This is a genomic window from Micromonospora sp. NPDC048839 (assembly GCF_040649915.1).
GTDB lineage: Bacteria > Actinomycetota > Actinomycetes > Mycobacteriales > Micromonosporaceae > Micromonospora.
This window is the reverse complement of the sequence record NZ_JBEZGL010000014.1, coordinates 1-57,671: the sequence shown is the minus strand read 5'-3', so window position 1 is coordinate 57,671 and position 57,671 is coordinate 1. Positions and strand designations below refer to the sequence as shown.

Sequence of the window (57,671 nt, the reverse complement as noted above, 5' to 3'; positions counted from 1 at the left end):
GCCCCAGCAGGCGATCTCCAGACCGTCGTACCCCCACTCGGAGGCGAGCCGGCAGACCTCCTCGAAAGGTAGGTCGGCCCACTGGCCGGTGAAGAGCGTGATGGGTCGCGCCATTGTTCTTCTCCCCTGTTGTCATGGGGGATTCCAGGTGCGGACCGGGGCGAGGGTGACCGGACGTACGCGGCACCGAGCGGTCACCGGTGGGTGCGGACGCACCTGGCCCGGCGGGTTGCGCCTCCCACCGGGTCACCGGCCACCAGCACGGTCGCCGCCCCCACCCTATTTCCGTGGCACCCGATTGCGAAAGCCCTGCGGGGCGATCATCATTCGGCCAGCTCCTCGGGCGCCGGCAGGGCGGCCCGCACGGTGAAGCCGCCACCGGCGCGCGGGCCAGCGGACAACGTGCCGCCGAGGCGTTCCGCGCGCCTGCGTACCCCGAGCAGACCCCGCCCGGCGTCCTGGCTGTCACCGCCGGACGGCAGGGGGCCGGCGCCCTCGTCGCGGACCTCGATGGTGATGCCCGTGGCGTCGTAGCGCAGGCGGACCGCGACCGGCGCGCCGGGAGCGTGCCGGCCCGCGTTCGTCAACGATTCCTCGATGATCCGGTACGCCACCGCGTCGACCGGTCCCGGCAGCGGCCGGGGTTGACCGGCCAGGCTCCACCGCACCGGCTGACCGGCGGCGAAGCCCTCCACCAGCGCGTCGAGGCGGTTCAGACTGCCCGTCGGATCGAACGGGTCGTCCAACTCCTCCGGGCGCCGAAGCGCACCGCGCAGCCGATGCCCCTGCTCCAGCACCATCCCGCGCCACTGCGCGAACCGCCCCATGCAGGTCAAGGTACGGCAGTCGGCTGTGCGCCGGTCTCCCGCGTCGCCGGAACGCGCGACCCGGTCGGCGCTCTCGACGGGCCGCGTGCGGCCGGCGCGCCGCCGGGCGAGGCACACGGTCGCCGGCCACGAGCGCGCGGACCGACCGGGGGCACACATCGGTGCGAGCGCTATACCTCTGAGTCATAACTATGACCCACAGGTATAGCGCTCGCAGGTGACACCACTCCCGGAGCCTCGCGGCCGGGCCAGAGCCGAGCCGACACGACCGGCCGGGAGGGGCCGACGCCGTGGGCGTCGACCCCTCCCGCTCTAGTCGGTCAGGGCAGGGTCCACTTCTGGTTGGCCGCGCCGAGGCAGGTCCAGAGGTGTACGGCGGTACTGTCCGCCGAGTTGTTTCCGGAGACGTCGAGGCACTTGCCCGACGACGGGTTGCGCAGGCTGCTGTCGGAGGACTGGGCCGCCCAGTTCTGCGCGGCACTGCCGTTGCAGGTCCAGAGCTGGATCTTGGTGCCGTTGGCGGTGGCACCACCGTTGACGTCCAGGCACTTGCCGAGCGCCCTGATGGTCGAGCCGGACACGGTCCAGTTCTGCGCCGAGCCGCCGTTGCAGGTGTAGAGCTGGATCTGGGTGCCGTCGGCGGTGCCGCCGCCGCGCACGTCCAGGCACTTGCCCGCCAGGCCCTTGATCGGGCCGACGCCGGGGGTGCCGCCGCCGCCCTTGACCAGGGTGAAGTCGTCCAGGTCGAAGAGCCCCGTGCCGCTACCGGTGAAGGTGAGGTAGAGGTTCTGGGTGCTGGACGGGACGTTGGAGAGCGTGGTGGTGACGTTGGCGTACGTCGACCAGCTGCCGGTGTTGGGCACCGCGACAGTGCCGAGCACCGGGCCGGTGGCCGAGCCGGTCCGCACCTGGATGGCGCCACCCGCCCCGCCGGAGACGACCCGGGCCATGAACGAGGTGACCCCGGTCAGGTTGACCCCGTTGTACGCGGCCCAGTCACCCGGCTCGATGTAGCCGAGGGTCTGCCCACCGTTGGCGCCCTCCTTGGTGAACGCGGAGACGCCGTTGGCCGAGCTGAACGCCTCGGCCTGGATCGTGCCGGTGGGCGTCGGGGTGGTGCCCAGCTCCTTGATCCGGATGTTGCGGAACGCGACGTCGTCACCGGTGCCGTGGTTCTGGATGCCGATGTGGCCGGCGAGTGAGCGGACCGGGTCGGTGTTGGTGAAGTCGTTGATCTTCACCCCGTTGAGCAGGACCTGCAGCCGCTCGCCCTCGACCAGCAGCTCGTAGGTGTTCCACTCCCCCGGCGCGTTCAGCGCCGCGTCGCGGGCCGCGGTGTCGGCGGCCTTGTACGTGTAGACCGCGCCGGTGGTGCGGTCGACCGCGTCGGTGGCGTCGATCTGGACCTCGTAGCCGTTGTTGATCGCCGACTGCGGGTCACTCGACGGCGGGAAGCCGATGAAGATGCCGGAGTTGTCGTCCCCGGCCATCTTCCAGTCCAGCTTCAGCGAGTAGTTGGTGAACTGCTTGGCGTTGTACCAGAACAACCCCATGCCGCCCACGGAGGTCAGGGTGGCGTCGGAGTTGGCGAAGTTACCCGGGCCGGCCTGCGACCAGCCGGTCGTCGAGCCGTTGTAGAGCGGGGTGTAACCGGTCTCCGGCCGGCAGTCGGCCTTGCTCCGACCGGAGGCGTACCGGATGCCACCGAGCAGGTGCGACCGGAACGCCGGCTCCGCGTACGACGCCTGGGTGTGCCCGGCCCCGGTGTAGAAGGACCGGCCGCCGTTGTAGCTCTTGCACCAGCTCAACGGGTGGTCGGCGCCCATGCCGCCGCCGGAGTACGACGACTCGTCGAGCGTGGCGAGCACGTGGGCGGTCGAGCGGGCGTTGGTGCGGTAGTTGTACCACTCGTCGGTGCGGGTCCAGGTCTGCGGCAGGTGACCGGTCGCGGCGTGCCCCCGGTCCTCCACCTTGACGTTGGCCTGCTGGATCGCCGGGTGCGAGGCGAACCACGCGCCCACCAGATTGCCGTAGAACGGCCAGTCGTACTCGGTGTCGGAGGCCGCGTGCACGCCCACGTAACCGCGGCCGGAGGCGATGTACGACTCGAACGCGGTCTGCTGGCTGGCGTTGAGCACGTCGCCTGTGGTGTTGAGGAAGACGACCGCCTCGTACTGGGCGAGGTTGGAGGTGGTGAACGTGTTCGCGTCCTCCGTGGCGGTGACTGTGAAGTTGTTCGCCGCGCCCAGGTCCCGGATGGTCTGGATGCCGACCGGGATCGCGTCGTGCCGGAAACCGGCGGTCTTGGAGAAGACCAGCACGTCGTACGGGGCGTCGGCGGCGCTGGCCGGGGTGGCCGGGGTGGTGCAGGCGATGACGGCGAGTGCGGCCAGGGCCGCACCGAGGACGGGTCGCAGGCGTCTGCGCATATCGCTCTCCTAACTGCGGTTAGGAAGGGCCCCTCGCCCAACCGTAGGCGATGACGAGGGGCCCCACCACTCAGCTCAGGGCAGGATCCACTTTTGGTTGGCCGCGCCGAGGCAGGTCCACAGGTGGACCGCCGTGCTGTCGGCGGAGCTGTTGCCGGAGACGTCGAGGCACTTACTCGACGCCGCGTTGCGTAGCGTGCCGTCGGCCTGCGCGGCCCAGTTCTGCGCCGCGGTCCCGTTGCAGGTGTAGAGCTGGATCTTGGTGCCGTCGGCGGTGCCGGCGCCGGCGACGTCCAGGCACTTGCCCAACGACTTGATCGTGGAGTTCGGCGTGACCGCCCAGGTCTGGGCCGCGCTGCCGTTGCAGGTGTAGATCTGGATCTGCGTGCCGTCGGCGGTGGAGGCGTTGCGGACGTCCAGGCACTTGCCACCCAGGCCCTTGATCGGCCCACTGCCGCTGGTGGCGGTGCCGGTGACGAACGTGAACGCGTCCAGGTCGTAGAGCGCCCCGGTGCCCGACCCGGCGAAGGTCAGGTACAACGTGGTCGTCCCGGTCGGTGGGCTGGTGATCGTGCCGGTCACGGTGGCGAAGGTTTCCCAGCCGCCGGTCACCGGGACCGTGGCCGAGCCGAGCACCGTGCCGGTGGCCGAGCCGGCCCGGACCTGGAGGGTGCCACCGGCGCCCGCCGAGGAGACCCGGGCGTTGAACGAGGTCACGTTGCCCAGCCGGTACGGCTGGAACGCGATCCAGTCGCCGTTGTTGATGTCACCGACGGTCTTGCCGCCCTCGGCCGTGGCCTTGCTGAACACGTTGACCCCGGACGAGGTGCCGAAGAACTCGGCCTGCCGGTGCCGCGGCGGCAGCGTGTGCTGGGTGTGCGTGGTCAGGCCACCGGCGTCGGTGTACTCGGCGTCGAAGATCGCGAAGATGTTCGCCGCGTCGTCGTGCTCACCGTCGACCGGGATGGTGATCGAGCCGGAGCACCCGGTCTTCGAGGTGATCTGGTGCCCGTGCTGGTCGTGCCCGAGCACGTAGGTCATCTTGACCTTCGTGCAGTCGATCGTGCCGTCCTCCGGGTCGGTGACCGTGATGCTGTAGGGCACCGTGTCGCCGAAGCTGAACAGCTGGCCGTTGCCGGGGTTGTTGATGGTGACCGTCGGCGCGGTGTTGCCGACACTGATCCGTACGCTGCTGCTGCCGGTGGCGCCCTGCGGGTCCCGCACGGTCAGCGTGGCGGTGTAGGTGCCGTTCGTGGAGTACGTCTTCGTCGGGTTGGCGGCGGTCGAGGTGGTCCCGTCACCGAAGGCCCACGAGTACGTCAGCGTGCCGCCCTCGGGGTCGGACGAGCCCGCCGAGGAGAACGTCACCGCGAGCGGTGCCGCACCGGAGGTCCGGTTGGCGTTGGCGACCGCAGTCGGTGCCCGGTTGCCACTGCCGACGTAGTCGAAGCGGTAGAGCGCCGAGTTGGCGTCGCCGTTGAAGTAGCCGGTGCCGTAGTCGAGCACGTAGTAAGCGCCGTCCGGGCCGAACGCCGAGTCCATCACCTGCTTGCCGACCCAGGGGAAGGTGTCGATGGTGCCCCGGGAGCCGTCGGAGTTGACGTGGATCGGCTTGATCCAGCCCCGGCCGAACTCGGTGGCGAAGAACTGCCCGTCGAACGACTGCGGGAACTTGGTGGTGGAGGTCGACGAGGCGTTGTACCGGTAGACCGGGCCACCCATCGGCGACTCGGAGCCGCCGCCGAACTCGGTCGGGGTGCCGGCGTCGCCCGCGTACCGGATCCAGGCGGGCTGGGCCGGCGGCAGGGTGGTCAGGCCGGTGTTGCGGAACGAGTTGTTCGTCGGCCCGCTGGCGCAGTTGTACTTCGCCCCGCTGGCGTTGCTGGCGAAGTCCCACTCGTTGTACGTCTCGGTGGAGGTGTTGGTGCCGGTGCAGTACGGCCAGCCGAAGTTGCCCGGCGCGGCGACCCGGTTGAACTCCACCTGGCCGGACGGCCCGCGGGTGGAGCTGGTGGTGCCGGCGTCCGGCCCGTAGTCACCGACGTAGACGACACCGGTGGCCTTGTCCACGCTGATCCGGAACGGGTTGCGGAACCCCATCGCGTAGATCTCCGGACGGGTCCTGGCCGTGCCGGGCGCGAACAGGTTGCCCGAGGGGATGGAGTACGAGCCGTTGGCGTTCACCTTGATCCGCAGGATCTTGCCGCGCAGGTCGTTGGTGTTGCCGGCGCTGCGCTGCGCGTCGTACCCCGGGTTGCGGTTGGTCCGCTCGTCCAGCGGTGAGTAGCCGGCGGACTCGAACGGGTTGGTGTCGTCACCCGTCGACAGGAAGAGGTTGCCGGCAGCGTCGAAGTCGATGTCCCCACCGACGTGGCAGCACAGCCCACGGTCGGCCGGCACGTCGAGTACGTCGACCTTGCTCGACTGGTTGATCGTGAAGTCGGCGTTGAGGGTGAACCGGGAGAGGCGGTTCACTCCCTGCCAGGCGGAGAAGTCGGTGCCGGTGGCCGGCGCGTCGCCACCGGGGGTGGAGAGCGGCGGTGCGTAGTAGAGGAAGATCTGCCGGTTGCTGGCGAAGTTGGGGTCGACCCCGACGCCCTGCAACCCCTCCTCGTCGTGGTTGTAGACCGACAGGGTGCCGACCACGGAGGTGGTGCCGCTCGCGTCGGTGCGGCGCAGGGTGCCGTTGCGGGCGGTGTGCAGGACCGAGCGGTCCGGCAGCACGGCCAGCGACATCGGCTCGCCCATGTCGGTGACGCCGCGGGCGAGTTCGACCTGCTGGAAGTCGGTGGCGACGATCGTGTGCGCCTGTGCGGGGGGCGAGCCGGCGGCGAGTGCGACAGTGCCGGCGGCGACCGCCAGCAGCAGCGCCGATCCGGCGGAGGACCATCGTCGAGATCGATGGCGTGGAGCGTCCTTGATGGACATGTGTGCTGCCCCTTCCTGACGAGTGACTGCCAGGCGGGCGCGCGCCGTCGCGCCGGATGCCGTAGCGGTGATGGTGGGGGTCGATGGGTTACCGCGCCGCCGGTTCACCTCGACGAAACATTGTCGTGTTGGTCACGACACTAAGTTGCGAGTGTCGATGTGTCCATACCTTCCGGTGGTCCTACGCCAACTTTCGTCGATCCGTTCGAAAGTCGGCGATCGGATGCGGCACGCACCAGCGCTCACCGCCCGATCTCGTTGACAGCCAGATCGAGCCATGCCAGCTTGTGGGTCACGGTTGCGCGGGTACCGATGAGACGGGGATGACCAGTGACACCTGTCAACGGGGGAATCGCATCGGCTGTCGGCCCACCCGGCCGCCGCCGCACCGCCTCGGCACTGCTGGCCGCGAGCGTCCTTCTTCCCCTTGGCGCCTGCGGCACCGATGGGCAGAGCGAAGCCCGGGACGAGCTGAGCGAGCGCATCGACACCGTCGCGGCGGAGACGACCCGTTGGGCTGAGCGCAAAACCGGCGGAGGCCGTCTGCCCGACACCCGCCAGGTCCTGCGACATGTCGTGACGACCGTGGACGCCAACGCCCGCGACCTGGGCACGGAGATCCGGGTCATCGAGCCCGATGGCACCGGCCAGCTCGGTGAGGCACGCGTCGCCCTCGAGGGCAGAAGCTCGGGTTGGCTCTGGCCGCAGGTCGAATCCACTTACGTCTTCTGTGCGCGATTCACCGTGACGCGGCAACCTGGGCGTCCGCGGGACGTGTCGGCCAAGCTCTTCGACTGCCCGCCCGGCGCCGTCCCCTCCGGATGGAACCCGACCGACCCCCCCGGATGGATCCCGACCGACCCCTCCTTGCCGGTTCCCACCGGCTCCCCCTCCTGACCGGCCCCCGACTCTCGATCTTCGTCACGACTGCCGACCGGTCACCTGACTGGCGAGATCCATCAGAGCCACCTGCACCGAAGACGGAATTGGCACAGCCGCGAGCGCATCCGACGCGGCCTGCTTACGTATCCTGATCATCTGCTCGATCCGGTCCCGGGCGCCGGTGGCCTCGATGATCTCGCGCAGCTCGACCGCGCCGTCAGCATCCAACTCGGGGTTGCCGAACAGTTCCCGGAGTCGGGCCATCTGCGACCGGTCGGCGGCACTACGGGCCAACGCCATCATCACGGTCGGCTTGCCCTCACGCAGGTCGTCCAGGACCGACTTGCCGGTGACCGCCGGGTCCCCGAAGACGCCCAGCACGTCGTCGCGGAGTTGGAAGGCGTCACCCAACGGGTCACCGAACTCACCCAGCGCGGCGATCAGCTCCGGCCCCGCGCCGGCCAGGGCCGCCCCGATCTGCAACGGCCGGGTCACCGTGTAGCGGGCCGCCTTCATCCGGATCACGGTGAGCGCGCTGGCCACCGAGCCGTCACCCACACCCGAGACCAGGTCCAGGTACTCCCCCGCGATCACCTCGGTGCGCATCAGCGCGAACACGCCGTACCCGCGGTGCACCTGTTCGGTGCTCAGCCCGCACTCGTGGAACATCTGATCCGACCAGGCCGCACAGAGGTCCCCGCAGAGAAGGGCGGTGTTGCGCCCGTACGCCTCCGGGTCACCGCGCCACGCCGAGCGGGCGTGCAGGTCGGCGAAGAGCCGGTGCACCGACGGCTCGCCCCGGCGGCGGTCGCTGCCGTCCAGGATGTCGTCGTGGATCAGCGCGAAGGCGTGGAACAGCTCCAGCGCGGCGGCGGCCACCACGATCGGGGTGCCGTCGGGTGCCCCCGCGCCGCGCCAGCCCCAGTAGCAGAACAGCGGGCGGATCCGCTTCCCACCGGCCAGCACGAACCGTTGCAGGGCGGTGAACACCCCTCGGGGCGCCCCGTCGGGCCAGTCCGGACCCTGCCGTTCGAGGAACCCGGCCAACTCCGCGTCGAAGCGTGCCCGCAGCCCGCTGGCGTCGGCGGGCGCGACGGCCACCGTCACGACCCCTCCCCCGGCCCGCCGTCACGCAGCCCGGCCAGTTCCAGCAGCAATGCCTTGACCTCGGTCGCGGCGATCTTGTCCCGGGCCGCCGCCGGGTCGGAGCAGAGCAGCACCGGGGCGTCCGCCGGGTCGTCCGGCAGCCGCCCGTGTGAGCCCTTCACCGCCCGCGCGCCGGCGTCCAGGCCGACCGCGCTCATCAGGTACCGCATGCCGAGCTTCTTGCGGGCCAGGGCCACCCCGGCGCGGGCCTTCGCGGCACCGGGGTTGGCCGGGTCGAAGAACAACTCGGCGGGGTCGTAACCCGGCTTCCGATGAATCTCCACGAGCCGGGCGAAGTCCGGCGCTTGGGCGTCGTCCAGCCAGTAGTAGTAGGTGAACCAGGCGTCCGGCTCGGCCACCAGCACCAGTTCACCGGCGCGCGGATGGTCCAGCCCGTGTGCGGCCTTGCCGTCGGCGTCGAGCACCTCGGCCACGCCGGGCAGGCCGGCGCAGAGCTTCGCCACCGCCGGCACGTCCGCCGGGTCCTTGACGTAGACGTGCGCGATCTGATGGTCGGCGACCGCGAACGCCTTCGACGTCCACGGGTCGAGGTACTCCATGCCGGCCTGCGTGTGCACGCGCAGCAGCCCCTCGGAGCGCAGCAACCGGTTGACGTCCACCGGCCGGGACACGTCGGTGATGCCGTACTCGGACAGCACCACCACTGTGGCGTCCCGGGCACGGGCGGCGTCCAGCAGCGGACCGAGCACCGCGTCCAGCTCGGCCGCCGCGGCGGCGGCCTGGGCCGACGACGGGCCGAAGCGTTGCAGGTCGTAGTCCAGGTGCGGGACGTAGACCAGGGTGAGGTCGGGTGACACGTCGGCGAGGATCTGCTCGGCCGCCTGGCAGATCCACCGCGACGACGGCAGCCCGGCCGTCGGCCCCCAGTAGGTGAACAGCGGGAAGGTGCCCAGCCGCCCGGTGAGCGCGTCGTGCAGCTCCGGCGGGTCGGTGTAGCAGTCCGGCTCCTTGCGCCCGTCGGCGTAGTAGACCGGTCGGGGCGTCACCGTCCAGTTGACGTCCGCGCCCATGGCGTACCACCAGCAGACGTTGGCCACGGTGTAGCCGGGCTCGGCCCTGCGGGCCGCCTGCCAGAGCTTCTCCCCGCCGACCAGCGCGTTGTGCTGCCGCCACAGCAGCACCTCGCCCAGCTCCCGGAAATACCACCCGTTGCCGACGATCCCGTGCCCGCTGGGCGGCTCGCCGGTCAGGAAGGTGGACTGCACCGAACAGGTCACGGCGGGCAGCACGGTGCCCAGTTCGGCCCGGAAGCCGCCGTCGGCGACCCCGCGCAGCCGGGGCATGTGCGCCAGTAACCGTGGGGTCAATCCCACCACGTCGAGGACCACAAGTCGCCGGCTCATCGCGTCACCCCCATGCTCACGGTTCGGTCTGCGGTCAGGCCGAGGCCGACCAACTCGTCTCGGGCGAAGGCCAGCTCCGCGGCAATGCCGGCGGCCAGCTCCGCGTCGGTGCCGGGCCGTCGTGCGGCCGGCAGCACCCCCCAGGTGTACGTCTCGACGTCGAGGTGGTCACAGCCCGCGGTCGGCGCGTCGAAGAGCGCTCTCAGGGCCGTGCGGAGCACCGGCAGGGTCGAGCCGAGCGGCTCCTCGGGTGGGGCGTGCAGGGGCACGTGGTAGTGCACCCGCCACGGGCCGGGCAACTCCCGGTCCAGTGCCTCGTCCAGGTCGTCGGCCGCGTACGCCGGGTCGGCCGGGTCGGCCACGCCCGCGCAGCCGGCGCCCCGGGTCTGGTGCAGGAACCGCGGCTCCACCCAGCGGCGCAGCGCGTCGGCCCCGCCGGCCGGGTCGGCCGCCTCGACGGCGGCGGATACCTGCACCTTCACCACCGGCAGCCCCGCCGCCCGCAGACGCTCCAGCGCCTCGGCCGGCTCCTCCCACGCGCAGGCCAGGTGGGCCAGGTCGACGCAGACACCCAACCGCTCGGTGTCCATCCCGGACAGCAGCTCGGCGGCCTGGCCCGTGCTCTCCACCACGCAGCCCGGCTCCGGCTCGAAGGCGACCCGCACCTCGCGGCCGGTGTCGCGCTGCACGGCGGCCAGGCCGGCGGCCAACTGGTCCAGCCGGCCGCGGGCCGTGTCGGCCCGAGCGGTGTCCCAGGGTTGACGCCAGGCCAGTGGCAGCGTGGAGATCGAACCCCGGGCCGCGTCGTCGGGCAGCAGGTCGGCGAGCACCCGGGCCAGGTTCAGGGTGTACGTCAGGCGCTGCTCGGTGGTCCAGTCCGGGTGGTACACGTCCTGCTTGACCACCGGGGCCTGGAAGGCCGCGTACGGGAAGCCGTTGAGGGTGACCACCTCCAGCCCGCGCGCGTCCAGCTCGGTGCGCAACCGGCGGCGCAGCGTCGGGTCGGCGGCCAGCTCGGCGGCGACCGGGGCGGCAAGCCACAGGCCGAGCCCGAGCAGGTCACTGCCGAGCGCCTCGCGCACCGGCACGGCGTAGGTGTCCAGTTGACCGAGGATGCCGGCGAGATCCTCGGCGGGGTGCACGTTCGTGCAGTAACTGAGGTGGACGGTGTCGCCACCAGCGTGTCGCAGCCGCATCAGCTGCCGCCGCGCAGGATCGAGTTGCCCGTCTGCGGGTCCACCTTCTCGGCGACGTCCAGGTCGCTGAGGTCGAGCCGGCCGGACTGCCCGTAGAACTCCACCGGGTTGCGCCACAGCACCGCATCGACCTCGTCGTCGCTGAACCCGGCCAGCAGCATCGCCTCACCGGTGGCCCGGGTCAGCAGCGGGTCGGAGCGTCCCCAGTCGGCCGCCGAGTTGACAAGCATCCGGTCCGTGCCGTACTCGCGCAGCAGCTCGACCATCCGCTGCGGGGTCATCTTGGTGTCCGGGTAGATGGAGAAGCCCAGCCAGCAGCCGCTGTCCCGGACCAGCTTGACGGTCACCTCGTTGAGGTGGTCGACCACCACCCGACCGGGCTCGATGCCGGATTCGGCGACCACGGCGAGGGTCCGTTCGCATCCGCGCGCCTTGTCCCGGTGCGGGGTGTGCACGAGCGCCGGCAGGTCGTACGCCACCGCGAGGGCGAGCTGCGCGGCGAACGCCTCGTCCTCCTCCGGCGTCATCGAGTCGTACCCGATCTCGCCGACCGCCACCACCGCGTCCTTGTCCAGGTAGCGGGGCAGCAGGTCGAGGACCGGACGGCAGCGCGGGTCGTTGGCCTCCTTGGGGTTCAGGGCCACGGTGGCGAAGTGCCGCACCCCGAACTGCCCGGCCCGGAACGGCTCCCAGCCGATCAGCGAGTCGAAGTAGTCGGTGAACGAGGCGGCGCTGGTGCGTGGCTGACCCAGCCAGAACGACGGCTCCACCACGGCGCGTACGCCGGCGGCGGCCATCCGTTCGTAGTCGTCGGTGGTGCGTGAGGTCATGTGGATGTGCGGGTCGAAGATACGCATGTCACGCCTCTCGGGGCAGTGCGGCGGTGAGCCGGTCGAGCAGTTCGGTGGCGTCGGCGGGCAGGTCCCGGCCGGCGGCGTGCCGCTCGGCGGCGAGCGCCGCCAGCATCGCGGCCAACTCCCCGTCGGCGCGGGTCTCCAGGTCGGCGACCACCGCCAACGGCACACCGCTGAACACGCACTTGAGCACGGCCTGGCGCCAGGCGGCCGGGTCGAGGTGCCGGGCGTACGGGCCGAGGGCCGCGCCGACCAGCCGGGTGTCGTTGGTGCGGATCGCGTCGTGCAGCAGCGGCACCCCGGCGGCGCCGATCGGCAGCAACGGCAGGGCCCGCAGCACGGCTCGCCGTTCGGCCGCGTCACCGTGCTGGTAGAGGCTTTCGGCGTACGTCGCGTGGTCGCCGGGCAGGCTGGTGAGCAGCAGCACCCGGGCCGCGTCGTCGGCGGTCCAGCCGGGGGCGTCGGGCAGCGCGGCCCGACCGCAACGCCGTCCGGCGGCGGGGAAGAGCCGGGTGATCGCGGTGGGCTCGGTCGTGACCCGGCGCAGCGCCGTGTCCAGCCAATCGGGATCCGGTACGCCTCGCAGCGCGGCCCGTAGTGAATCCGGTGTCATCCCGTCTCCTCCCTCGTGCTGCTGTGCAGCTCCGCAGGTGTCCGACCGCGTCCTTTGCTCTGCTTCACTCCACGCGACGGTCGGTGTCCGGATCTGTCGCGTCCGTTGATGCAGAGCTGAGGGCCTGGGCAGGCACCTCCTGTCGCCGGCGGTCACCGCCTGTCGAGGTGGCCGCCGCGGCGCGCAGGAAATCGATGGACCGGGCGGCCACGTCCGGTGCGGCGTGCGAGTCGCGGGGCAGCTCGACGGCGACCAGGCCGCGGTAGCCGGCCTCGGCCAGGGCCGCCAGCACGGGCGGAAAGTCGATCTCGCCGACGCCGAACTCCAGGTGCTCGTGCACGCCCCGGCGCATGTCGTCGATCTGCACGTTGACCAGGTGCCCGGCCACCTCCGCGACGCACTGCGGCACGGGCCACGGCTCCAGGCAGCGACAGTGGCCGATGTCGAGGGTGATGCCGAACCGGGCCGGGTCACCGAGGGCCGCGCGCAGCCGACGCCAGTCGGCGATGTCCTGCACCAACATCCCCGGCTCGGGCTCGAAGCCGAGGGTGACGCCGGCGCTGTCGGCCGCGTCGACAACCGTGGCGCAGCCGGCGACCAACCGGTCCCAGGCGCACTGCGGCGACACCGTCTCGGGTCGGACACCGGCCCAGAACGAGACCGCCTCCGCGCCCAGGTCGGCGCCGATCCGGACGGCCCGGCGCAGGAACTCGATCCGCCGGGTCGGGTCGTCGTGCAGCAACGTCGGGGCGTGCTTGTGCCACGGGTCGAGCAGGTACCGGGCCCCGGTCTCGATCACCACCGCCAGACCCAGGTCCTCCAACCGCCGACCGAGGACGGCGACCCGGCGTGCGAGCCCGGGCGCGAACGGGTCCAGGTGGTCGTGGTCGAGGGTGAGTGCCACCCCGTCGTAACCGAGGTCGGCGAGGACGGCGAGCGCGTCGTCGAGTCGGTGGTTGGCGAAGCCGTTCGTGCCGTACCCGAGGCGCAACGTCGTGGCGTCGGCCGTCGGCGGTGCGGGTCGGGGGTGGGGAACGGTCATGTCGGGGAGACTTTCCGGGCCAGGCGTCGACCCAGCGGCGCGGCCGCCGCGACCGCCAACCCGAGCAGGCCGGCGCCGCCGCGCGCGGTGAGCGCTCCCTGCAGGGCGGGCAGTCCGGTGATCCCCGCGCCGACCGCGGCGCGAACCCGCCCGGCCGACGGGTCCCGGATCACCTCGACCTGGGCCGCGCCGTAGCGGGCGGCGTACCACCCGGCCAGCACGGCGGGCAGCACGGCCGCGACCTTTGCCGATCGGGTACGACTCACGCGCGCGCCGGCCTCGTCGGTGGCCCGACCCTGGACGGTGGCACCGCTGCGGTCGGCGGCTCGGGCGGCCTCGCGCCGGGCGTGCGGGATGGCGGCGCTGGCGGCGACGAGCGCGGTGCCCGCGAGGGTACGCATCGGCAGGGCCGCGTCGGCGCCACTGACCTCCCGGCGGGACAGCGCGGTGACCGTCCAGGTGTGCGCGGCGACGGTGACCGCCGCCGGCAACGCCCTGGTCACCCGGCCGCCGGACGCGCCGAGCAGCACATCCAGCCCTCGGCAGGCGGCCATCACGGCCGGCCCGGCGGCGGTGTTCTTGGCCAGCAGGTCGTACCCCCAGATGGTGGCGGCCAGCGGCACGGCGAGCGCGGCGGCGCGGCGACCGCCCGCGGCGGCGGCCAGGCCCACGCCGGCGGCGGTGAGGCCCGCCGCGAGACCGACCGCGGCGGCCGGGGTGATCCGCCCGCTGGGGATCGGCCGCTCGGGCCGCTCCACGGCGTCCAGGCCCCGGTCGGCCCAGTCGTTGGCGGCCATGCCGGCCCAGTAGAGCAGCACCGAAGCGCCGGCCAGGGCGGGGGTACGCGGACCCAACGCGCCGGCTGCCGCCGCTCCGGCGACCACGTCACCGGGAACGGAGAGCGCCGCCGGTGCCCGGACCAGCTCGGCGAGGTCAGCCAGCGTGGTCATCGGCACCGTCCGCGCCGGCGTGCAGAAGCCGCGTGAAGTCGGTCAGCCGGGCCCACTGCTCGCCCAGGGAGTGGCTGGGCGTGCCGAGCGGGTCCTTGAAGAAGAAGCCCAGCTCGGTCAGCGGACCCACGTGCCCGGCGGCGTGCGCGGCGGCGGTGAGTCGGGCCAGGTCGAGCACCAGCGGCGCGGCCAACGCGGAGTCGCAGCCGTGCCAGGTGAACTCCATCCGCATGCCGGTGCCGAGGAAGCCGGCGAAGGTGATCAGATCCCAGGCGGTCTTGAAGTCGCCAAGCTCTTCGACGTACTCGATGCGGGTGCCGCCCTGCGGGACGTAGCCCAGCGTCTCGCCGAGCACCCGCTGCTTGCTCTGCACCTTCGCGGCGTTCGCGGCCGGGTCGGCGAGGGTGGCGCCGTCGCCACCGCCGAGCAGGTTGAACCCGGACCAGGAGCGCACGTCCAGGTTGCGCATCGCGAACATCGGCGCGAGCACCGACTTGACCAGGGTCTCCCCGGTCTTGCCGTCGTGCCCGGCGTACGGCAGGCGAGCCTCGTCGGCCAGCGCGGCGAGCGCGGGCAGCCGCAGCCCGGTGGACGGGGTGAAGTCGACGTACGAGCAGCCGGCCAGCAGTGCCGCGTACGCGTAGAGGGAGCTGGGTGGCAGCACCTCGTCCGGGCCGGTGAGCGCGGCGCGCAGCGCGTCGGGGTCGGCGTGCCCGGGATGCGGTGGCGGGGTGGCTTCGGTGGCGGAGACGTTGACGACCACCACCCGGTCCAGCCCGTGCCGCTCGCGGAAGCTGGTGAGGTCGCGGACCACGGCCTCGGCCCGGTGCGCCTGGGTGTCGCCCACCGGCGCGGGGCGCAGCTCCTGCTCGACCACGCCCAGCTCGTCGCGGAGCGCGGCGACCAACCGCCAGGGGATGACACCGGAGTCGGCCAGCGCCTCGGCGCGCTTGCACAACGGGGTGGTGGCCAGGTCGTGTCCGCCGAAGACCAGATCGGCGAAGGCCGGCAGGGCCGGGCCGCGCAGCTCGGGAAGCTCGGTGACGCAGCCGGTGGGTCCGGCCAGACCGGCTCGAAGCGCGAGCCCTCCGACGATGCTGGTGGTCGCGACTGAACCACGCGCTCCTATCAGCCAGACACCTGTTCGCATGGTGCTCCTTCCCCGTTCTCGAGGAATCGTCGGTACCGCTAAATATAGGGATATCAGAATATTCTTCGGAAAGATATGGGCCGTGGCTGGATGGGCCCCGCCCGCCCGCCCCGCACCGGGACGACACCGGTTTCCGACGTCGGCGTCGGCGGCGACGACGCCGGACCGGTTCCCGGTACGGGTGCGGGCAGACGGGGCTGGTAGGCAGGGTCGGGTCGGCGTCTCGACCCTGCCTCCCCCGCATCCGACCGACCGGGGCGTTGGCAAGCCCCGACCGGGCGTCTCAGGCCGCCGTGCCCACCTGGTGACCGACCGCGGCACGATCCGCCGGAGACCGGCGAGCGGATGCGGTACGGGTGGGGGCAGCAGCGGGCGGTGCCATCAGGTTCTGGATTTCCACAGGTGGTGGCGGTCCTCCGGTGCGGCCGGGGAATCCCGGTCCGGCCGCACCGAACGACCGTCCTGCTCGTGCGCCACCGGGCCGTACGGCCCGGCTGCACGCTCTCCGTTGCCGACCTCGTCCCGACCGCGGGGCGCAATCCGCGGTCGGTCCCTCGCCGGTCGGCTTCGGAAAGCCGGTCGGGCGATGGCGGTGCGAACACCGCCATCGCGGATGGTCAACTGTCAGGCGGCGGCTGTGACCAGCGCCGTTTCCACCTCGGTCCAGGAGGAGCCGAGCTCCGCCGAGCGGGTCACCGCGTCCAGCACCAACTGGACCTGCAACGCGTCGGCGAAGGAGGGAGTCGGATCGACACCGGTGGCGACCGCCTCGATGAAGTCGCGCATCTCGTGGGTGAACGAGTGCTCGTAGCCGATGATGTGGCCCGGAGGCCACCACGCCGACATGTACGGGTGGTCGCCCTCGGTCACCAGGATGCGGTTGAAGCCCTGTTCCACGGTGGGCCGGGTGGCGTCGTAGAACTCCAGCTCGTTGAGCCGCTCCAGATCGAAGACCACGCTGCCCAGCGAGCCGTTGATCTCGACGCGCAGCGAGTTCTTGCGACCGGTGGCGAACCGGCTCGCCTCGTACGTGGCCAGGGCGCCACCGTCGAGCCGGGCCACGAAGACCGCGGCGTCGTCGACGGTGACCGGCCCGGTGGGCGCCGAACCGCCGTCCACGGTGGCCGCGAGCCCGCTCGACTCGGCCGGCAACGGCCGCTCCTTGACGAAGGTCTCGGTGACCGCGCTGACCCCGCTGATCCGCTGACCGGTGACGAACTGGGTCAGATCGATGATGTGCGCACCGATGTCACCGAGCGCGCCGGAGCCCGCCCTGTCCTTCTGCAACCGCCAGACCAGCGGGAACTGCGGGTCCACGATCCAGTCCTGCAGGTACGTCGCACGGACGTGTCGAATCACCCCGAGTCGTCCGTCGGCGACCATCTGACGCATCATCGTGACCGCGGGGACCCGGCGGTAGTTGAACCCGCACATCGATCGCACTCCGGAGGCCCGGGCCGCGTCCGCCGCAGCGGTCATCGCCCGTGCCTCCGCCACCGTGTTGGCCAACGGCTTCTCGCACAGGACGTGCTTGCCGGCGGCCAGTGCGGCGAGGGCGATCTCGGCGTGACTGTCACCCGGTGTGCAGATGTCGACGACGTCGATGTCGTCCCGGCTGATCAGGTCACGCCAGTCCGTGGTGGACGCCTCCCAGCCGAGACGATCGGCGGCCTCTGCCACCTTCGTTGTGTCTCGACCGCAGATCAGCGCCATCCGGGCCCGCGCCGGCAGGTCGAAGACGCGGTTCACGGTGCGCCACGCCTGTGAGTGCGCGGCGCCCATGAACGCGTAGCCGACCATGCCGACCCGCAGTTCTTTGTCTGTCGTGGACAAGGTGGGTCTCCCCCCGTATGTCAGAACCCGAGCTTGTCGTAGCTGCTCGCGTTCTCCTTGGTGATCGTTTCCGAGGCCAGGGTCACTTCCTTGGGCACCTGCAGCTCCGTCAGGTCGCCCAGGCCCCGACCCTGCGCGACGAGCCGCGCGAGCGAGATGGCCGAGGACGCCATCGACGGGTTGTAGGTGACCGTCGCCTTGAGCACCGTGTTGTCGGCCTTGATCGCGTCGATCGCGAGCTTGGAGCCCGCGCCGCCGACCATGAAGAACTCCGAACGGTTGGCCTGCTTGATGGCCGCGAGCACACCGATGCCCTGGTCGTCGTCGTGGTTCCAGATCGCGTCGATCTTCGGCAGCGCCTGGAGCAGCTGGGACGCCTCGCGCTGGCCGCTGTCCGAGGTGAACTCGGCCGAACGGCGGTTCTTCACACTGAACCCGTAGGTCGCCAGGGCAGCCTTGAAGCCGTTGCTGCGCTCGACGGTCAGCGGGATCTCCAGGCCGGCGATCTCACCGATGATCGGGTTGGTGACGCCCTTGTCCTTGAGCATCTTGCCGATGAAGTGCCCGGCCGACACGCCCATGCCGTAGTTGTCGCCCTTGATCACCAGCCGGGAGGCCAGCGCGTCGGGGAACGCCCGGTCGAGGTTGACGATCGGGATGCCCGCCTGCATCGCCTGGAGGGCAACGGCGTTGACCTCCTTGCCGTCGTGCGGCAGCACGACGATGATGTCCGGCTTCTGGGCGATCAGCGTGCCGAGCGTGGAGCGCTGGGCCTCCGAGTTCGAGCCGCCGTCGACCTCCTTGAACTCCACGTCGGAGTACGCGGCGGCCTGCGCCTTGGCGTTGGCGTGGATCGCGCCCATCCAACCGTGGTCGGCGGCCGGGGCGGAGAAGCCGATGACGACCTTCTTGCCCGGGGCGTTGTTGCCTTCGGCGTTGCCGGCGGCCTTGGTCTGGGTGCTGGCCGCCGGGGTCTCGTTGCTGGTGCAGGCGGTCAACAGGGTGGCGGCGCCAACTGCGGCTCCACCGAAGAGCATCCGGCGGCGCGACACGTCGCGACTGTGCTGGGTCATGAACGACCTCCTGGGAGCGGGATTTGAGTGAGTAAGGGTGTGCGGGGCCCGGCCGGTGTCGAATCTCTCGACCTGGCCAGGGACATCGGTGCGGTGCGTCAGGTTGCGGTGGTGACCCTGTTCCGCGCGAAGAGCCGAGTGACTGACTTGAACTGGAACTGCTGGATCAGGACGGCGGCGACGATGATGCCGCCCTTGACCATGTTCTGCGCCTCGATGGAGAGGCCGTTGATGGCGAAGAGGTTGGTGATCGTGGCGAAGATGATGACGCCGAGCAGCGAGCCGACGATCGTGCCCCGGCCACCGCTGAGCAACGTCCCGCCGATGATCGCCGCAGCGATCGCGTCCAACTCGTACAGGTTGGCCATCGCCGCCTGCGCCGAGGTGGCCTGCGAGGTGAGCATGATCGCCGCGATGCCGCAGCAGAGACCGGAGAGCGCGTAGAGCAGCATGGTGTGCCGCCGGACGTTGATGCCGGCCAACCGGGCCGCTTCCGGGTTACCGCCGACGGCGATGGTCCGCCGGCCGAAGGTCGTGCGGTTGAGCAGGATCCAGCCGGCCACCACCACCGCACCCAGGATGTAGACGAGGATCGGGATGCCGATGATCTTGCGGGCCGCGATGTCGTTGATGACGGTGCTGGTCGAGACCTGGGTCTGCTTGTTGGAGATCGACGCCGCGAGACCGCGGGCCGCCACCAGCATCGCGAGCGTCGCGATGAAGGGGACCAGCTTCCCGTACGAGATGAGCACACCGTTGACCAGGCCGACGCAGATGCCGACCACGAGGGCGGTGAAGATCATGCCGCCAGCGCCGTAGCTCTGGGTGGCCACCGTGGTGCACCAGACCCCGGCCAGCGCGACGATCGCACCGACCGACAGGTCGATACCACCGCCGATGATCACGAAGGTCATCCCGACCGTGACCACGCCGACGACCGAGGCGAGTTGCAGGATCGCCAGGACGTTGTTCCAGACCCAGTTCGGGTCGCCATAGAGCTCGGGCTGGGTGATCGCGCCGACGATGATGAGTGCGGCAAGCACCCCGATCAGACCGAGGTTGCGCTTCGCGCCGTCACCACCGTCGCCGCGCCACCAGGACAGTCGGCCCGCGGACCCTGCCTTCTTGCTGGCCACCGCCGTCTCCACCGGGTCCACCGGCGGCGACTGGGCCGGAAGCTGCGGGCGCTCCGGTGTCGCGGTGGGAGTGGGAGTCGCGTCGCTCATGCCGGTGCGCCTTCCATCAAGGACCCCGCCATCACGAGGTCGAGCACAGTGTTCTCGTCGAGTTCGCCGGCCGCTGCTTCACGCACGACCCGCCCTTCCCGCATCACCAGCACCCGGTCGGCCAGACCCAGCACCTCGGGCACCTCGCTGGAGACCAGCAGCACCCCGACGCCCTGCGCGGCCAAACCCCGGATGACCTGGTAGAGCTCAGCCCGAGCGCCCACGTCCACGCCCCGGGTGGGCTCGTCGAGCAGCAACAGCTTGGTGCCGCCGAGCAGCCACCGCCCGACCACCACCTTCTGCTGGTTGCCGCCGGACAGCGTGCGTACCGGCCGGTCGACGTCCCGGGGCCGTAGCTCCAGGCTCTCCGCGATCCGGTCCGCCTCGGCGCGCTCCTTGGCGGCGTTGGTGAAGCCGAGCCGCGCGTACCGGCCGAAGGTGGCCAGCGTGACGTTGCGGTAGATCGGTTCGCCGAGCAGCAGCGCCTGACTCTTGCGTTCCTCCGGGGCCATCCCCATGCCGGCCCGCACGGCGGCGCCGACGCCGGGGCGCAGCACCTTGCCGTTCATCCGGACCGAGCCGGCCTCCGCGAGACGGGCGCCGTAGATGGTCTCCAGCAGTTCGGAGCGGCCGGAGCCGACCAGCCCCGCGATGCCGACGATCTCACCGGAACGCACGTTCAACGAGACGTCGGAGAACTCGCCGGCGCGGGTCAAGCCCTCCACCTGGAGCAGGTCGGCGCCGGCCGGGTCCTCGGCCGGACGGTCCGGGAAGACGTACTCGATGGTGCGGCCGGTCATCCGGCTGACCAGGTCGCGGGTCGGGGTCTCACGCGCCGGCAGGTTCGCCGCGGTGGTCCGACCGTCCTTGAGTACGGTGACCCGGTCACCGATCTCGCGGATCTCCTCCATGCGGTGGGAGATGTAGATGACGGCGATGCCCTGCGCGGTCAGCTCGCGGATGATCCGGAACAGGTTGCCGACCTCGTCATGGGCCAGCACCGCGCTCGGCTCGTCCATGATGATCAGTCGGGCCTCGTGCGAGAGCGCGCGGGCCATGCTGACGATCTGCTTGCCGGCGGCCGGCAGCGACCGGACCATCCGGCCGGGCGGGATCTCACCGTGGCCGAGCCGGCTGAGGATCTGCCGGGTGTGCCGGGCCATCCGGCCGCGCCGGACGAAGCCGAAGCTGCGGTACTCGTGCCCGAGGAAGGCATTCTCCGCCACCGACAGGTCCTCGACGAGGTCGAGCTCCTGGTAGATGGTGGCGATGCCGGCCTTCATCGCGGCCTGCGGGTTGGTGAACGTGGCCGGCTCCCCGCGCCACTCCACCTGCCCGGAATCCGGTTGGTGCACGCCGGAGAGCACCTTGATCAGGGTCGACTTGCCAGCGCCGTTCTGCCCGAGCAGGCAGTGCACCTCGCCGGCACGCACCTCAAGCTGCACACCGTCGAGTGCGCGTACGCCGGGGAACGTCTTGACGACATCGGTGAGGCGCAGGACCACCTCGCCCGCGACGGTGTCGGCGGGAGCCTCGACCAGCGGTGCCTCGGCGACGGCCTCGGCCGACGCGGTGGCGGGGTCATCCTCGGGCAGAGCCACAGTCTCCTCCTCGCTCACGACAGGATTTCGGTCAGGGTTCACAGGGCGGGCCTCTGTTCGCGACTGCGGGCTCGCAAACCCGGCTCACTCCTCGCGCTCACGATGCTTCCGCGAAGGCGACATCGCCGGCGAGCACCGCCGCGCCGGTGACACCGGCACGTCCACCCAGCTCGGACAGCACGACCGGCAGGTTGCCGGTGGCCAGCGGAAGCGACCGGCGGTAGACCACACTGCGGATCTCGGCGAGCAGGATGTGCCCCAGTTGGGCCAGCCCGCCGCCGATCACGATCATTGAAGGGTTGGTGAAGCTGACCAGGCCGGCGAGCACCCCACCGACCCGCCGTCCGCCGTCCCGGATGAGCTGGATGCAGGTCACGTCGCCCTCGACGGCGCCCTCGGCGACGTCCAGCGCGGTCACCATCCCCCGCAGGGCCAGCCGCTCGGCCAGCGCCGGCGACGTCCCACTGCGGGCGGCGGTCGCGGCGTCCTTGGCCAGCGCGGCGCCGCTGAACAGCGCCTCCAGGCAGCCGACGTTGCCGCAGGAGCACATCGGACCGTGCGAGTCGACCTGGATGTGGCCGATGTCGCCGGCGCAGCCGTCAGTACCCCGGTAGACCTCGCCGGCGAGGTAGATGCCGCACCCGATGCCGGTACCGATCTTGATGAACAGGAAGTCGTCCACCGAGTGGGCGACCCCGCCGTGCCGCTCACCGATCGCCATGATGTTGACGTCGTTGTCGACCACCGCCGGGCAACCGTGCTCCCGGCTGAGCAACTCGCGCACCGGATACCGGTCCCAGCCGGGCATGATCGGCGGCGAGACCGGAACGCCGTCGCGGAAGCTGACCGGACCGGGAACCCCGATGCCCACCGCGTCCAACCGCTCGTACGCGCCGTCGACCCGGGCCTTGTGCAGCAGCTCGTTGACCCGTTGCAGGGTCACCTTCGGTCCGTTGCGGATGTCGGCCGGCTCGGCGTACTGGGCGACCGGTTCGAGGCGGCCGTTGACCACCTCGATGTCCATCGAGCTGGCACCGAGGTCGACCGCTGCGAAGCGCAGCTTCGGGTTCAACTCGACCAGGGTGGAGCGTCGTCCACCCCGGGAGGCGGCGAGCCCCGCCTCGGCGACGTAACCCAGCGCGACCAGGCGATCCAGCTCGGCCAGCATGCGCGGGCGCGGCATCTGGAGTCGGTCGCCCAACTCGGCGCGGGAGACGGCCCCCTCGTCGCGGAGCAACCGCAACAGTCGTACGTGCAGGGGGTCGACGGTCCGCACCGGGGGGTCACCTCTTCATTGGCATCGTTCACATCGACGCAATGTCGAAGTGTTGTGTCCGACACAGTAGGAGCGCTCTGCACCGCGTGTCCAGAGCTTCAACCGTTCCGAGATGAACTTTTGTCCGAAAGAACAAAAGCTACTAGTCGATCAAGAAAAGGATCACGGGGCGCCCGCGCCCACTCGCCCGCAGTTGCATCGACACACACCAAAACGCCCCGCCGACCGATGGCTGGTGGCGGGGCGTTTTCGGGTGCGGGGCGGTGCGGTCGGCGTGGGAGCCGTCAGCGGCGGCCGGCGGCGTTGCGCTTCTTGCGGAGTTTGCGGTCGTCGCGCAGCTCGACGTACGGCTCGTCGTCGACTCCATGGCCGGCCGCGATGGCGCGGCCCCGCTCCAACTCGGCGTCGAACTCGGCACCCAGCAGGATCGCGATGTTGCTCAGCCACAGCCAGACCAAGAAGATGATCACGCCGGCCAGCGCCCCGTACGTCTTGTCGTACGAGCCGAAGTTGCTCACGTAGAGGGCGAACAGGCCGGAGATCACCAGCCAGATCACCACGGCCAGCACCCCACCCGGGCTGACCCAGCGGAAACCGCCGTGCCGGGCGTTCGGTGAGGCCCAGTAGAGGATCGCGAACATCAGGCTGACCAGGATCAGCAGCACCGGCCACTTGGCGACGTCCCACACCGTGACCGCGGTCGCGCCGAGGCCGACCACGTCCCCCACTGCCTCGGCGAGGCGGCCGGTGAACACCACGATCACCGCGCTGACCAGCAACAGCACCCCGACCACCGCGGTCACGCCGAGGCGGATCGGCAGCGTCTTCCAGATCGGCCGGCCCTCCGGCACGTCGTAGATGCTGTTCGAGGCGCGCATGAACGCGCCGATGTAGCCGGACGCGGACCAGAACGCGGCCACCACACCGATGATCGCCGCGACGCTGGCCAGACCGCCGTTCTTGTCCGCCGTGGTGATCGCCGCGGTGATGATCTGCCGGATGCTGCCGTCGGGCACCGCCTGGTCGACGGTGTCCTTGACCCCCTCGGTGGCGCCCGTGCCCAGCAGGCCGAGGATCGAGATCAGCACCAGCAGGCCGGGGAAGATGGACAGCACCCCGTAGTAGGTGAGCGCCGCCGCCCAGTCGGTCAGGCTGTCGTCCTGGAATTCGCTGACCGTGCGCCGCAGTGCCGCCTTCCAGCCGCTGCCGGGCAGATCGGTGGGGCTGTCCGGCCCCGCGTCGGGCCCGACCGGGGCGCTGGCGGCGGCAGGCGTCCGGCGGGCGGCAGACTCGTCCGAGGCCATCGCCCCTCCTCATCCGTCGGTGGTGGTGGTGGTGTCACCTCCGACATGCCCCGTGGACCGGCGCCGATAACCCCTACTGGTAGAGCAACCTGCCCATCCGGCGCGACGCCACCAGCAGGCCGGCCGCCAGCACCGCCAGCAGGTAGAGCACGTCGAGCAGCCAGAGCCAACCCCCGGTGCCCAGCGCCAGGCCCCGGATGAGGTGCACCGACCGGTACAGCGGGGTGATCTCGACCAGCCAGTGCAGCAGGGTCGGGTACGCCTGCGCCGGCACGAACGTGCCGGAGAAGAGGAACAGGGTGAACTGCGCGGAGGCCACCAGGTCGAAATCCTGCCAGCTGCGCATGAAGGTGGAGACCGCCATGCCGAGCGCCCCGAACGCGAACCCGACAAGCACCGCGGCCGGCAGGGCCGTCAACGCACGGGTGACGCTGGTCAGGTCCAAGGCGATCATCACGCCGAGGAACGCGGCCGAGTAGGCGCTGCCCCGCAGCATCGCCCAGCCCAGCTCGCCGAGGGCGATCTCGAACGGCCGTACCGGGGTGGCGATCACCCCGTCGTACAGCTTCATGTACTTCATCTTGCCGAAGAAGTTGAAGGTGGTCTCGGAGAGCGCCCCGGTCATCGCCGAGGAGGCCAGCATCGCCGGAGCCACGAACTCGGCGTACGACACCAGCCGCCCGTCGGGCAGCGGCAGGTCACCGATCAGCGTCCCGACGCCCACGCCGATGGAGAGCAGATAGAGCAGCGGCTCCAGGAAACCGGAGAGCAGGAGCAGCCAGTAGACCGACTTCAGCGCCGCGACGTTGCGCCCCACCACCGACGCGGACCGCCGGGAGGCGGCGGAGACGTCCACCAGCCGGGGCAGGAGCAGCGTGACCACGGGATCTCCCTAGACGACGAGCTTGCGGCGGAAGGCGCGCAGCGCCAGCAGCCAGCCGACACCGGCCCACGCGGCCAGGTAGAGCAGGTGCCCGGCGATCGACCACTGGGGGGCGACCCCGAGCGTGGCCGCGCGGCAGAGGTCGACGGCGTGCCACAGCGGCGTCGCGTACGCCAGCCACCGCAGCGCGTCGGGCAGCGACTCCACCGGGAAGAACACCCCGGCGAAGAGCGTCATCGGGATGACCGCGAACCGGAACAGCATCGCGAGCCAGTTGTCGGTGGACACCCAGGCGGCGTACGCGAAGACCGGCGCGGCAACGGCCAGCCCCAGCAACGCCACCACCGGCAGGGTGGCCACCGCCCACGGCGAGCGCAACGCCCCGAAGAGCCCGGTGACCAGCAGGAACGCCGCGATGGTGGTGAGCACCCGGAACAGCACGAACGCCAGGTGCCCCAACACGATGTCGCCCACCCGCAGGGGCGAGGCGCTCTGCGCGAAGTAGGTCTTGACCCACTGGAAGTTGCTGAACACCGGCCAGGTCGAGTCACCGACCGTCACCTGCAGCGCGGTCGAGGCGATCAGCCCGGGGACCAGCCAGTCGAGGTAGCGCACCCCGTCGACGCCCTGGTCGATGTAGGCGCCGACACCCATCCCGAACCCGAGCACGGTGAGCACCGGCAGCAGGAACGAGGAGAACACCCCGGCCCGCCAGGTGCGACGCAGACCGACCAGGTAGTGCTCGAACACCGCCCACGCCGGCACCCACGGCAACCGCGCCCGCCCCGCCACACGCACCACGACCACCCCCGTCCCCGACCTTCCTACCCCCGGGGTACGACAGGCCGCCGGCCACCCTACGACGAGCACGTCGCCGTGTCGTCCGGGTTTCGGCAGGCCCGTCGCCGATGATCCACTCGGGTTCAGCGAAACCGGCGCGTCCGGGGCCAGCTCACGCCGGTGATCCACTCGAGATCACCGAAACCGGGGCGTCCCGGCCCCTTCGCGCTGATGATCCACTCGGGTTCACGGAAACCGGGGCGTCCCGGCCCGTTCGCGCTGATGATCCACTCGGGTTCACGGAAACCGGGGGGTCCGCAGCGCTGCGACACCCCGATTTGCAGGAAGCCGAGTGGATCTAGCGGTCCGAAGCGCCGGCAACGGGCGACCGGCGACCGGCGCGACCGGCGCGACCCGACGCGACCGCCGCAGCTACCCGCGGAGGGCGCCGAGCCCGACGAACGCACGCCACGCGTCCGGCGCGAAGACCAGCACCGGGCCGGTCGGGTCCTTCGAGTCACGGACGGCCACCACCCCGGGCAGGTTGGCGGCAACCTCCACACAGTTACCGCCATCTGGGCCGCTACGGATGCTCTTGCGCCACTGGGCAACGGTCAAATCCATGTCTCTGCTACTTCCGCCAGGAGATCGAGGGACTGCCTGTGCGATAGTGCCTCACCCCGGATCGACTCCCACACCTCGGCCATCTGACGGACGTACTCGGCCCGGTCGATAACCTGCCCGTGGCGCTGGCCAGCGAGGTAGACGAGGTCCTCCCCCTGCCGCGACGTAGCAATCACAAAGGGTCCACCGAGCCCAACGTAAGCACCGGCAGCGGACGGCACGATCTGGATTCGGACCCTGGGGAGCGCGGAGCCAAGTTTCACGAGGTGCTGAATCTGTTCGCGCATCACTCCCGACCCGCCGACGGAGCGGCGGAGCACGTGCTCGTCGATCACGGCAGTGAGCAGCGGAGGCCGGTCGCGGGTGAGCAGTCCCTGACGGTCCAGCCGGGTTGCCACCTGCTGCTCGATCTCGTCCGGTGCGAACAGCCCGCCGCCGGTCAGTACCTCGGGGGCCAGCTCGGACACGACCTACTGAGTCACCGCTTCCTCATCTGGGCGAGAGCCCGTTGAGCGGTGATCGTTGGCAGCTCAGCAGCTCGACACGCGGGAACGGTTGCTGCTGAGCTGCCAACGATCGGTCGACCTCGTCGGGCTCCGCCGGTCAGGCCGGTCGGTGGGCGCGGACCAGCGCCTGCACGGCGTAACCGAGCAGCAGCACTCCCGCACCGACGCCGACCACCAGACCCGCGGACACCGCCGAGGCGAGGCCGGTGACCAGCCCCGCCGCCGCCACCAGGCACAGCGCGACACCGAGCGGACGCAGCAGCGGGTCCCGCAGGAGCGGGGCGAGCGGGAAGAAGTGCAGGCCGACCACCAGGCAGACCAGTACCGGCACGTACTCGGACCGGCCGGCGGCGACCAGCACGGCGGCACCCAGCCCGGCGGCGGCGAATTCGGCGACGACGATGAGCAGGTACGGGCGGTCGGCTGCCCGGTCCCGAGGGCTGCCGGCGCCTCGGAGTCGGGCCGCCAGCACGCCACCCAGTACGGCGGTGAGCAGTGCGACGATGCTGCCCACCACCAGCAGGCCGCGCAGCGGTTGCTCCGCCGCCGGCACACTGAACCAGACCATCGCGAAGATGCCCAGGTAGAGCGCGGTCAGCCCGGCCTGACGTCGGTTGGCGGTCACCAGATCGGACATGAAGCTCCTTCGGGGTACGACAGGCCGCCGGTCACCCTAACGGCGGCCCGGCCGCCGTGAGCCGTCGCCCGACCTCAACCGGCGGGCCTCGTGGCCGGTCCCGCTTGTTGATCGACTCGACGTCCGGAAAGTCGGGGTGTCAGCGCCACCCCGACACCACGACTTCAGGACAGCCGAGTGGATCAGTCGATCAGGGTGCGGCCGGTCAGGTGCAGGAAGACGTCCTCCAGGCCGCTGCGCCGCACCAGCACGTTGGCCGGGTCGAGCCCGAGCGCGGCGACCTCGGCGACAGCCGCGTCGCCGTCGGGCACGTAGAGCAGGACCCGGTCGGGCAGCACCTCGACCCGCTCCCCCAGGCCGTCGAGCTTGCGGGCGAACGGCTCCTGCGACTCGGCGGCGAAGCGCAGCTCGACCACCTCCCGGGTGGAGTGTCGCTCGATGAGCGCCCGGGGCGAGCCCTCGGCGACGATCCGCCCGCCGTCCATCACCACCAGCCGGTCGCACAGCTGCTCGGCCTCGTCCATGTAGTGCGTGGTGAGCACCAGCGTGACGCCCTGCTGCTTGAGCCGGAACAGCCGCTCCCACACCAGGTGCCGGGCCTGCGGGTCGAGCCCGGTGGTCGGCTCGTCGAGCAGCACGATCTCCGGATCGTTGACCAGCGCGCGGGCGATGGTCAACCGGCGCTTCATCCCACCGGACAGCGGATCGACCTTGCTGTCGGCCCGCTCGGTGAGCCGGACGAAGTCGAGCAATTCGTCGGCCCGCTCCCGGGCCGCTCGGCGGCCGATGCCGAAGTAGCGTGCGTAGACCGTCAGATTTTCCCGGACGGTCAGCTCCGGGTCGAGATTGTCCAACTGAGGGCAGACGCCCAGCCGGGCTCGGATCGCCGGACCGTTGGCGACCGGGTCCATGCCGAGGATGCGCAGCTCACCACCGCTGGGTGGAGACGTGCAACCGACCATCCGCATGGTGGAGGACTTGCCCGCGCCGTTGGGGCCGAGGAAGCCGAACGCCTCGCCCGAGCGCACCTCGACGTCGATGCCGTCCACGGCGGTGAAGTCACCGAAGCGCTTCACCAGCCCTCGCGCCTGAATCAGTGGCCGCCCCGAAGTCACCGCCCGACCCTAGCCGCCAGGTCCGACAGCCCTCCACGCAAATTCGACGCCAGACCCCCACCGCGTCCATCTTGCCGTTGAGCCCAATCCCGAGCCGGAATGAGTGGTCGCCCCGAAGGCACCACCGGCCCCTAACCGACACCGCAGACAACACCACCCGAATAGCGCGGCGACCCGATCATGATCACCATGGATGGCCCGGACCGCCAGCAGTGCCGGGCCTTGCAATTTGTTGGCAGCAAAGAGGCTCCAGGATTCAGCAACGCCCGGATGGCCGACGCGATAACAAGAAGGTCACACCGGCAAGTTTTTTCGGCTGGCGACGGGGCGAGATCGAACTGAACGAAGATGTCCAAACCATCGCTAAGCCGGCACACGGCGATGAATGATGTGACTTTTAGTGATCACATGTTGAGGATGCGTATCCGTTGACCCTCACCACTCATCGACACCGCGAGCGGGACCACGCAGCCTGCACGACCTGCCGAATCGCCGCGCGTCTGCGACTGTCGCAGACACGAATCCCATTCTTAAATCGACATTCTCGGGGATTCCACTCAGCAAACAATAGTCACCCACAGCAATCACGATCAACAATATTCCCAGACAGCGCAGTCCCCCGTAGTGTCCCCCAGCGTGTCATCCGCCCACCCTGTTCAGGACTCCGTCCCCTCGCCCCGAGACGACGACGCGCCCGCACCGGCCGACATCGACGAACAGCCGCTGACGCCAGCCGCCGAGAAGGGGCCAGCCGCCGAGAAGGGGCCAGCCGCCGAACCCGGTGGGACCGATCCCACTCCCGTGCCCGTGGGCGGGCAGCCCGACCGCGAGTTGACCGCACAGTTCGAGGACGAGAAACCGGGCCGGGTCTTCACCGGGCCACTCGGCTTCTTCGTCGCGGGCGCCACCCTTGCCGTCGCGCTCCTCGCCATCTACCAGGTCTTCTTTCCGCTGGCACAGGGCAGCAAGTTCTACCTGATCATCTTCCTCGCCGGCGTCCTGCCGATGGTCTTCCTGGCGTATCCGTCGGGAGTGCGCCTGCCCCGACGCGGCACACCGGCAGCGCCGACCGACCCGGCGAGCAGACCGACGAGCCGGATGCGCCCCACCCCGGTCGACTGGGTGCTCGCCGGGGCCGCGTTGCTCAGCTGCCTCTACCCGGTGCTGCCCATGGCCGTCGGTACGGGTGGCGGCGGATACGACGCGTTCCTCGACCGACAGGGGCTGCTCGACCCGGTCGACCTGGTGTTGGGCACCGTGCTGCTGCTCCTGCTGCTGGAGGCGTGCCGCCGCACCACCGGATGGATCCTGCCGGCGGTCTGTCTGCTCTTCCTGGCCTTCGGCTACTACGGCGGGCTGCTGCCGCAGTCCTGGCCGGTGGCCCACGCCGGCCTCGACTTCGGGCAGCTCATCGACGCGTTCTACAACTCCGACAGCGGCTTCTACGGGACCCCACTGGACGTGGCCGCCTCGTACATCGTGCTCTTCACCATCTATGGCGCGGTGTTGGATTTCTCCGGCGCCGGTCGGTTCTTCGTGGAACTCTCCGCGGCCGCGTTCCGCCGCTCCCGCACCGCACCGGGACGTACCGCGGTGGCCGCCGGCTTCCTCCTCGGAACCGTCTCGGGTTCGGGAGCGGCCACCACGGTCAGCATCGGCTCGGTCACCTGGCCGATACTGCGCCGAGCCGGCTATCCGCCGGAGCGGGCCGGCGGCATGCTCGCCGCCGCCGGCGTCGGCGCGATCCTGTCGCCGCCGACGCTGGGGGCCGCGGCGTTCATCATCGCCGAGTACCTCGGCGTCTCGTACCTCCAGGTGCTCGGCTGGGCCACCGTGCCGACCCTGCTCTACTACCTGGGCATCCTGCTCGCGGTCGAGATCGACGCCCGCCGCTCCGGAGTACGTCGGGTCACGATCGACGCCGGGTCGGCCTGGTCGCTGCTGGCCCGCTTCGGCTACCACTTCCTCTCGCTGATCGTGATCGTCGTGATGCTCGCCCTCGGCGCCTCGGCGACCAGGGCCGTGGTGCTGGCCACCGCGTTGGCGGCCGTGCTCTCCTTCCTGGACCGACGGCACCGACTCACCCCCGCACGCCTGATCGAGGCGCTCGGCAACGGAGTGCGCGGAGTGCTGGCGGTCAGCGCGGTCTGCGCCGCCGCCGGCATCATCACCGCCACCACCACCAAGACCGGGCTCGGCCCGCAGGCCGCGGCGCTGCTGCTCAGCGGCGCCCAGGCAGTCAGCTCCGACCCGTTCGTCGTGCTCCTGCTCACCGCCCTGCTCGCCGCGCTCGCGCTCACGCTGCTCGGCCTGGCCGTGCCGGTCACCGCCTCGTTCGTGATCGGCTGGGTGATCATCGGCCCGGCGCTGCTCAACCTGGGCGTCGCCGCACCCGCCGCGGCGATGTTCGTCTTCTACTTCGCGGTGCTCTCCGAGGCCTCGCCGCCAACCGCGCTCGCCGCGGTGGCCGCCGCCGCCGTCACCGGCGGACGACTGGTCCCGACCATGTGGCAGACCCTGCGGTACGCGCTGCCCGCGTACCTCATCCCCATCGCCTTCGTGCTCACGCCAACCGGGCTCGGGCTGCTCGGTATCGGCGGGGTGGGCCGCATCCTGCTGGCCGGCCTGACCACCGCGTTCGGAGTCGCGGTGCTCGCGGTGGCGGCCGGTGGGTGGCTGCCCGGCATCGGCCCGGCCGGAAAACCCGAGCGGATCGTCGGCGCGCTCGCCGGGCTGGTCCTGCTGTGGCTCGAACCTGTCCCCGTCATGGTCGGCGCCGCCCTGGTCGCGCTCACCGTGGCGGGTGTCCTGCTCCGCCGCGGCACGGCCAACCGGACGGCCGCCGCCGGCAGGGGCGTCAACCAGAACGACCATCAGGAGGAGAACAGGTGAGACGGATCAACGTGCGAATCGCCGCGAGTCTCGGGGCAGTCACCCTGCTCGCGGCCGGCGTCGCCGGATGCGGGGGCCGTCAGAAGAGCGCGGCCACCGACGACACCTCCAGCGCAGTCGGCTGCGAGGTCACCAAGGACACCCGGGTCGGCATCGCCACCGGCAACGCCACCGGGGTCTACTACGTCGTCGGCAACGCGCTCGCTGGGCAGCTCTCCACGGCCAGCGGCGGCAAGCTCACCGGCACCGCCGCCGAGACCGGCGCCTCGGTGCAGAACATCGAGCAACTCGTCGCCGGACAGTACGACGTCGCCTTCTCGCTCTTCGACACCGCGGTCAACGCGACGCAGGGCAAGGGGACCTTCAAGGGGCCGCAGCCGGTGAAGGCCCTCGCACGCATCTACGACAACTACACCCAGGTCGTCGTCCGGGCCGACGCGGGAATCACCTCGGTCGCCGAGATGAAGGGCAAGAAGATCTCCACCGGATCGCCCAAGTCGGGTACCGAGGTCATCGCGCAGCGGCTGCTCACCGCGGCCGGCCTCGACCCGGCAAAGGACATCCAGGCGCAGCGACTCGATCTGACCAAGACCGTCGACGGCATGAAGGACGGCAGCATCGACGGCTTCTTCTGGTCCGGCGGCACCCCGACCGGCGGCGTCACCGACCTCTTCACCACCGCGGCCGACAAGGTGAAGTTCATCGACATCAGCCCGCTGCTGCCGAAGATGGCTGAGCTGAACCCCGCGTACCAGGCCGGGACGATCACCAAGGACGTCTACAAGACTCCCGCCGATGTCCCGACCATCGTGGTGCCGAATGTGCTGCTGGTCCGCGAGGACCTCGACGCCAACGTCGCCTGCGTCATCACGAGGACCGTGTTCGAGAAGAAGGACGCCCTCAGTCAGGCCAACCCGGCGGCCAAGGGCATCGACCTGGCGAACGCACGCAAGACCGACCCGGTGCAGTTGCACCGTGGGGCGGACACGGCGCTGACGAAGCTGAACGCCGCAAGCTGATCCGATCGTCCCGGCCCGGGCTCACCGCCCGGGCCGGGCACCACCCCGACCCGGGAGGCCCCGGTGCCGCTCCCCGCCCACGTACGCCAGCACCGCACCGGCGGTGTTCTCGAAAACCTTCGCTCGATCCGCACCCAGCTACTCGCGCCGATCATGGTGACCATCATCGGTCTGACCGTGCTCGGTGCCGCGCAGACCGACGCCGCGCTGGACGCCAGCGCGGACGCCGACCGGGCCCGTGTCCTCTCCGGCACCGCCACCGTCACCGTCCAACTGGTCCACGAGCTGGAGCGGGAACTCGGCGAGACGGCGGCGTTACGCCAACGAGGCGGCACCGCCGGACGGCCACTCGTGGACGCCCAACGGCGCCGCGTCGACGCTGCCGTCGAGCGGTTCCGCTCCGCCGATGAGCAGGCCCGGGAGTCCGTGCCCGAGCTGACGTCGGTGCTCGGCAGGGCCAGAGGTCAACTCGACCAACTCTCCCCCAACCGCGCCCTGGCGCTGACCGGCACGGAGGCGGACACGGCGTACGCCCGCACCGTCGAGTCCCTGCTGGCCGTCGCGGACGCGCTGCCGGCCCAGTTGCGTGACCCGGAGTTGGCCAACGCCGCCCGGGAGGTCGCCTCCGTCGCCACCCAGGAGCATTTGGCCTCCGTCGAACGTGACCTGCTGCGCGCCGTCTTCAGCCGGGGCCGCCTCGACGCCGGCGAGCTTGCCCGGCTGGGTTCGCTGAACGGTGCTCAGGAGCAGCGCGAGGACGAGTTCCTCCGGATCGCGACCGACACGGCGAGCAGGTCCTGGGCCCGGCTGATGACCGGCGGTGACGTGGAGACGGCCCGCACCATGCGGGACGCGGTGCTGGCGACCGACGGTGGCGCCGAGGCGATGAAGACCGATGGCGACGCCTGGTTCGTGGCGCAGAGTGGCACCCTGCGCCGATACAACCTGCTCGGCCGTGAGCTCTCCGAGGACCTCGACCGCGACGCGGCGGCGCTGGCCCGGGACACGCTGAGGAGGGCGTTGCTCACCGGTGGGGTGACCGGTGCGGTGGCGCTCGGCTCGCTGATCACGGCCGTGGTGCTGGCGATCCGGATCAGCCGGCGGTTGAGCCGCCTCCGGGCCGCGGCCTTGGCCATGGCGAACCACGAGCTACCGGAGCGGATCACCGCCATCGCCGCCGGGGCGGAGCGCCCGGACGAGAGCGCCGCTGGCGCGGCCACCGCCGCGATAGCGCGTGGTCACGACGAGGTCGCCCAGGTCGCCGCGGCTTTCGGCACGGTCAGCCAGGCCACGCTGCGCCTCGCCGGCGCGCAGGCCGAGTTGCGCCTGGACATGACGCGGATGGCCGAGGCGCTGGCCCGGCGGATCCGCACCCTGATCACCCGCCAGCTACGGCTGCTGGACGACTTCGAGCGCGAGGAGACCGATCCCCGGGTCCTCGACCGCCTCTTCGCACTGGATCACCTCGCCGCACGCCTACGTCGCAACGGAGAGAACCTGCTGGTCCTCTCCGGCGGCGAGCCGAGCCGGGGGCACGAGGCTCCGCTGCACCTGGAGGACGTGGTCCGGGCGGCGGCCTCGGAGATCGAGCACTATCCCCGGGTGGAGCTGAACCTGCCGGCGGCCGGGGTCCAGGGCGCGGCGGTCGGCAGCCTGGTGCACCTGCTCGCCGAACTGCTGGAGAACGCCACCGTCTACTCACCGCCGCACACGCCTGTGCTGGTGGACGGCCGGCACACCGTGGACGGGCTGTTGCTGCGGGTCCACGACCACGGAATCGGCATCCGGCCGGGCCGGCTGGCGTCGATCAACGATCGGCTCGCGAGCCCAGCCATGATCAGCAGTGCGGCGGCCGGCAGCATGGGATTGCACGTGGTGGCTCACCTGGCCGTCCGGTACGGGATCCGGGTGCAGCTCTACAGCACCGACAGCGGCACCATCGCCCAGGTGCAACTCCCCGACCAGCTGTTGACCCGGATCGAGACGGTCGCCCATCACCAGCCCGTGGCGGGACGGCCACTGGCCGGACGGCCGGCGGCCTGGTTCCGACCGGCCAGCAACGCTGCCGCCGGGGCACGGCCACTGGTCGCCGCCCAGGGCGCGGCGGGCGGGCAGGCTCGCGGCGTCGCCACGGTACCGCCGCCCACCGGGCCGTTTCCCGGCGCTGCTCCCGTGCCGCCGCCGGCCGCCCCGCCGACCCCGCAGTTCACCGCCGGCGGGCTGCCTCGTCGGAGCCGCGGTGACCAACTGCCCGCGCAGCTACCCACGCACCTGCCCCCGCCACCGTCCCCCGCCAGCAGGTCCGATCTGCTCGATCCCGAGGTGGTCCGGCGTCGCCTCTCCGCCCTCGCCGAAGGCGTTGCGAGCGCCGCCCGCTCCAACCCGTACACGACACCCAACGGGAGAATCCGATGACCACACCCGCGCCAACAGGTCTGGACTGGCTGCTCGCGAACTTCGTGGACCAGGTTCCGGACGTGTCGCACGCCCTCGCGGTCTCCGAGGACGGGCTTCGACTGGCCGCCTCCCCGCACCTCTCGATCGACCAGGTCGACCAGCTCGCCGCCGTGATCAGCGGACTGGCGAGTCTGACCGTCGGCGCGGCCCGGCTGATGTCCGCCGGCCGCGTACGCCAGCAGATCATCGACATGGACGGCGGTGTGCTGCTGGTGATGGCGGTCGGCTCACGCGCGCTGCTCGGCGTGCTCGCGGCACCCGGCTGTGACCTCGGCCAGATCGGTTACGAGACCGCGACCCTGGTGCAGCGAGTGGCCGAGGCCCTGGAGCCGGCGGTACGCCGGTGACCACACGAGTGCGGCGGCTGGTGGCGGCGCTGCTGCTGGCCGTGCTCGTCGCGGGTTGCGGTGGCGAGTCGCCCCCGTCGGACGCCTGGCACGGCGGGCGGATCTTCCTGGCCACCGGCAACACCACAGGCGTCTACTACCAACTCGGCGGCGGTTACGCGGACCTGATCAATCGACATCTGCCCGGCTACGAGGCGCGGGCCGAACCGACCGGCGCCTCGGTGGAGAACATCAACCGCCTGACCACCGGCGACATGGAGATCGCGTTCAGTCTCGCCGACACCGCTGCCGACGCCATCGCCGGGGAGGGCGCGTTCGACGGGAAGCCGCAGCCGGTTCGCGCGCTGGCCCGCATCTACAGCAACTACACGCACCTGATCGTGCGCGCCAACAGCAAGATCGAGAACGTCGCCGGCCTCCGCGGCAAGCGGGTCTCCACCGGCTCGCCGAAGTCCGGCACCGACATCATCGCCGGCCGGCTGCTCAGCGCGGCCAATCTCGATCCGGACCGCGACGTCCGACGGCTCACCCTGTCGCTGCCCGAGACGGTGAAACAGATACGGGCCGGAAGCCTGGACGCCATGTTCTTCTCCGGCGGTCTGCCCACCCCCGGCATCAAGGACCTGCTCACCAGTTCGCCGGGGGCGTTCCGGCTACTGCCGTTGGACAACCTCCTCCAGCCGCTACAGAAGGGCTACGGCCCCGTCTACACCACCTCGACGCTGACCGCCAACGTCTACAACACGGCGAGTGACGCGCCCACCATCACCGTGGCGAACGTGATCCTGGTCAGCGCAGACATGCCCGACGGCCTGGCGTACGACCTCACCCGGACGCTCTTCGACCACCAGCAAGAGCTGATCGCCGTGCATCCCGAGGCGGCGAACTTCACCCGGGCCAGTGCCGCGCTGAGCGAGCCGATCCCGCTGCATCCCGGCGCCAGCCGCTACTACCGGGGGAGTTGAGCAACCGAGCGTTCGCTCACAGGTCGCCCGGAGCCGTGGCGGCGCGGGCCAGGCCGACCAGGCGGTCGGTCTCGGCGAGCAGGGCCTCGTCGTCCGCCGGGGTGCCGGGATCGAGGCGGACCGTCCAGGTGAGACCGTCGGCCCCGGCCACGCGGCGGGCCGCGACCCGCGCCGCGCCGCCGGGCACCGGCTGGTGCTCGGTGTACGCGACCGAACGGGTCACCCGCGCCCGCACCTGGTGCGGCAGCTCCTGCGGATCGAGGAGGAAGTATGTCTCGGCCGGGCCGTCGGCGACCAGCGTGTAACCGTCGCGTTCGGCAACTGTCTCGGCCGGTGTGACGGTCAACTCCCGGCCGGACCAGACCGCCTTGAGGATGGTGTGCCAGCCGAGCCGGTGCCCTCGACCGGGCAACCACAGCCCGAGGTTGCTGGCGACCACCACCCCGTCGCCCTCGCCGTTGCCGACGGCCGCCCAGGCCAGCACCCGTTCGTCGGGGTCCAGCGGCGGCCGGTCGGCCGGTGGCAGCTTCGGCTTGCGGCTGAACAGTCCCATCTAGAGGCCTCCCGCAGCCTGCTCACGCAACGCCCGGGCATGCTGCTCCAGGGACAGCAGCTCACCGAAGGCGGCGAAGTACTCGTCCTTGTTGTTGACCGGGTTGATCCGCTGGATGCGCGACTTCAGGTCCCGGACGCGGGCGGTCACCGACCCGAACTGCACCCGCGCCATCGTGATCGACACGTAGCGCGGGTCCGGTTCGCCGTCGATGCGCAGCGGCTCCACCGCCAGCTCACCGACGAGGGCCGCCGCGGCCAGATCGTCGCAGGCGTCCCGGACCGACTCGATCCAGACCGCGCCGCCGGTCGCCGACGCGGCCCCACCGGCGGTCGCGATGGCGGTACGCACCGCGACGTGCACCGGGTGGCGGTATTCGGGCGCCTCGACCGCGTCGAACATCGGCCCCGCCAGGACCGGTTGCTGGAGGGCGAGCTTCAACGCCTCCCGCTCGACCATCGACTGCGGGCTGTCCAGGGCCGGCTCGGGGCGAGCCGGGGCGGGCCGGGTGCCGGAGGCGGCGGCGCGGTTGCCGGGGGCGGCGTCGCGCGTGCCGGGCGGCGGGGTGTTGGCGGCGGCGAGCACCGCCCGCTGCACCGGCTCGATCTCCATCCCGAGGTCCATGGCGAGCTTGCGGACGTACTCTGGGCGCTTTTCCCGGTCCTTGAGTCGCGCGACCAGCGGCGCGGCGTGACGCATGGCCTCGACCCGGCCGTCGACGGTGTCCAGGTCGAAGCGGCTGATCACGTGTCGCAGCGCGAAGTCGACAAGCGGCTCACGACGGGCGACCAGATCCCGCACGGCCAGGTCACCCTTGGCCAGCCGCAGATCGCACGGGTCCATGTTGTCCGGGCTGACCGCGATGAACGTGCGCCCGACGAACCGCTGGTCGTCCTCGAAGGCCCGCAGTGCGGCCTTCTGGCCGGCGGCGTCACCGTCGAAGGTGAAGATGATCTCGCCGGCCACCTCGTCGCTGTCGAACAGGAGCCGCCGCAGCACGGAGATGTGGTCCGCGGCGAACGCGGTGCCGCAGGTCGCCACCGCCGTGGTCACCCCGGCCAGGTGGCAGGCCATCACGTCGGTGTAACCCTCGACGATGACCGCCCGGCCCTGCTTGGCGATCTCTCGTTTGGCCTGGTCGATGCCGTAGAGCACGTGCGACTTCTTGTAGATCGGCGTCTCGGGGGTGTTCAGGTACTTCGGGCCGTCGTCGTCGTCGAAGAGCTTGCGCGCGCCGAAGCCGATCACGTCGCCGGCGAGGTCGCGGATCGGCCAGAGCAGCCGACGGCGGAACCTGTCGATCAGGGTGCCGGAGCGGGACTCCCGGGACAGCCCGGCGGTGACCAGCTCCTGGTGGGTGAAACCCTGCTGGCGCAGGTGCTTGGTGAGCGGGTCCCAACCCTCCGGCGCGAAGCCACAGCCGTAGCGTTCGGCGGCGGCCCGGTCGAAGCCCCGTTTGGCCAGGAACTCCCGGGCCGGCCGGGCGCCCGCCGTGCTGAGCTGCGCCCGGTAGAACTCGACCGCGGCGGCGTGCGCGGCGACCAGACGCTGCCGTTGACCCTGCTGCGGGCGGGGGCGCGGAGTGCCCTTGTCGTCCTCGATGTAGCGCAGTTGGATGCCGGCACGGCCGGCCAACCGCTCGACGGACTCCACGAAGCTGAGATGGTCCGCGTCCATCAGGAACTTGATGGCGTCGCCGCCGGCCCCGCAACCGAAGCAGTACCAGACGTTGCGGGCCGGGGACACGTTGAACGACGGGCTCTTCTCGTCGTGGAACGGGCACAGGCCCTTCAGGTTGCCGCCGCCGGCGGACTTCAGGGTGACGGTCTCGGAGATCACATCCCCGATCGAGGTGCGTTCCCGGACCAGTGCGATGTCCTCGTCCCGGATCCGCCCAGCCATGCGCCACCCCCTCGGCGTACATCCTGCCCTGCCGGACCGACGACACGCCGGCCGGGGGATGCCGGTGTGGCGGCCACCGCTGCCGGCTGGGCGGTTCCGGCCCGCGTGCCGGCCCCCGCAGGGTCAGACCAGGCCGGCGCAGGCCGTCTGGACGGCCGCGTTGAGGCCCGTGTCACCGCAGTCGGTGGCTGCCGAGGTACGCGCGACGACCCGCCAGCCCTTGGCCTCCTGGTGGAGGAACATCTGGCCGTCGGGGATCTCCGCCGGCTGCGGGGCGACAGCCATCAGCCGGGCGTAGCCGTTGCGGCAGGCGAACACCGCCACGTCCTGCACGGTCTGGCCGGTCAGGGCTGCTCTGGTGGCCGCAAGCAGGGCCCGACCACAGGCTTAGGTTACCCTAACTACTATGACGGAGCGTCCCAGGAACGTCACCTCGGTCCACGTGCTGCGCACCGAGCGGCCCACCCCGCACCTGATCCGGCTCGTCCTCGGTGGGGACGAGTTGGTCGGCCTGCCGGTCGGGGAGTTCACCGACCACTACATCAAGCTGGTGTTCCCGCAGCCCGGCGTCGCGTACCCGCAGCCGTTGGACCTCGCCGCGATCCGCCGGGACCTGCCCCGGGAGCAGTGGCCCCGGCTGCGGGCGTACACCGTGCGGCGGTGGGACCCGCTGGCCGAGGAGCTGACCGTGGACGTGGTGCACCACGGCGACGAGGGGTTGGCCGGCCCGTGGGCCGCCGCGCTGCGTCCGGGTGACCCGGTGCACTTCGTCGGCCCCGGCGGGGCGTACGCGCCGACCCCGGACGCGGACTGGCACCTGCTGGTCGGCGACGAGAGCGCCCTGCCGGCGATCGCCGCCGCGTTGGAGCGGCTGCCGCTGGGCGCGCCGGCCCACGTCTTCGTGGAGATCGGCGACCCGGCGGACGAGCAGAAGCTGCTCAGCCCCGGCGCGGTCGAGCTGACCTGGTTGCACCGTGGCGACCGCCCGGTGGGCGAGGCGCTTGTCGCGGCGGTACGCGCGCTGGAGTTCCCGGGCGGCCAGGTGCACGCGTTCGTGCACGGCGAGGCGGCCTTCGTCCGGGACCTGCGCCGGCTGCTGCGCGGCGAGCGGGGTGTGCCCCTCGACCGGCTCTCCATCTCCGGGTACTGGCGACGCGGCATGGACGACGAGGGCTGGCGCTCCACCAAGGCAGACTGGAACAACCAGGTGGCCGCCGAGGAGGCCACCGCCGCCTGACGGTCGTTCAACCCTCCTGCGTCTGGGTCGAGTCCCGGGCGCGGGTGAGTCGTCGGCTGAGCAGCATGGCGTACCCGACGATCGCTGCGGCGAGCAGGGACAGCATCAGCTTCGGCTCGTGCACGGTGGCGGTGATCAGGCTGACCGAGAGCACCCCGTAGGCGGCGATCGCCAACCGGGCGCGGCTCGGTCGGGTCCACAGCCAGTACAGGGCCAGGCCACACAACGTCCAGATCACCATCGAGGCGCCCAGTAGCAGCCGCAGCTCCAGCGGCAGGCGGGCCGCGTTGTCGTCGACAAGCCGGACCACCTGGCCGAGCGACCAGCCGAGCAGCAGCAGCGCGCCGCCGAGCGGAATGTGCAGGAAGCTGTACGCCTGCCCGCCGCGTAGGCGGCTCTGGAGGAGTCGGGTGGTGACGAATGTGGTGTAGACCCACCAGACGGCCGCCGGGATCAGGAAGGCCATCGCGGCGGTGAGGATCATGTGGGGCGGAGGGTGGTCCGGCACCGCGAAGAGCAGGCTGGCCAGCGCGCTGCCGAGCACGATGATGGTGAACTGGCCGATCCGTTCCGGCAGGTGCCGGTTGTCCACCGGCCAGCGGTTGAGCCAGCGGACCCCGACCCAGGGCGTGGCCAGTTCGATGACCATCGCGACGATCCACAGGACGGGGCGCAGCTCGGTGGGCGCCATCAGCGACACCAGCCAGATCAGCCAGCCCGACCCGAAGCCGATCAGGTAGACGGTCGTCACCAGGCGGGCCATCGGGCTGGTCGGGCGGGCCCGCAAATACAGCAGGAGCAGCACGCCCCGCACGATCAGGTAACCGACCGGCAGGAGCACGCTCTCCGGCACCTCGTCGACCCCGAGTGTCATCGCGCCCGCGCCGACCAACGCGACAAGCACCAGCAGTCGGTGCGGCGCGTCGTCCGGGTCGAACCGGGTGTCGTAGTAGACCTGCCCCAGCCAGGCCCACTGGATCACCACGAAGAGCCCGATCACGGCCAGCACGGCCGTCGGCGACGGGCTCGGCTCGTTGCCCAGCCGGGCCGCCACCGCCGCCAGCGCGTACACGAAGATGAGGTCGAGGAACAGCTCCAGCCACGTGGCGTGCCGGTGGCCGGCCTCGTCGGTCCGCGGGGCCAGTCCTCGCAGCCCCATCCGACTGGCCAGCCAGTTCGGTACGTGGGGGGCTCCGGTCCGTACCCTGCGCATCTGGTCATGGTCCCCGGGCGGACCCGGCTGCGGGCCGGAACCGGCGAGCCGGTCGGTGGTGGGGGTCACCGGCACGGCCGGTGACCCCCCGCGGAGCTGCCGGGTCAGCCGAGGTTGGCCCAGGTGGACCAGGGGCCGCTGGTGGTGGTCTGCCACATGCTGTAGAGGCTGCCGTTGCCGCCGCCGACGAAGACCTGGAGGCGTCCGTCGGCGTTCGTGGCGACGGCCAGGTCGGTGGTGAGGCCGTTGCCGCCGAGGCTGGTCCAGTCGGCGAACGGCCCGTTGGCCGTGTTCTGCCACTTGTGGTAGAGCTTGCCGTCGCCGCCGATGGCGAACAGTTCGATCCGGCCGTCGGTCTTGGTGACGGCCTTGATGGCGTGCAGGTCGGTGCCGTCGAGGTTGGTCCAGGCCGACCAGGGGCCGCTGGTGGTGGTCTGCCAGATGCTGTAGAGGGCGCCGTTGCCGCCGATGACGAAGGCTTGCAGGCGTCCGTCGGCGTTGGCGGCGATGGTCAGGTCGGTGGTGAGGTCGTTGCCGCCGAGGCTGGTCCAGTCGGCGAACGGCCCGTTGGCCGTGTTCTGCCACTTGTGGTAGAGCTTGCCGTCGCCGCCGATGGCGAACAGTTCGATCCGGCCGTCCTTCTTCTTCACGGCGCTGAGCGAGCGCAGGTCGCTGCCGCCGAGGTTCGCCCAGGCCGACCAGGGGCCACTCGTGGTGGTCTGCCAGACGCTGTAGAGGCTGCCGTTGCCGCCGATGACGAAGACCTGGAGGCGTCCGTCGGCGTTCGTGGCGGTGGTGAGGTCGGTGGTCAGGTCGGTGCCGCCGAGCCCGGCCCAGTCGGCGAACGGCCCGTTCGCGGTGGTCTGCCACTTGTCGTAGAGCTTCGAGTCGCCGCCGATGGCCAGCAGCTCGATCCGGCCGTTCGGCTTGGTCACGGCCGTGGGGGCCTGGAGGTCGTTGCCGCCGAGGTTGGCCCAGTCGCCGAACACGCCGTTCGCGGAGGTCTGCCAGGTGCTGTACACCGCACCGGAGCCGCGGGTCTGGAATGCCTGCAACCGGCCGTCGGCATTCAACGCCACCGTCAACGATCGGGCGGCCGGCCGCCGGGTGCCCCACTGGCCGAAGTCGATGGCCCAGGCCTCGTTGCGGTCACAGTCGGCCCCGCCGATGGACACTCCGTTCTCCACCTGCCGCAGCTGTGCCCGGCTGTCCCACTGACCGGACGACCACGCGTACGTCTGCCAGCCCCAGCGGATCTTGCCGGCGTCGAAGAGTCGCTTGATCACGTAGTAGCCGCCGTAGGCGCCGACCCGCGCCCGGCCCAGCACCGAGGCCGCTCCGTCGAAGTACGCGTTGATGACGGGCTGCTGCGACGCCGAGGCGTCGAAGTCCACGCTGAGGTAGATCGGCCTGCCCGCCGGCATGCCGCAGGCCAGCGCCTGGCTGTGCGCCTTGGTGGCGTTCTCGACCCCCTTCGCGTACCCCTGCAGCGCCTCGCTGGCGGTGTACTCCCAGTTGGAGACGATGTCGATGCCGCCCGCGATGAGGGCGTCCGCCTCGCTCCGGGTGAGATTCTTGCCGGTCGTGCTGTCGCTCAGGTATCGGCAGGCGAAGGTGTAACCGCCGGCCTGGAGGGCGCTGATGCTCGGGCGACCCCACGAGTAGTCGACGCCGCGGCGCAGGGCGGCCGCGGCCGCCGGGGATCCGAAGGCCAGCCCGGTGACGCCGCCGGCGGCGATGGCGGCCAGACCGGCCAGCACGCCGCGTCGGGAGATCTGGTTGGACAGGTGCGGTGCGGAGGAAACACGCATGGGAAGTTCCTTTCCGAGGGCTACCGGGGCGTACGAGGGCACGGCTCCGCCGAGGGGCGGGCCGGGAGTCTGGGGTGGAGCGGGGGTCGGCCGAGGTTGGTCCAGGCCGACCAAGGGGCCGCTGGTGGTGGTCTGCCAGGTGCTGGAACGCATCGAGACCCTTGGCTGGACCTGCTGCGGCCGGTTAAGATCCGCGACACAGGCGTCACCGTGGGTTCCGTCCGAAGTGGTCGGTCCCTGGTGGTCCTGCTATGCGGTTGTGGGTCGGCAACCGTCCCTTCGGATGAGGACACATGAGCCGTGGCACCCCGTTGAGCGGTGTCGCGTGCTGTTCGCGGTGACTGGCTGGGGAGACCCTCGCAGCCGGATGCGGTAGCGAACCTGAACGGATCCTTGACAGCGTGGGCGGCCCCGATCGTGGGCCGTGTAGGCACTACGGGCGCGGGGGCGAAGCCGTGGAACTACGGATATTGGGTGACCTGCAGGTTGTGGTCGACGGGCAACCGGTGGAGCTGGGTCCGCCGAAGCAGCGGTTGGTGTTCGCCGTGCTCGCCGTCGACGCGGGTCGCAGCGTGCCGATCGAGGCGCTCGTCGATCGCGTCTGGGACGAGAAGCCGCCAGCCGACGCACGCGGCGTCCTGTACACCTACCTGACCCGCATCCGGCGGATCCTGACCACCGCCCGGTCCGCCGAGACGGTGCCGATCACCGTGGGTCGCAGTCAGACCGGTTACCTCCTCTCCGCCGACCCGGACCGCGTGGACCTGTACCGGCTGCGCCGCCTCGCCGAGCAGGCGCAGGGCCTGCCGGCGGAGCATCCGGACCGGCCGACTCTGCTCCGGGAAGCGATCGACCTGTGGCGCGGGGAACCCCTCGACGGTCTGCCCGGCGACTGGGCGTCCCGGGTCCGGGAGGGGCTGCGTCAGCAGCTGATCCGGGTCCTGCTCGACTGGGCCGACAGCGAGATGACCCATGGCCGGCCCGGCCCGGTCACCGAGCGGCTCACCCTGGCCGTGGACCGAAGCCCGCTCATCGAGCCGCTGGTGGTGAGCCTGATGCGAGCGCTCTACTTCAACGGACGCCGGGCCGAGGCGCTCGACCTGTACGCCCGTACCCGCGTCCGGCTCGTCGACGACCTCGGCGTCGATCCGGGCACCGATCTTCAGGACCTGCACCGGGAGATCCTGCGCGGCACCCTGCGGCCACCGGTGGCGCGCACACCCGCCGTCGAGGCGCCGCGCCCGGCGCAGCCGTCGGCCGTCGTACCCGTGCCGGTGGAGGCCGACCCGGAGCCGCCGCACCGCACCGGCGCCGGACCCGGGTGTCAGCTCCCGGCCGACCTGCCCGATCACGTCGGTTGCGAAGCGCAGATCTCCCGCGCGCTGACGGTGCTGCAACCCGATGGCCGGTCTGCCGACGGCACCGCCCCACCCGTGGTGATCCTCTCCGGTCCGGGTGGGGTCGGGAAGACGGCCCTCAGCATCCGACTGGCGTACCTGCTGCGACACGCGTACCCGGATGGTCAGATCTTCATCACCCTGAGTGGCTGTGGTGGCGACGCGGGCGAGGGCCTGGACCGGGTGCTGCGGGCCCTCGGCGCCACGAACATCCACCAGCTCCCGCGGATGGAGGACAAGCTCGGGCAGTACCGGGCCATGCTGAGCGGCAGGCGTTGCCTCATCGTGCTCGACTCGGCGGTCAGCGCCGAGGAGGTCCGGCCCCTGGTGCCCGGCGGCCCGGGCAGCGCCCTGATCGTGTCCAGCCGTGCCCTGCTGACCACCCTCCCCGGCGCCGAGCACATCGAGGTGCCGCTGCTGGAGCAAGCCGACTCGGTCCACCTGCTGGACCGCATCATCGGTCGGGAGCGGGTGGCGGCGGAACCGGAGGCGACCGACGCGCTTGTCGAGATGTGCGCGGGGCTGCCACTGGCCCTACGGATCGTCGGCGCGCGGATCGCGGCGCGACCACACCGCCGGATCGCCCGCCTGGCCGAGCGGATGCGGGACGAGCGCGGGCGGCTCGACGAGATGGCCGCCGATGGGCTGGCCGTGCGGGTCAGCGTCGGGGTCGGCTACCAGGCGCTCGATCCGGCCGCCCGGCGCGCCTTCCGGTTGCTCGGCTTCCTCGGGGTGCCGAGTTTCGCGGAGTGGCTGGTGGCGGCACTCATCGGCGGGTCGCTGGACGACGCTGAGGAGCTGCTGGAGCAACTCGCCGACGCCCGGCTGGTGACCGCCCTACCCGACCCGACGCATCGGCTGCTCCGCTACCACATCCACGACCTGGTCCGACTGTTCGCCCGGGAACGCGCCGTCGCGGAGGACGCCGACGGTGCGCTGCGCGCCGCGGTGGCCCGAGTCCTGGCGACGGCCACCGACCTGGGGGAACGGCTCAACCAACGGCAGCCGTACGCTGTTCCGCCGCTCTACCGGCAGACGCCGCAGCCGGTGGACGTGCCGACGGTCCCGCTCCCGGCGGACCACCAGCTACCCGGCTGGCTGGAGGTCGAGTCGTCGACACTTATCGTCGCGGTGGAGCGGGCGGCGGAGCTCGGCATGGACGTGGCGGCCTGCGCGCTGGCGGACGCGTTGGTCTACGCGTCCTTCGCGGTCCGGAACGACTTCGTCGGCTGGGGGCGCACCCACGCGGCGGCGTCCGCGGCGGCACGGCACGCCGGGAACGCCGTCGGCGAGGCGGTGATCGCGTGCGGCATCGCGCTGCTGCGCTACAAGGAGGACCGGTTCGTCGAGGCCGAGCAGAACTTCCGTACCGCCATCGGGCTGTTCGAGGCGGCCGGTCACGAGCACGGGTCGGCAGCAGCGCGCAGCGGGCTCGGCGCCGTGCTGCGCGAGGTCGGCCGGCACCGCGAGGCCGTCCCGTTGCTGACCGCGGCGGCCGAGGTGCTGAACCGGATCGGCGGCGACAACGCTGCCGCACACGCCACCTATGGGATCGGACACTGCCTGCGGGAGCTCGGCGACGACGATGAGGCGGTGCTGTTCATCGGTCGAGCCCTGGACGCCTACCGGGCGCTGGGTCACGTGCGGGGTGAGGCCATCGCCGCCCGGGGGATCGGCCTCGTGCACCGGGCCCGGGGCGAGCTGGACGAGGCGCAGCGCTGGTGCGCTCAGGCCCACGAGCTGATCGTGGCGAGCGGTGACGAGCTGCTGGCCTGCTACACCGAGCAGGCGCTGGCGAAGGTGTGGTTCCGGCAGGGGGACGTGGGTCGGGCACTGGCACCGTTGGAGCGCAGCCTGGAGACGTGCCGCCGGCTGAACGACCGGTTCGGCAGTGCGCTGGTCCAGCGGACCGTCGGTGAGCTGCACCTGGCGGCTGGGCGGCCAGAGGTGGCCCTGGAGGCCCTCCGGCTGGCCCACGACGGTTGGGTCGAGTTGCACCATGATCTCGGTGCGGCACGTACGCTGCGCGATCTTGGTGCGGCGCACGCCGCGTTGGGTGACGTCGCAGCGGCGCACCAAGCGTGGGAGACCGCTGCGGCGACCTTCGATCGGCTCGGCACCCGGGAGGCAGGCGAAGCGCCGGGCTGGCACGAGCGGTGGCGATGCGAGTGCGCCCGGACATCCCTGGCGGACCGGACCGTGACCGGTGCGCAGCTGGTCTGAATACCCAGCGACCTGCACTTCCAGGTTTTGTCAAGATCAACGGCAGGCCGCCTGCCTAGCGTCGGAGCAGCACAGGGGATCGCCCCGAAGGCTTATCCCTTTTCGACGGACACGTTGTCCCGTCGGCGCTCTGACGGAGGTGGATAGATGCAGGAACAATGGTGGCGGTCGAGTTTGACCCGTGTGATTGCGCTGGCGCTCAGTGTGCTGGTAGCCCTGACCGGCGGCGTGCTGATGGCCGCGCCTGCTGTGGCCACGCCCGCCGCTCTGGTGGTCCAAGCGGACAGCAGCATCGGTGGACAGATCACCCGCTCGGAGGTATTGGCCCGGGCCGGGAATTGGTATGCCCGTCGGAATGACTCCGATATGACCTACAGCATGAGCGCCTACACCTGGGACGGTCCGCACTCCCGGATGTACCGACGGGACTGCGGCGGCATGGTGGACATGGCGTGGCATCTCGACGCCGACCCGAACACCCAGGGGCTGATGTCGAGCACCTACACCTACAGCATCAGCCGCAATCAACTAAAGCCGGGCGATCTACTCGATGACGTCTCCGACTCGGAGTCGGGCTATCCCTATCACGCAATCCTTTTCGGCGGATGGGAGAACAGCCAGAAGTCCTCGTTCTGGTATTACAGCTTCGGCGATACGCCCATGGCACTGGTGCGGGGTGCGTCGTTCAGCGACTCGACCCTGTCCGGGCATCCCACCTCCGAGTACCAGGCCCGGCGGTACCGCAAGATCGTCGACAACCCGACGCAGGCACCGGATCTGCTCCGCAAGCTCTCGGTCGGGGCGAATGCGGACGGGCGGTTGCAGGCATTCCAGGTCCGCAGTGGTGGCACGGTGAACAGCACCTGGCAGACCTCGGCCAATGGCGTCTTCGGCCCCTGGGCCAACCTCGGTGGGACTCAGCTGCGGAACATCACCACCAACCGCACCAAGGACGGCCGCATGGAACTGTTCGCGATCGGCGGCGACAGTAAGCTCTACCACAAGTGGCAGACGACCCCGAACGGTCCCTTCTCCGACTGGACCAGCCTCGGCGGCGACGACCTCACCACCGACCTCACCATCGCCACAAATGCCGACGGACGCCTGCAAGCCTTCGTCATCGGCGGCAACGGCACCCTCTACAGCATCTGGCAGACCACCACCAGCGGCCCCTGGTCGGCCTGGGCCAACCTCGGCGGCACCGACCTACACGCCGTCACCGCCACCACCAAAACCGACGGCCGCATCGAACTCTTCGCCATCGGCGGCGACAGCAAGCTCTACCACAAGTGGCAGAACACGGCGAACGGCCCGTTCTCCGACTGGGCCAACCTCGGCGGCAACGACCTGACCACCGACCTGACGGTCGCCACCAACGCCGACGGACGCCTCCAGGTCTTCGTCGTCGGCGGCAACGGCACCCTCTACAGCATCTGGCAGACCACCACCAGCGGCCCCTGGTCGGCCTGGGCCAACGTCGGCGGCAGCGACCTGAGCGCCGTCAGCGCCAGCGCGACGAAGGACGGGCGGATCGAAGTGTTCGCGATCGGCGGCGACAGCAAGCTCTACCACAAGTGGCAGAGCACGGCGAACGGCCCGTTCACGGACTGGACCGGCCATGGTGGCAGCGACCTCACCACCGACCTCGCGGTCGCCAGCAACGCGGACGGACGTCTACAGGTGTTCGTTGTCGGCGGCAACGGCAGCCTCTACACCATCAGCCAGCAGACCTCCGGCACCTGGAGCGCGTGGGCGAATCTCGGCTGAGGCAGGTCGCGCCCCGCGGGTGCCCGACCGGGCGCCCCCGGGGCGACAGCGCGACGGATCGACCGCCCGCCCCCTGGACGGGCGGTCGCCGGCACTGCGGGCAGTCTCGGGCAACGGTGGCGAGCATCGCGAAGGGCTGCGCCGGACCTGGCCCGAGCACCTGAGTGCAGGCCGTCCTAGCTACCAGCCAACCGGGTGTGCCAGGTCACCGCCGCCGGGTCGGTGAGCGAGGCGACCTGGTCGATCACCACCCGCAGCCGGGCGGTGTCGTCCGGGGCCGCCCGCCAGAGCGGGGCGAAGATCGGATCGAGCCCGTCCGGGGCGCGCCGGAGCAGCGCGGCCACCACCTCGGCAAGCATCGTCCGCTGCCGTTCGTAGCGGCCCCGGAAACCGGAACGACGCATTACGTACCGCAGGGCGATGCCCTTGAGCAGCGCGCACTGCGCCCGGACCAGCCTCGGCACCACCAGATCGGCGTCGTAGCGGCGGTGCGGGCCGGGACCGGAGCGCTCCTCGGTGGCGGCCACCGCCGCCGAGACGAACCGGCCGGTCAGCCCGCTTGTGGTGGCCTTCAGCGCCACCTGGGCGCGGTGGCTGCCGTCGTACCCGGCGAGCGGGGCGAGCAGCGGGTCGGCCAGCAGATCCACCAGCACCTCGGCCAGGTCGGCCGCGGACTCCCCGGAGTAGGCGGCAGCCACGTCGGCGCAGAGCGCGGCCCGCTCGTCGGCGTCCGCGAGCAGCGGACCCAGCGTGACGTACCCGCCGTGGATGCCGTCCTCCACGTCGTGCACCGAGTACGCGACGTCGTCGGCCCAGTCCATCACCTGCGCCTCCAGACAGCGCCGGTCGCCGGGCGCACCGGCCCGGATCCAGCCGAAGACCGGCGCGTCGTCCGCGTACACCCCGAACTTGCGCTGCCCGGGGCGACGTGGCCAGGGATACTTGCCGATCGCGTCGAGCGACGCCCGGGTCAGGTTGAGGCCGGCGGGCGAGCCGTCCGGGGCGAGCACCTTCGCCTCCAGCCGGGTCAGCACCCGCAACGTCTGCGCGTTGCCCTCGAAGCCACCGCAGGGTGTGGCCAGCAGGTCCAGAGCGGACTCGCCGTTGTGCCCGAACGGCGGATGCCCGAGGTCGTGGGCGAGCCCGGCAACGTCGACCACGTCCGGGTCGCAGCCCAACCGGGCACCCATCTCCCGGGCGATCTGCGCCACCTCCAGCGAGTGCGTCAGCCGCGTACGCAGGAAGTCGTCGGTGCCGGCGGTGTGCACCTGCGTCTTCGTGGCCAGCCGACGAAACGCCGCCGAGTGCAGCACCCGGGCACGATCGCGCTCGTACGGTGACCGGCGGTGCCCAGTGTCCTTGGGCGCCTCGCGCACCAACCGCGCGTCCGGCGCGCCCGGCTTACTCCTCGCGCTCACGCAGCCGCCGGTGTTCGCGACTGCGGGGCTCGCAAAACCGGCTCACTCCTCGCGCTCACAGAATTTCCGATGTTCGCGACTGCGGGGCTCGCAAAACCGGCTCACTCCTCGCGCTCACGCAGGACGCAGAACTCGTTGCCCTCCGGGTCGGACAGCACCGTCCACTCGACGTCGCCCTGGCCGATGTCGACGTGCCGGGCACCCATGTCGACGAGCCGCTCGACCTCGGCCTCCCGGTTGGCGGGGCGCAGGTCGAGGTGCAGCCGGTTCTTGCGGTCCTTGCCCTCGGTCACCGGCACGAAGACCAGGCCGGGGAGGCGGTCCGCGGACTGGCGGATCTCCACCTCGTCGGGAGTGTCCCTGATGACCTGGTAGCCGAGCGCCTCGGCCCACCAGCGGGCCAGCCGGCCCGGATCGCGGGCGTCGACGGTCAGGTTCTCCCAGACGCTTGTCATTCAGTCACCTTTCCCGTTCGACGGCGTACGCAATCAGCCGTTTGCGAGCGAGCCAAGGTTACGCCCGTCACGGGTGCGCGACGTGCCCCCGACGCGTCGATGAATCGTCCACAACCGCCGATCGGCCCGGAGTTGTGGACCGATCGCCCTGGGTTACGGGCTCGCGGGCGGAGGTGGCCACCGGTAGCGTTCCCAGCGCGGAACGTGACGAGCCGACCGACACGCAGATCCCGACCGGTAAGGGAGCAGCTCGTGGACGCAGACACGGTGGTGGGTACGGAACTACGCGGGCTGCGGCGACGCCGGCCCGATGTCGCCGGGACGGTGCTGGCCGGCACCGACGGGCTGCTCATCTCCAGCGATCTGCCCAGCACCGACGCCACCCATCTCGCCGCGCTGGCCGCCGCCAGTTTCGGGCTCGGTCACCGGGTGGCCGACACCGTCCGGCGGGGTGAGTTCCGGGAGTCGGTGGTCTGCACGACGGCCGGCTGCGTGGTGACCTACCCGGCGGGGCGCACCGCCCTGCTGACCCTGGTCACCGCATCCGGAATGGAGGATCTGGAGACGCTGCACCAGGAGGCTCGGGCGGTGGCCCGGCGGACCGGTTCGGTGTTGGACACGCGTGTCGGCGGTGGTGGCACCGCCGCCGTTCCGAGTGGGCACGCGCCACTCGCCGTGCGTACCCCGATGGCGACCCTGTCCACCCAGTTGCGCCGCTCGGCGCGGCCGACCTGGCGGCGCCCGCCGATCTGACCTGCCGGGACGGTCAGGCCAGTCCGAGGCGGCGCGCGGCCAGGTCACACACGACGTTCGGGTCGACGCCCAGCCCGGCGAGCAGCCGCCGAGCATCCTCGTCCGGGTCGGTCAACGCCGCGTACACCAGATGGGCGCTGCCGGCTGGCAGCCGCGCGCCGAGGGTGCTCACCTCCCGTGCCCGCTCGGCGATCCGGTCCGCCGCCACGGTCCAGGGTGGGTTGGTCGGATCGGTACGCCAGGCCCTCCGGGGTCGGGACCCGACGAACTCTCCGTCGAAGCTCGTCTCGGCCAGCACCAGGCCGGCTTCCTGACGGGTTGGTCCGAAATGGCCGAGCAGGATCTCATTGGCCAATGCGGAGGCCCCCGCGGGACGCAGAACCCCGGCCCGCATCTCCTCCTCCAGCACCAGCACCGCCGCCATCAGGTGGGCCGGCGAGGTGCGGTCGTGACCGAGTCGCACCGTCTCGGCCACCGCCTCCAGCTCCAACCCGCCGAGCGTCGGTGTGGTCTGGGCGAGCAGTCGACTGCCCGAGGCGATCAGCCGGCTCGCGAGCCGACCGCCCCGCGAGGGCTGTTGGCCTCCCCCGACGAGCACTCCGATCTGCCTCAACGGGTCGGCCAACCCGGATCGGGGTGCCTCCCGGTCGCCCCGGGGCCAGAGCCGGGCCGTCACGTCGTCCAACCGGCCGGGGACGAGACGATGCCAGACGATGTACCGGTGGGCGCTGTTACCGGGCTCGTCCAGGAGCGCCTCCAGCAGATGGCCGCTTCCCACCGACGACGCCCGGCGGAGCACCGCCAGGTGAGCGGCCACCCCGAGCACGGCCCGGGCCTCGGGCTCCCAGCCGAGCGTCTCCGCGAGCCGAACCCGGGCAGGGCCGGGCCAGCCGAAGCAGTTCCAGTACGTCTCCCGCATCGCCCGGGTCAGCTCGACCGTCAGCGTCAGCGGCAACTCGGGTTGGTCGGGTACGTCGTACGTCGTTCTGCTCTGCGGTTCCGACTCGACCGGGATCGCCGCGCGGAGCTGCGGGTAGCGCCCCACCAGCCCGAAGAGCAGGTCATCGGCACCGACGCTGAGCTTCTTGAGCCGAGCCGCCTCGCGAGCGGCGCGGCGGAGCACCGAGTGGAGGCCACCGCCGACCAGCTGGGACACGACCACCCCCGTCCTCGGTGCTGCGCCGCACAACGTACCGCCATTGCTCAACGGCTGTCCGACCCGCCGGTCTCCACAACGGCCCGACCGGCCTCCAGGCGGGCCACCGGCACCCGGAACGGCGAGCAGGACACGTAGTCCAGGCCGACCTCGTGGAAGAAGTGCACCGAGTCCGGGTCGCCGCCGTGCTCGCCGCACACCCCGAGTTTCAATCCGGGGCGGGCGGCCCGCCCCTCCTCGGCGGCGATCCGCACCAGTCGGCCGACGCCGTCGCGGTCGATCGACTCGAACGGCGAGATGCCGAAGATGCCCAGCTCCAGGTAGCGCCAGAAGAACGCGCCCTCGACGTCGTCCCGGGAGAAACCCCAGCCCATCTGGGTCAGGTCGTTGGTGCCGAAGGAGAAGAACTCGGCGGCCTCGGCGATCTGCCCGGCGGTCAACGCCGCCCGGGGCACCTCGATCATCGTGCCGATCAGCACCTCGACCCCGCTGTCCCCGACCACCTCGGCGATGATCTTCTCGGCCTCGGCGCGAACCGTCTCCAACTCCTGCACGGCCCCGACCAGCGGCACCATGATCTCCGGCTTCGCCGCCCCGCCACCACGGGCGCAGCTGACGGCCGCCTCGGCGATGGCCCGGACCTGCATCGCGAACAGGCCGGGGATGACCAGGCCGAGGCGTACGCCCCGCAGCCCGAGCATCGGGTTCTCCTCGTGCATCCGCCGGACGGCGGCGAGCAGCGCCTCCTCCTTGGCGACGTCCTCGCCGCGCTCCTGGGCGACAGCCACGTTGACGGCGAGCTGCTCCAACGGCGGCAGGAACTCGTGCAGCGGCGGGTCGATCAGCCGGACGGTGACCGGCAGGCCGTCCATCTCGCGGAAGATCTCCTCGAAGTCGGCCCGCTGCAACGGCAGCAACGCCGCCAGCGCCGCCTCTCGCTCACCCGGGGCACGAGCCAGGATCAGCCGCTCGACCAACTCCCGCCGGTCGCCGAGGAACATGTGCTCGGTGCGGCAGAGCCCGATGCCCTCGGCACCGAAGCGCCGGGCCCGGGCCGCGTCCGCGCCGGTGTCGGCGTTCGTGCGGACCGCCAGCCGCCGCTTCCCGTCGGCGTGCGTCATGATCCGGTGTACGGCCCGCACCAGCGCGTTGTCGATGTGCTCGGGGTCGAGGCTGCCCTCGAAGTACTGCACCACCTCCGACGGCATGACCGGCACCTCGCCGAGGTAGACCCTGCCGGTGGTGCCGTCGATGGACACGACGTCACCCTCGTTGACGGTCTGCCCGGCCACGGTGAAGCGCTTCGCCGGCACGTTCACATCGATCTCGTCGGCACCGGAGACGCAGGTCTTGCCCATGCCCCGGGCCACCACGGCGGCGTGACTGGTCTTGCCGCCGCGCGAGGTGAGGATGCCCTGCGCGGCGATCATGCCGTTCAGGTCGTCCGGGTTGGTCTCCCGGCGGACCAGGATCACCGACTTTCCCTCGGCTGCCAGCTCGACGGCCCGCGCGGAGGTGAAGACCACGGTGCCGGACGCCGCGCCGGGTGACGCGCCGATGCCCGTGGCGACCGCCTCGAACTCGTGGTCGAGTTGGAAGCGCGGGAACATGAGCTGGGCGAGTTGTGCGCCGTTGACCCGGTGCAACGCCTCGTCCAGGTCGATCAGGCCCTCGTCGACGAGCTGCCCGGCGATGACGAACGCGGCGGCGGCGGTCCGCTTGCCGACCCGGGTCTGCAACATCCACAGCTTGCCGCGCTCGATGGTGAACTCGATGTCGCACAGGTCCCTGTAGTGCTCCTCCAGCCGGGCCATGATGCCGAGCAGCTCGTCGTAGGAGGACCTGTCGAGCTGCGCCAACTCCTGCAACGGGACCGTGTTGCGGATGCCGGCGACCACGTCCTCGCCCTGGGCGTTGGCCAGATAATCGCCGTAGATGCCCTGCGCGCCACTGGCCGGGTCACGGGTGAACGCGACACCGGTGCCGGAATCGGGACCCAGGTTGCCGAACACCATGGTCACCACGTTGACCGCGGTGCCGAGGTCGGCCGGGATGCGCTCCTGGCGACGGTAGAGCACCGCGCGCTCGGCGTTCCACGACTCGAAGACCGCCCGGATCGCGAGGTCGAGCTGCTCACGCGGCTGCTGCGGGAACTCCCGACCGGTGTGCTTCACAAAGATCTTCTTGTACGCGTCGACCAGCCCGCGCAGGTCGTCCGCGTCCAGGTCGAGGTCGTTGTGCGTACCCTTGGCGCTCTTGGCCTGGTCGAGCGCGTGCTCGAACTCCTCGCCCGGCACCTCGCAGACGGTCTTGCCGAACATCTGGATGAGGCGGCGGTAGGAGTCCCAGGCGAACCTGTCGTTACCGCCGGAGGCGGCCTGATCGCCCGCGCCGCCGGCCTGTCGTGCGAGTCCTTCCACGCTCTGGTCGTTGAGGCCGACGTTGAGGACGGTCTCCATCATGCCGGGCATGGAGAACTTGGCGCCGGAGCGGACGGACACCAGCAACGGGTCCTGCGGGTCGCCGAGGCGCTTGCCCATCGCGCGCTCCAGCGATTCCAGGTGCGCCTCGATCTGACCGGCGAGCCCGTCCGGCTCCTGTCCAGTCGCGAGGTACGCCTGGCAGGCCTCGGTGGTGATGGTGAAGCCGGGGGGAACGGGCAGGCCGAGGTTCGTCATCTCGGCGAGGTTCGCCCCCTTGCCGCCGAGCAGGTCCTTGAGGTCCTTGTTGCCTTCGGAGAAGTCGTAGACGTACTTGTGATCGACGGTTCCTTGCGCTGCCACCAAAGCCTCCACACACGCGCCGGATGGACACTTAACGAGGGTTCAGTTTTTTCCTACCCCGGGACGGACCGCCGGCAATCCCGGGGTCGACGCCGATCGGTGGGCGAAGGCTAAGCGAACTTCGGGCGACCTGCGACCGTTCGGTGACAATTGGCACAGCCATCACGACTATCCGTGTTCGTACCGGTTTTTGGGAACGCTTCCATGCGCACCATCACGCATCCCGGCCGAGCGTCGTACGCTTGACGACACGCCAGCCGGTGAACCTCACTTTTGCCATAACCGACGCGAATACACCCCCCGGAGTCGCCGCCGTGTCGACCATCCCCTCCCCCGGCCCCACCGCCGCCCCCGCCACCGGCGAGGTGCCGCTGCCGGCGCGGGAGCCGGCCCCGGCCACGCTGGCCCAGGCCGCCGAACGGGCGGCGGGCGACCTGCTCACCCCGTCGGCCCCGCACCGGCTGGCCGACGTCGTCCCCGCCCCCGCGCAGGTCCAGCCGGACCCGACCGAGGACTGGGTGCTCCCGGCCGAAGCGGTCATCGTGGTCACCGCCGACCCCGCCGCGCTGGCCGTCGCCACGCAACTCGCCGAGCTGCTCCGGCCAGCCACCGGCTACCCGCTGCCGGTCATCCACGCCGCCTCCCGTCCACTGCCGGCCACCGACGCCGCCACGCCTCCGTCGCCGTCCACGCCGCCGGCTTCCGACGCCGCCGCGCCGGAGCGGGTCGACGGCATCGCGCTGGTGCTGGACGCATCCGTCGATCTCGGCGCGGAGGGCTACCGGCTCGACATCGCCCGCGACGGGGTACGCCTCACCGCCGGCACCGCCACCGGCCTGTTCCACGGCGTGCAGACCCTGCGCCACCTGCTGCCACCGGCCATCGAGAGCCCGACCCCGGTCACCGCACGGTGGGCGCTGCCCGGCGGGACCATCACCGACGCTCCGCGCTTCCCGTACCGGGGCGCGATGCTCGACGTCGCACGGCACTTCTTCACCGTCGAGGACGTCCTGCGCGTCGTGGACCACCTGGCCCGCTACAAGCTCAACCACCTCCATCTGCACCTCACCGACGACCAGGGTTGGCGGATCGCCGTCGACTCCTGGCCGAGGCTCACCTCAGTGGGCGGGGCGACCGAGGTCGGCGGCGGCCCCGGGGGGCACTACACGAAGGCGGACTACCGGCGGATCGTCTCCTACGCCGCCGCCCGCCACATCACCGTCGTCCCGGAGATCGACCTCCCCGGGCACACCAACTCGGCGCTTGTCGCGTACCCGGAGCTGGCACCAGACAAGACCGCGCCGCCGCCGTACACCGGCACCGAGGTCGGTTTCAGCTACGTCGACCCGGCCGACGAGCGGACGTACGACTTCGTCGCCGACGTGCTGGGCGAGGTGGCCGCACTCACCCCGGGGCCGTTGTTGCACATCGGCGGCGACGAGGCGTTCAAGGTGAACGGCGAGGTCTACACCGGTTTCGTCGAGCGGGTCCAGCGCATCGTGGCCGACCTCGGCAAGACGGTCGTCGGCTGGCACCAGCTCGCACCGGCCGCCCACCTCGACGGGCGGGTCCTCCAGTGGTGGGGCACGAACGCCGACGACCCCACCACGGCCGAGGCGGTCCGCCGGGGCGCCCGACTCATCGTCTCCCCCGGCAACCACGCCTACCTGGACATGAAGTACGCCCCGGACACCCCGATCGGGCACGACTGGGCCGGCCTGATCGACGTGCGCAAGGCGTACGACTGGGATCCGGGCACACACGTCGCCGAGGTGCCCGCCACCGCCGTTCTCGGGGTGGAAGCCCCGCTCTGGACCGAGTCGGTCACCTCGCTGGCCGACATCGAGTTCCTGCTCCTGCCCCGACTCCCCGCCATCGCCGAGCTGGGCTGGTCACCCCGGGCCACCCACGACTGGGCCGACTTCCGTGAACGGCTGGCCGGTCAGGGTCCGCGCTGGGCGGCCGCCGGGATCACCTTCCACCGCGCACCCGAGGTCCCCTGGCCGAGCACCCCGACCATCCCGACACAACGCAACACGCCACAAACCGACACCGCCACTCCCTGACCGCTGGCTCGGACCGGCCCGCCCGGCCTCTGCCCAGGGTCGAGCCGGTCAGGGTGCGCGAACGGCGCAGACCAGCGTGATCCACTCGGTTTTCATGATGTCGGGCCATCCCCGGCAACTAGACACCGCGACTTTCAGGAACCCGAGTTGATCATCCCGTCCGGGCCATGGTGTCGGGTTCACCCAGGCGGGTGGGCCGGCGATTTGTCGGGTTTGGCGGCGATGTCGGGTGGTCGGAACCACCCCGGCGGCGGAATCGGCGGCCGGGTCGGGTCGTTATACCTGGCAGACCACCGCGACTGCCCCGATCATGGGGCCGGGCCGGGTCGTTATACCTGGCAGACCACCGCGACTGCCCCGATCATGGGGCCGGCCCCCGCCGGTAGAGCCGCCGGGGGCCGGCCCCGCCGGTAGAGCCGCCAAGCCCTCCCGCCGGGGAACCGCCGCCGGGAACACCCGGCAGGCCGCCCCGGTTACATCCCCCGCACGGCCGAGCACCACCACCGGCCAACCCCCCGGCCAGGCAGAGTGCGCCGACCCCCGGGGCAGGCGGAATCACCCGCCACCACGAACCGTTACACCCTGTCCCGACGCCGGCCCGCCCTTGCGCGGGTCGCCGGGCGAGAACTTTCCCCGCACGATCACACCCCCGAGGTGGTGCGGGCACCCCCGATGCAGAGGAGCACGCCATCATGCGTACCGATCTGATCCGTAAGACCGCCCTGACCGCCGCCGGCCTCGCGTTCACCGGAGGCGCCATCGCCGGCCCGGTGACCACCGCCTACGCGGCATCCGACGCCAAGCCCACCAGCCAGACCCAGACCGACCGTAAGCCCTCGGGTGAGCGGGAGTTGGGTGTGCGTTACGAGGCGCAGCCGAACTTCTACTACTGCGGTCCCGCCGCCACCCGTAACGCCCTCAGTGTGCAGGGCAAGAACATCAACGTCGACGACATGGCCAAGGAAATGGGCACCACCGAGGCCGGCACCAACAGCATCAACGACATCACCCCGGTCCT

Annotated in this window: 44 protein-coding genes and 1 pseudogene (1 of these 45 running past the window's edge); 12 read left to right on the top strand and 33 right to left on the bottom strand. The window is 71.1% G+C overall.

The window, feature by feature from the left end:
* From AB0C25_RS24550 to AB0C25_RS24535, 4 genes are all read right to left on the bottom strand, one after another.
* Positions 1-114, bottom strand: the 5' end (the start) of a protein-coding gene (locus AB0C25_RS24550; protein WP_030488695.1) for a sugar phosphate isomerase/epimerase family protein. The gene continues 894 nt to the left of window position 1, outside the view; only the first 114 of its 1,008 coding nucleotides appear in the window; its start codon is at positions 112-114; its stop codon lies beyond the left edge, outside the window.
* 209 nt (positions 115-323) lie between these two features.
* A complete protein-coding gene (locus AB0C25_RS24545) occupies positions 324-827 on the bottom strand; it encodes an ATP-binding protein (RefSeq protein WP_357376577.1) in 504 nt (167 codons plus the stop codon).
* Between the two features lie 320 nt (positions 828-1,147).
* On the bottom strand, positions 1,148-3,256 hold the full coding sequence (locus AB0C25_RS24540) for a ThuA domain-containing protein (RefSeq protein WP_357376576.1): 2,109 nt from the start codon (positions 3,254-3,256) through the stop codon (positions 1,148-1,150).
* A gap of 75 nt (positions 3,257-3,331) precedes the next feature.
* Positions 3,332-6,184, bottom strand: coding sequence for a PQQ-dependent sugar dehydrogenase (locus tag AB0C25_RS24535; RefSeq protein WP_357376575.1), 2,853 nt, complete (start codon positions 6,182-6,184; stop codon positions 3,332-3,334).
* Between the two features lie 330 nt (positions 6,185-6,514).
* On the opposite strand from AB0C25_RS24535, the gene AB0C25_RS24530 reads away from it, so the two are divergent.
* Positions 6,515-7,081, top strand: coding sequence for a hypothetical protein (locus AB0C25_RS24530; protein ID WP_357376574.1), 567 nt, complete (start codon positions 6,515-6,517; stop codon positions 7,079-7,081).
* A gap of 24 nt (positions 7,082-7,105) precedes the next feature.
* Here the strand turns inward: AB0C25_RS24530 and AB0C25_RS24525 are convergent, their stop codons facing one another.
* From AB0C25_RS24525 to AB0C25_RS24430, 20 genes are all read right to left on the bottom strand, one after another.
* Positions 7,106-8,173, bottom strand: coding sequence for a polyprenyl synthetase family protein (locus AB0C25_RS24525; RefSeq protein WP_357376573.1), 1,068 nt, complete (start codon positions 8,171-8,173; stop codon positions 7,106-7,108).
* On the bottom strand, positions 8,170-9,576 hold the full coding sequence (locus tag AB0C25_RS24520; RefSeq protein WP_357376572.1) for a nucleotide pyrophosphatase/phosphodiesterase family protein: 1,407 nt from the start codon (positions 9,574-9,576) through the stop codon (positions 8,170-8,172). Before AB0C25_RS24520 ends, AB0C25_RS24525 begins: the two co-directional genes overlap by 4 nt.
* Complete coding sequence (eboE, locus tag AB0C25_RS24515; RefSeq protein WP_357376571.1) at positions 9,573-10,772, bottom strand: metabolite traffic protein EboE; 1,200 nt, start codon at positions 10,770-10,772, stop codon at positions 9,573-9,575. Before eboE ends, AB0C25_RS24520 begins: the two co-directional genes overlap by 4 nt.
* Positions 10,772-11,629 carry a TatD family hydrolase gene (locus AB0C25_RS24510; RefSeq protein ID WP_357244680.1) on the bottom strand — a complete coding sequence of 286 codons (858 nt, stop codon included), beginning with the start codon at positions 11,627-11,629 and terminating at the stop codon, positions 10,772-10,774. The genes eboE and AB0C25_RS24510 overlap by 1 nt, the downstream gene beginning before the upstream one ends.
* A gap of 1 nt (position 11,630) precedes the next feature.
* The gene (locus AB0C25_RS24505; protein ID WP_357376570.1) at positions 11,631-12,239 is read right to left on the bottom strand and encodes an EboA domain-containing protein; all 609 of its coding nucleotides are present in this window, start codon (positions 12,237-12,239) and stop codon (positions 11,631-11,633) included.
* 64 nt (positions 12,240-12,303) lie between these two features.
* The gene (locus AB0C25_RS24500; protein ID WP_357376569.1) at positions 12,304-13,281 is read right to left on the bottom strand and encodes a sugar phosphate isomerase/epimerase family protein; all 978 of its coding nucleotides are present in this window, start codon (positions 13,279-13,281) and stop codon (positions 12,304-12,306) included.
* A complete protein-coding gene (locus AB0C25_RS24495) occupies positions 13,278-14,231 on the bottom strand; it encodes an SCO3242 family prenyltransferase (protein WP_357376568.1) in 954 nt (317 codons plus the stop codon). The genes AB0C25_RS24500 and AB0C25_RS24495 overlap by 4 nt, the downstream gene beginning before the upstream one ends.
* Entirely contained in the window at positions 14,215-15,381 is a 1,167-nt protein-coding gene (locus AB0C25_RS24490) for an inositol-3-phosphate synthase (RefSeq protein WP_357376567.1), read from the bottom strand. The genes AB0C25_RS24495 and AB0C25_RS24490 overlap by 17 nt, the downstream gene beginning before the upstream one ends.
* A gap of 624 nt (positions 15,382-16,005) precedes the next feature.
* On the bottom strand, positions 16,006-17,214 hold the full coding sequence (locus tag AB0C25_RS24485; protein ID WP_357376566.1) for a Gfo/Idh/MocA family oxidoreductase: 1,209 nt from the start codon (positions 17,212-17,214) through the stop codon (positions 16,006-16,008).
* Positions 17,215-17,234: 20 nt separating this feature from the next.
* Positions 17,235-18,287: a substrate-binding domain-containing protein gene (locus AB0C25_RS24480; RefSeq protein ID WP_357376565.1), complete on the bottom strand. Its 1,053-nt coding sequence runs from the start codon at positions 18,285-18,287 to the stop codon at positions 17,235-17,237.
* Positions 18,288-18,385: 98 nt separating this feature from the next.
* Positions 18,386-19,513, bottom strand: coding sequence for an ABC transporter permease (locus AB0C25_RS24475; RefSeq protein ID WP_357376564.1), 1,128 nt, complete (start codon positions 19,511-19,513; stop codon positions 18,386-18,388).
* Entirely contained in the window at positions 19,510-21,018 is a 1,509-nt protein-coding gene (locus AB0C25_RS24470; RefSeq protein ID WP_357376684.1) for a sugar ABC transporter ATP-binding protein, read from the bottom strand. Before AB0C25_RS24470 ends, AB0C25_RS24475 begins: the two co-directional genes overlap by 4 nt.
* Before the next feature lie 193 nt (positions 21,019-21,211).
* A complete protein-coding gene (locus tag AB0C25_RS24465; protein WP_357376563.1) occupies positions 21,212-22,390 on the bottom strand; it encodes an ROK family protein in 1,179 nt (392 codons plus the stop codon).
* Between the two features lie 284 nt (positions 22,391-22,674).
* Complete coding sequence (locus AB0C25_RS24460) at positions 22,675-23,694, bottom strand: YihY/virulence factor BrkB family protein (protein WP_357376562.1); 1,020 nt, start codon at positions 23,692-23,694, stop codon at positions 22,675-22,677.
* A 73-nt stretch (positions 23,695-23,767) separates the two neighbouring features.
* Complete coding sequence (locus tag AB0C25_RS24455; protein WP_357376561.1) at positions 23,768-24,577, bottom strand: ABC transporter permease; 810 nt, start codon at positions 24,575-24,577, stop codon at positions 23,768-23,770.
* A gap of 9 nt (positions 24,578-24,586) precedes the next feature.
* Positions 24,587-25,384 (bottom strand): ABC transporter permease, encoded by a 798-nt coding sequence (locus AB0C25_RS24450; protein WP_357376560.1) that lies wholly within the window; start codon positions 25,382-25,384, stop codon positions 24,587-24,589.
* Between the two features lie 405 nt (positions 25,385-25,789).
* Positions 25,790-25,981: a DUF397 domain-containing protein gene (locus AB0C25_RS24445; RefSeq protein ID WP_357376559.1), complete on the bottom strand. Its 192-nt coding sequence runs from the start codon at positions 25,979-25,981 to the stop codon at positions 25,790-25,792.
* A complete protein-coding gene (locus tag AB0C25_RS24440) occupies positions 25,972-26,448 on the bottom strand; it encodes a DUF5753 domain-containing protein (protein WP_357376558.1) in 477 nt (158 codons plus the stop codon). The genes AB0C25_RS24445 and AB0C25_RS24440 overlap by 10 nt, the downstream gene beginning before the upstream one ends.
* Positions 26,449-26,584: 136 nt before the next feature.
* Positions 26,585-27,124, bottom strand: coding sequence for a hypothetical protein (locus tag AB0C25_RS24435; protein ID WP_357376557.1), 540 nt, complete (start codon positions 27,122-27,124; stop codon positions 26,585-26,587).
* A gap of 182 nt (positions 27,125-27,306) precedes the next feature.
* A complete protein-coding gene (locus AB0C25_RS24430; protein WP_357376556.1) occupies positions 27,307-28,239 on the bottom strand; it encodes an ABC transporter ATP-binding protein in 933 nt (310 codons plus the stop codon).
* A gap of 801 nt (positions 28,240-29,040) precedes the next feature.
* Here AB0C25_RS24430 and AB0C25_RS24425 point away from each other — a divergent pair.
* From AB0C25_RS24425 to AB0C25_RS24405, 5 genes are all read left to right on the top strand, one after another.
* The gene (locus tag AB0C25_RS24425) at positions 29,041-31,131 is read left to right on the top strand and encodes a TRAP transporter fused permease subunit (RefSeq protein WP_357376683.1); all 2,091 of its coding nucleotides are present in this window, start codon (positions 29,041-29,043) and stop codon (positions 31,129-31,131) included.
* Complete coding sequence (locus AB0C25_RS24420; protein WP_357376555.1) at positions 31,128-32,150, top strand: TAXI family TRAP transporter solute-binding subunit; 1,023 nt, start codon at positions 31,128-31,130, stop codon at positions 32,148-32,150. Before AB0C25_RS24425 ends, AB0C25_RS24420 begins: the two co-directional genes overlap by 4 nt.
* Positions 32,151-32,213: 63 nt before the next feature.
* The gene (locus AB0C25_RS24415) at positions 32,214-34,565 is read left to right on the top strand and encodes a nitrate- and nitrite sensing domain-containing protein (protein WP_357376554.1); all 2,352 of its coding nucleotides are present in this window, start codon (positions 32,214-32,216) and stop codon (positions 34,563-34,565) included.
* Complete coding sequence (locus AB0C25_RS24410) at positions 34,562-34,954, top strand: roadblock/LC7 domain-containing protein (RefSeq protein ID WP_357376553.1); 393 nt, start codon at positions 34,562-34,564, stop codon at positions 34,952-34,954. Before AB0C25_RS24415 ends, AB0C25_RS24410 begins: the two co-directional genes overlap by 4 nt.
* Positions 34,951-35,919 carry a TAXI family TRAP transporter solute-binding subunit gene (locus tag AB0C25_RS24405; RefSeq protein WP_357376552.1) on the top strand — a complete coding sequence of 323 codons (969 nt, stop codon included), beginning with the start codon at positions 34,951-34,953 and terminating at the stop codon, positions 35,917-35,919. The genes AB0C25_RS24410 and AB0C25_RS24405 overlap by 4 nt, the downstream gene beginning before the upstream one ends.
* Positions 35,920-35,935: 16 nt before the next feature.
* On the opposite strand, the gene AB0C25_RS24400 is transcribed toward AB0C25_RS24405, so the two are convergent.
* The 3 genes and pseudogenes from AB0C25_RS24400 to AB0C25_RS24390 form a co-directional block, all read right to left on the bottom strand.
* Complete coding sequence (locus tag AB0C25_RS24400; protein WP_357376551.1) at positions 35,936-36,472, bottom strand: hypothetical protein; 537 nt, start codon at positions 36,470-36,472, stop codon at positions 35,936-35,938.
* Positions 36,473-38,396: pseudogene (gene dnaG, locus AB0C25_RS24395) on the bottom strand (DNA primase).
* A 101-nt stretch (positions 38,397-38,497) separates the two neighbouring features.
* Positions 38,498-38,698, bottom strand: coding sequence for a hypothetical protein (locus AB0C25_RS24390; RefSeq protein WP_357376550.1), 201 nt, complete (start codon positions 38,696-38,698; stop codon positions 38,498-38,500).
* Between the two features lie 82 nt (positions 38,699-38,780).
* On the opposite strand from AB0C25_RS24390, the gene AB0C25_RS24385 reads away from it, so the two are divergent.
* Positions 38,781-39,611, top strand: a complete 831-nt coding sequence (locus tag AB0C25_RS24385; protein WP_357376549.1) for a siderophore-interacting protein — start codon at positions 38,781-38,783, stop codon at positions 39,609-39,611.
* 7 nt (positions 39,612-39,618) lie between these two features.
* Here AB0C25_RS24385 and AB0C25_RS24380 read toward each other — a convergent pair whose 3' ends face one another.
* Positions 39,619-40,824 (bottom strand): low temperature requirement protein A, encoded by a 1,206-nt coding sequence (locus tag AB0C25_RS24380; protein WP_357376548.1) that lies wholly within the window; start codon positions 40,822-40,824, stop codon positions 39,619-39,621.
* A 104-nt stretch (positions 40,825-40,928) separates the two neighbouring features.
* Positions 40,929-42,635 (bottom strand): glycoside hydrolase domain-containing protein, encoded by a 1,707-nt coding sequence (locus tag AB0C25_RS24375; RefSeq protein ID WP_357376547.1) that lies wholly within the window; start codon positions 42,633-42,635, stop codon positions 40,929-40,931.
* A 455-nt stretch (positions 42,636-43,090) separates the two neighbouring features.
* Between AB0C25_RS24375 and AB0C25_RS24370 the strand changes: the two genes are divergently transcribed.
* Together AB0C25_RS24370 and AB0C25_RS24365 are read left to right on the top strand one after the other, a co-directional pair.
* Positions 43,091-46,255, top strand: a complete 3,165-nt coding sequence (locus AB0C25_RS24370) for a BTAD domain-containing putative transcriptional regulator (protein ID WP_357376546.1) — start codon at positions 43,091-43,093, stop codon at positions 46,253-46,255.
* 174 nt (positions 46,256-46,429) lie between these two features.
* Positions 46,430-48,022, top strand: coding sequence for a hypothetical protein (locus tag AB0C25_RS24365; RefSeq protein WP_357376545.1), 1,593 nt, complete (start codon positions 46,430-46,432; stop codon positions 48,020-48,022).
* 176 nt (positions 48,023-48,198) lie between these two features.
* Here the strand turns inward: AB0C25_RS24365 and AB0C25_RS24360 are convergent, their stop codons facing one another.
* Both AB0C25_RS24360 and AB0C25_RS24355 read right to left on the bottom strand, forming a co-directional pair.
* Positions 48,199-49,440, bottom strand: coding sequence for a deoxyguanosinetriphosphate triphosphohydrolase (locus AB0C25_RS24360; RefSeq protein ID WP_357376544.1), 1,242 nt, complete (start codon positions 49,438-49,440; stop codon positions 48,199-48,201).
* Between the two features lie 101 nt (positions 49,441-49,541).
* Positions 49,542-49,895 (bottom strand): VOC family protein, encoded by a 354-nt coding sequence (locus AB0C25_RS24355; protein ID WP_357376543.1) that lies wholly within the window; start codon positions 49,893-49,895, stop codon positions 49,542-49,544.
* A 252-nt stretch (positions 49,896-50,147) separates the two neighbouring features.
* Here AB0C25_RS24355 and AB0C25_RS24350 point away from each other — a divergent pair, with 252 nt between their 5' ends.
* A complete protein-coding gene (locus AB0C25_RS24350; protein ID WP_357376542.1) occupies positions 50,148-50,648 on the top strand; it encodes a roadblock/LC7 domain-containing protein in 501 nt (166 codons plus the stop codon).
* Between the two features lie 13 nt (positions 50,649-50,661).
* Here the strand turns inward: AB0C25_RS24350 and AB0C25_RS24345 are convergent, their stop codons facing one another.
* Positions 50,662-51,804 carry a Clp protease N-terminal domain-containing protein gene (locus tag AB0C25_RS24345; RefSeq protein WP_357376541.1) on the bottom strand — a complete coding sequence of 381 codons (1,143 nt, stop codon included), beginning with the start codon at positions 51,802-51,804 and terminating at the stop codon, positions 50,662-50,664.
* Between the two features lie 47 nt (positions 51,805-51,851).
* Positions 51,852-54,587: a pyruvate, phosphate dikinase gene (gene ppdK, locus AB0C25_RS24340; RefSeq protein ID WP_357376540.1), complete on the bottom strand. Its 2,736-nt coding sequence runs from the start codon at positions 54,585-54,587 to the stop codon at positions 51,852-51,854.
* Between the two features lie 323 nt (positions 54,588-54,910).
* Between ppdK and AB0C25_RS24335 the strand changes: the two genes are divergently transcribed.
* Complete coding sequence (locus tag AB0C25_RS24335) at positions 54,911-56,653, top strand: beta-N-acetylhexosaminidase (protein WP_357376682.1); 1,743 nt, start codon at positions 54,911-54,913, stop codon at positions 56,651-56,653.
* A 692-nt stretch (positions 56,654-57,345) separates the two neighbouring features.
* A partial coding sequence (locus AB0C25_RS24330) for a C39 family peptidase (protein WP_357376539.1) occupies positions 57,346-57,671 on the top strand: 326 nt, incomplete at its 3' end.

What these genes read in the sequence shown, in the direction of transcription:
- AB0C25_RS24375 (WP_357376547.1), bottom strand. Translation starts at nt 42,635, where the DNA reads ATGCGTGTTTCCTCCGCACCGCACCTGTCCAACCAGATCTCCCGACGC.
- AB0C25_RS24500 (WP_357376569.1), bottom strand. Translation starts at nt 13,281, where the DNA reads ATGACCGTTCCCCACCCCCGACCCGCACCGCCGACGGCCGACGCCACG.
- AB0C25_RS24505 (WP_357376570.1), bottom strand. Translation starts at nt 12,239, where the DNA reads ATGACACCGGATTCACTACGGGCCGCGCTGCGAGGCGTACCGGATCCC.
- AB0C25_RS24490 (WP_357376567.1), bottom strand. Translation starts at nt 15,381, where the DNA reads ATGCGAACAGGTGTCTGGCTGATAGGAGCGCGTGGTTCAGTCGCGACC.
- eboE (WP_357376571.1), bottom strand. Translation starts at nt 10,772, where the DNA reads ATGCGGCTGCGACACGCTGGTGGCGACACCGTCCACCTCAGTTACTGC.
- AB0C25_RS24435 (WP_357376557.1), bottom strand. Translation starts at nt 27,124, where the DNA reads ATGTCCGATCTGGTGACCGCCAACCGACGTCAGGCCGGGCTGACCGCG.
- AB0C25_RS24475 (WP_357376564.1), bottom strand. Translation starts at nt 19,513, where the DNA reads ATGAGCGACGCGACTCCCACTCCCACCGCGACACCGGAGCGCCCGCAG.
- AB0C25_RS24510 (WP_357244680.1), bottom strand. Translation starts at nt 11,629, where the DNA reads ATGCGTATCTTCGACCCGCACATCCACATGACCTCACGCACCACCGAC.
- AB0C25_RS24445 (WP_357376559.1), bottom strand. Translation starts at nt 25,981, where the DNA reads ATGGATTTGACCGTTGCCCAGTGGCGCAAGAGCATCCGTAGCGGCCCA.
- AB0C25_RS24520 (WP_357376572.1), bottom strand. Translation starts at nt 9,576, where the DNA reads ATGAGCCGGCGACTTGTGGTCCTCGACGTGGTGGGATTGACCCCACGG.
- AB0C25_RS24480 (WP_357376565.1), bottom strand. Translation starts at nt 18,287, where the DNA reads ATGACCCAGCACAGTCGCGACGTGTCGCGCCGCCGGATGCTCTTCGGT.
- AB0C25_RS24400 (WP_357376551.1), bottom strand. Translation starts at nt 36,472, where the DNA reads ATGGGACTGTTCAGCCGCAAGCCGAAGCTGCCACCGGCCGACCGGCCG.
- AB0C25_RS24540 (WP_357376576.1), bottom strand. Translation starts at nt 3,256, where the DNA reads ATGCGCAGACGCCTGCGACCCGTCCTCGGTGCGGCCCTGGCCGCACTC.
- AB0C25_RS24460 (WP_357376562.1), bottom strand. Translation starts at nt 23,694, where the DNA reads ATGGCCTCGGACGAGTCTGCCGCCCGCCGGACGCCTGCCGCCGCCAGC.
- AB0C25_RS24410 (WP_357376553.1), top strand. Translation starts at nt 34,562, where the DNA reads ATGACCACACCCGCGCCAACAGGTCTGGACTGGCTGCTCGCGAACTTC.
- AB0C25_RS24355 (WP_357376543.1), bottom strand. Translation starts at nt 49,895, where the DNA reads ATGACAAGCGTCTGGGAGAACCTGACCGTCGACGCCCGCGATCCGGGC.
- AB0C25_RS24495 (WP_357376568.1), bottom strand. Translation starts at nt 14,231, where the DNA reads ATGACCACGCTGGCTGACCTCGCCGAGCTGGTCCGGGCACCGGCGGCG.
- AB0C25_RS24545 (WP_357376577.1), bottom strand. Translation starts at nt 827, where the DNA reads ATGGGGCGGTTCGCGCAGTGGCGCGGGATGGTGCTGGAGCAGGGGCAT.
- AB0C25_RS24535 (WP_357376575.1), bottom strand. Translation starts at nt 6,184, where the DNA reads ATGTCCATCAAGGACGCTCCACGCCATCGATCTCGACGATGGTCCTCC.
- AB0C25_RS24380 (WP_357376548.1), bottom strand. Translation starts at nt 40,824, where the DNA reads ATGCGCAGGGTACGGACCGGAGCCCCCCACGTACCGAACTGGCTGGCC.
- AB0C25_RS24385 (WP_357376549.1), top strand. Translation starts at nt 38,781, where the DNA reads ATGACGGAGCGTCCCAGGAACGTCACCTCGGTCCACGTGCTGCGCACC.